Consider the following 55,441-nt stretch of genomic DNA (forward strand, 5'->3'; position numbering starts at 1 on the left):
TCATCCACTGCAATCAGGACAATGGCGACGACGAAGAGTGCAACGGCGGCGACCCGATGTTCAGCCCGAGCCAGCGTATCTGGGGATACGAGACGCACGACGGATCGTTCTCGCAATTCACGCGGGTTCAGGCACAGCAGTTGATGCCGCGACCCAAGCATCTGACGTGGGAAGAAAGCGCGTGTTACACGCTGACGCTGGCGACGGCATATCGCATGCTGTTCGGTCATCAGCCGCATGAATTGCGTCCGGGCCAGAACGTCCTTGTCTGGGGCGCATCCGGCGGATTGGGCTCCTATGCGATCCAATTGGCCAATACTGCGGGCGCCAACGCGATCGGCGTGATCTCTGACGAGGACAAGCGCGAGTTCGTGATGTCGATGGGCGCCAAGGGCGTTATCAATCGCAAGGATTTCAAATGCTGGGGCCAGTTGCCCACTGTGAACACGCCTGAATACAAGGAGTGGTTCACCGAGGCGCGCAAATTCGGCAAGGCGATCTGGGACATCACCGGCAAGGGCAAGAACGTCGATATGGTGTTCGAACATCCGGGTGAGGCGACCTTCCCGGTTTCGACGCTGGTGGTCAAGAAAGGCGGCATGGTCGTGATTTGTGCGGGCACCACAGGGTTCAATTGTACGTTTGACGTACGCTACATGTGGATGCATCAGAAACGCCTACAGGGATCGCATTTCGCGCATCTCAAGCAGGCGGCGTCGGCCAATCAGCTGATGATCGAACGGCGGCTTGACCCGTGCATGTCCGAGGTTTTTCCTTGGGACGAAATCCCGCAGGCGCACACCAAGATGCTGCGTAACGAGCACAAGCCCGGAAATATGGCGGTGTTGGTTCAGGCACCCAAAACCGGGCTGCGCACGTTCGAGGACGCCCTGGCGGCCAAATCGTAACCAAACGCTTACGACTCGCTGTTAGACAGACCCTGCGAGCCATTCCGGTTCGCAGGGTTTTTACGTCTCGAAAAGGCGTGTGCAGTCAAAACAGTGCGATAGAAATTTTCCCTTCCCCATTTTCGGGGAGTTGGAATCAGGGAATTTCACACTTTTTTACCACATGCTAGGGTTGTGTTAACGAACTATTAACTATCTGGAGGTGACGCTGAAATGGGACATGATTGGATCATAGACGTGTTGACAGACCTCAGGACGTTTGCAGCTGCAAACGACCTCGAAGCGCTGGCTGCCAAGCTGGACGATACTCAGCTGGTCGCGCGGGCAGAGCTTGTGTCGCACGGTAAGGGGATAGGCCGTGGGTTACTTGGAGAAACTGCCGCAGTTGGACGGGGTGATTGCACGATTGGAGTGCGCCGAACGTCTTGAAGATTTGCAGATTGCCATAGAATGGCTGCGCGATCATTACAGCGTCGATCACATGGTATATCATTGGGTGTCTGGCAACGGTGAGCAATATGGATGCGGCACCTAAGATCCGGCATGGGTTCAGCGCTATCTGGACCAGGGTTATCTGCGCATAGATCCGGTCGTGCTGGGCTGTTACCAGCATTTCCACCCCGTTGACTGGAAACGTCTGGACTGGTCGAGCAAGACGGCACGGGCGTTTCAGAAAGACGCGATGGCGCATGGTATCGGTAATCAGGGGTTCTCGATTCCGATCCGCGGGCCGAACGGGCAATTTGCGTTGTTTACAGTCAGTCACAGCTGCGATGATGCCGAATGGGCGGGTTTCGCAGAGCTCAACCGGCGCGATCTCATTCTGTTGGCGCATTATTTCAACCAGACCGCGCTCAATCTTGAACCCGGTCGCAAGCCCGCGCCGACGCAGCCGCTGTCACCGCGAGAGGTGGAAACGATGACGTTGTTGGCTGTCGGATACAGCCGCGCGCAGGTGGCTGATACCTTGTCGATTTCAGAGCATACCTTGCGGGTTTACATCGAAAGCGCGCGGTTCAAACTCGGGGCGCTCAATACCACGCACGCCGTCGCGCGTGCGATGGCGCGCGGGCAAATCGTGGTCTAGCGACGCGTTGTCTTTGCATCGGCGATAATTCGCCACGCAACGGGCATCGGTCGCCGTGGCAAGAAACAATTCACCTTTGAAGCACAGCCTGTTTGCAACAAACGGAGACTGTGCTGATGATTCGTTACCTGTATGCCGATCAACTCTCGACCACACCGCTGCTTGCGCGCACCATGTATCAAGACCGCGCCGACCAGTTCGCAACACGGCTGGGATGGGAGGTCAGCGTTGATAAAAACGGTCAGGAGAGGGATCAATATGACGATCTCAACCCACTGTATGTGATCTGGGAAAAACCCGACGGCACGCATGGCGGATCGATGCGGTTCTTGCCCACAACCGGACGCACGATGGTCAACGAGCATTTCCTGACGCTGACGGACGGGGTGGCGTTTCAAAGCCCGTTCATCTGGGAATGTACCCGCTTTTGCCTTGCGCGAAACCCCGAGCCGGGCACTGCTGCGGCGCTGATGCTGGCTGGAGGCGAGGTGATGCAGGGCTTTGACATTCGCCATTTCGTCGGGGTGTTCGATGCCCGGATGGTGCGTATCTACAACCGGATCGGCGCCGCGCCCGAGGTTTTGGGAACCCAAGGCGAGGGCCGTCAGGCGATCAGTGTCGGTCTGTGGGAATTTTCCGAAGCTGCGCAAAGGCATGTCTCACAGGTCGCTGGCGTCTCGTTGGCAGACTCACGGAGTTGGTTCGAGGCGGCCTTTGGCAGCTCGGTGACGCAGTCTGCGGTCCATGCGGCCTAGCGATCGGAATGCCTGACAATGGACCGCCTGCCGCTGGTGCCTGATTGTCGGGCGATATAGGGTTCGGGCATGACATTGCCCGCCCTCACATATTCGCACGATCAGGCCGCCGCGCACGATCAGGTCGCAGACATGCTGCGCGAGGCCGGTGTCGATCTTGACACCGGTCACCTGATGCCGCCGCGTGATGGTCAGACCAAGATCATGGCGATCACCGGTAAGGCCGGGTCTGGAAAAACGCTGCTTCTGGCGGAACTTTGCAAGGCGTTGCAGGACGCGGGTGTCGATCTCGTTTCAGGCGATTACGAAGGCCGAAGGCGCAAGGATCGGCGCACTCTGGCGGTGCTTGCGCCAACGAACAAAGCCGCCAGCGTCTTGCGGATGCGCGGCGTTCCGGCGACAACCATTCACCGCATCCTGTACACACCGGTCTATGATCCGGAATACGAGCGGATTGCGGAATGGCTGATGGGCAACGACGACCGGCCCGAGATTGAGGGGCTGACAGACGAGGCGCTGGCGCGGGCCCAACTGTCCTTTGAAACGCACAAATCGATCCCTGCTGCATTGGCTGCCGCCGGGTTGCGCGGTTCGGATTTCATCACCGGCTGGAAACGGCGTGAGGATCCGCTCGACATCGGGTTTGTCGATGAGGCGTCGATGCTGGATGAACGTCAGGTCGCAGACCTGCGCGAGATTTTTCCCCATTTGCTGCTGTTTGGCGATCCGGCGCAGCTCGCGCCCGTTAACCAATCGGGCAAGATGGTGTTTGAATCGCTGGAGCCGTCTCAGGTGATGAACCTGAGCCGCATTCACCGGCAGGATGCCGACAACCCGATCCTCGATCTGGCGCACGCGCTCGCCGACCCCGCACTGGATTTTGAGGCTTTCGAACGGATGGTCGAAGAGGCTTCAAAGACTGACGATCGTGTGGTCTGGGGCCAGCGGGTCGAGGTGGACCTGATGGCGCGGTCCCCCGTGCTTGTCTGGCGCAACGCGACGCGTATTCGCCTGATCCACGCCTTTCGCGCAGTGCATGGCGCACCTGAGGATTCACTTTTGGAAGGCGAGCCTCTGATCTGCGACGGGCTTGAACTGCCTCTGAAACACCGCAAGAAGCGGCTCGATCTCGAGGCGCGGGGTCTGATCAAGGGAGCGCAGGTGATCTATCTCGGTCCGGGGCGAAAGCCGGGATTCTCAAGGCTTCACGTGATGGGTGCGGAAGACCCTCAGGTTTCAGCGGCTTCCATCGTGAAGATCGAGAAACCGGGGGAGGAAGAGCCGTTTATTCCCTTCGCCGCCCGCATGGGCGCAACCTTCCTGCACGGCGCGGCGGTGACCATTCACAAAGCGCAGGGGTCGCAGTGGGACGAGGTGCAGGTCTTTGCTCCGGATTTATATGCTGCCGCGCGAATGGGGCGGGTCGAGGCGGGCCAGCCGCTGTGGAAACGGCTGGCCTATGTCGCTATCACCCGCGCATCGACGCGGCTTCATTGGGTTGTGCGCAACCGGTTGTCAAAACCCGGCGGCCCGCTTCAAGTGGATGATTTGAAAGCCACGCCCGCGGCGCCCTTGGCGTTGGAGGTCGAGAGCGGGGTCTAGATCACAGCTTGACGACCTGCTTTCCCATATTGCCACCTTTCAGCATTGCGATGAACGCCTCCGGCGCATTTTCGAGGCCTTCGGCCACGTCTTCAAGATAGGAGATCTCGCCGGCCTCAACCTTTGGGCCGACATCGGCCAGGAACTCGGGGAACTCATCCCAGTGGTCGAAGATGATGAAACCCGTCACCTGTAGTCGGTTCACAAGAATGCTGCGCCACATCGCAGGAAGCTGGTTTTCTTCGGCGATATTGTCGCCGCCGTACCACGCAACCATGCCGCAAATCGGTATGCGCCCGTGCACGTTCATCAGCGGCAGAACCGCCTCGATGAGCTGGCCCGCAACGTTCTCCCAATATATGTCGACACCGTCCGGGGCCGCTTCGGCAATCGCGGCGCGCAGGGATTTCGCGTCGTCATGCGCGTGGTGGTCGATTGCGGCGTCAAACCCGAACGTCTCGGTGGCGATGCGGCATTTTTCTTCTCCTCCGGCGATGGCCACGGTGCGCAGGCCCAGGCTCTTGGCGAGTTGTCCCACCATAGAGCCGACGGGTCCGGTGGCGGCACCGACAACCAGTGTTTCGCCGGCTTTGGGATTGCCATACTTGTGCAACCCGACCCAACCGGTCAGTCCCGGCATGCCAAGCACGCCCAATGCGGTGGATGCCGGAACCGATCCGTCAAGTTTGCGCAAAACACTGGCTGGAAGCGTTGCATGGCTGGCCCAGCCGGTCATTCCGGTGACGGTATCCCCTTCGGCAAAATCGTCTGCGTTGCTTTTCAACACGCGCCCTACACCCTGACCGGTCATGGTGTCGCCGATTTCGAGCGATTCTGCATAGCTCTTGGCGTCGTCCATGCGGCCCCGCATATAGGGGTCGAGCGACAGGTGCGTGACCTCGATCAACACCTCGCCTTTGCCCGGTTCAGGCAGAGCGCCGGTTTCCAGTTTGAAGTCGTCTTGCACTGGTGCGCCTTCGGGGCGGCGGGCCAATGTGATGCGGGACATTTGATCGGACATAAAACCTCCTGAGTTTCGTCTCATGAGGTCAATGCCCGGCGCGCCGGAAAGTTCAGTTCACAGCTTCGCGAATGGCGCGCATATTGTCGCCATAGGGCGCAGGGTTTTCGACCGACCCGCCTTTGAAGACGGCCGAACCGGCAACCAGAACGTCGGCCCCTGCGGCGACGACCAAAGGTGCGGTTCTGGGATCGACGCCGCCATCCACTTCGATATGGACCTCGCGATCCCCGATCATTTCTCGCAACTCGCTGACTTTCTGAACACAGGGGTGAATGAAGCTCTGGCCGCCAAAGCCGGGGTTCACGGTCATCACGCAGATCATATCGACCAGATCGAGCAGGGGCGCTGCCGCTTCGGCTGGTGTGCCGGGGTTGAGCGCCAGTCCTGCCTTGGCTCCGCTGGCCCGGATCGCTTGCAATGTACGGTGGATATGGGGGCCGGCCTCGACATGGGCGGTGATGATGTCGGCACCTGCATCTGCGAACGCCTCGATATACGGATCGACAGGCGCGATCATCAGGTGAACGTCCATAAGCGTCTTGATATGGGGCCGAATGGCGGCGCAGGTCGCGGGACCGAACGTGATGTTGGGCACAAAATGGCCGTCCATGACATCGACGTGTATCCAGTCCGCGCCCTGCGCTTCGACCGCTTGGATCTCGGCACCGAAATTGGCGAAGTCGGAGGCGAGGATGGATGGGGCGATCTTAACCGAACGGTCGAATGTCATTGTGGCGGCTCCAATGTGATTGATGCGGTGTTAATATCCGGCGTCGCGATCGACAAGATGCAGCAGCGGTTCGCCAGCCTCGGAGCGGCGGATGTTCTCGACCACTGCGCGCGCCGCACTCGGCGGGCGGGTCTGCGAGGCGATGTGCGGCGTGACCGTGACGCTTGGGTGCGACCAGAACGGATGATCGCGTGGCAACGGTTCGGTGCGAAACACATCAAGCGTTGCATGCGCCACCTGTCCGCTGTCGAGCGCGTCAAGCAGAGCGCTGTCGTCGATCAGTGGCCCACGTCCGGGGTTTAGGACGAACGCACCGTGCGGCAATAGCGCGAGTGTTTCAGCATTCAGCGTATTTTGCGTGGCAGGTGTGTCCGGCAATAGCAGGATCACGATCTGCGAATTGCGCAGGGTTTCCCTCAGGCCGTCCGCACCGTGCAGGCACGTGATCCCGTCCACGGATTTGGCGGTGCGCGACCATCCGGTGACCGGAAAGCCAAGCCGCGAGAGCGCCTGTCCGCAGGCGGTGCCAAGTTCGCCCAGCCCCAGTATTCCGACCGGACGATCGGCCGAAACCGGTGGCGCCTTGGCCGACCATTGGTGATCCGGATTGACGATATGTGCGTCCATTCCAAGATGATGTCGCAACGCGTGGCCCGTGACCCACTCCACCATACCTTGCGTCAGGCCGGCATCATCGACCATGCGCGCAAAGGGCACGGTGAGGGTCGGATTGCCAACCGCGTCTTCGACGCCTGCCCAAAGGTTCAGAACCGCTTTCAGCCGGGTGAAGGGCGTGAAATCCTGAACCTCGGAGTTGGGCGCATAGATGATGTAATCAACGCTGTCGGCCGGCAAGTCGGTCGCCAATCTATAGTCCAGCCCGGTATCGTTCAGCGCGTTGCGCAGCGGGGTTTCGTAGTCCGCCCAACGCGTTGCGTGGGCGGCGAAAAGAATGTTGACGGACATGGATTACCTCGCGCGGTGGATATGAGCGCTTTGTACAAGGCCGAACGCGATCATCAAGACCAGCATCGCCGATCCGCCATAACTCACCAGAGGCAGAGGGACACCCACGACAGGGGCCAGGCCCATCACCATCGACATGTTGACGGCAAAGTACAAAAAGAACGTGACGCCGATGCCGAGGATCAGCAGGGATGAGTAGCGGTCGCGGTTTTGCAGGGCGGCGATGATGCAGAAGATCAGGATCAGAACATAAAGCAGCAGCAGTGAAATGCCGCCGATGAACCCGAATTCCTCGGCCAGTGTGTTGAAAATGAAATCCGTGTGTTTCTCTGGCAAGAAATTCAGACGCGATTGGGTGCCTTGCATGAAACCGCGCCCGGTCCAGCCGCCCGATCCCATCGCAATCTTGGCTTGGGTGATGTGATAGCCCGCGCCAAGCGGGTCTGAACTCGGATCGAGGAACGTGTCGATGCGGCGGAACTGATATTCCTTGAGCAATTGCCAATCCGTGCCACGGCTTAGGAAGATGGCATAGATGCCGCCGGTTCCTGCGGCGATCACGGTTGCGAAATACGCCCAGTGTACGCCGGCGAGAAACATCATCAATCCGCCCCCGGCAACGAGCAATATGGCGGTGCCGAGATCGGGTTGCGTCAGCACCATGAAGGTGGGCAACAGGATGATGAAGATCGGCAAGAGCACCCAGAACGGGTGCGAGGTTTTACGCATCGGCAGCCAGTCGTAATACGCCGCAAGCACCATCACCATGGCGACTTTCATCAATTCGGACGGTTGCAGGCGCATGAACCCAAGGTCGATCCAGCGCTGTGCGCCCATCCCGACAGAGCCGAAGAACTCGACCGCGACCAGCAAACCCAGCGCGATGAGATAGGCCATGACGGACATGTTGCGCCAGAACCAGATCGGCACCATCGCCACGATGAACATAAGCGCCACGCCAAGCGCAAAGCGTTTGATCTGCGGTTCGGCCCAGGGTGTCATCGACCCGCCAGCAACCGAGTAGAGCATCAGGAAACCGACACCGGCAATCGCGGCCAGAAGGGCCACCAGAGGCCAGTTGATGAACAACATCTTGCGCCATCCCGCCGGAACGGTCTTGACGGTATATTCAAGATAACTCATGCCCGGCTGTTTCCGTCCGGGTGATTGGCTTGCAGGATCTTCTGCAACCGATCCTGCTGGCTTTGAATGCGCTCCCGATCGCCAGAGGGGTATGCCTCGAGTGGGGGAGTGTCGCCATAAAGTGCCTGCAACGTGATGTCCCGGGCGATCGGAGCGGCCGCTGCAGATCCGCCGCCACCGTGTTCGACAACGACGGACACGGAAATCCGGGGCGCTTCATAGGGGGCGTAATTCACGAACAAGGCATGGTCGCGCCGGTTCCACGGCAGATCCTCGTTGCGGGTCACGCCGCGCGCACGCTCGGCAGGCGTGATGTTGCGGACCTGGCTGGTGCCGGTCTTGCCGGCCATGCGGTAGGCGTCTTCGATGATGCGAGAGCGATAGGCCGTGCCGCGCCGGTTGTTGCTGACGGCGAACATGGCACGTCGGATCTGGCGCAGGTGGTTCTCGTTGAAGCCGAGATCGTCGCCGCCCGCTAGCGCCTGATCGGTGCCGTCGATGTGACGCACCAAGCGTGGAGTGACTGACCTTCCGGTCGCCAGACGCGCGGTCATCACCGCTTGCTGCAACGGCGAGCTGAGCACGAAACCCTGGCCGATCGAAGCGTTCACCGTATCGCCGATCACCCACGCCTTGCCGCGTTCGCGCAGCTTCCAATCCTTGTTGGGGATCAGGCCATCGGTGACAGCAGACATGCCGATGCTGAACGCCTGACCGAGGCCGAGCCGCTGCGCGGTTTCGGCAATGCGTTCGATGCCGACCTTGAGCGCGAGGTCGTAGTAATACACGTCACAGCTTTCGCGCAGCGATTGCTCGAGGTTCATGTGGCCGTGGCCCGCGCGTTTCCAGCAGTGAAAACGTCGTCCGCCCACCTTGAGGTGTCCGGGGCACCAGACGGTTTCGTCCGGCGCGACCACTCCGGCGTCAAGCGCCGCAAGTGCCGTGACCATCTTGAAGGTCGAGCCGGGCGGATACGCGTCCTGCACGGTTTTCGATGCCAGCGGGCGGTGGTCGTTTTCGCGAAGCACGCTGTAATCGGCCACCGAAATGCCGCGTACGAACTTGTTGGGATCGTATGAGGGCGAAGACGCGATGCCCAGCAGATCGCCATTGGTCACGTCCATCACCACGACCGACGCGCTTTCCTCGCCCAGTCGCGCCTGGATGTAGCTTTGCAAATTGCTGTCGACGGTCAACTGCATGTCCAGACCCGGTGTGCCTTCGCGGCGGTCAAGCTCTCGCATGACACGGCCGACGGCGTTCACCTCGACGCGCTTGGCTCCGGCGCGACCGCGCAGCTTTTCTTCGTGCCGCGCCTCGATCCCGACCTTGCCGATCTGGAATCGCGGGATGCGCAGAACCGGATCGGGCGCGTCATAGCGCGCCAGATCCCGCTCACTGACCGGGCCGACATAACCGACCACATGTGCGAAATCGCCACGCCGCGGATAGACACGCGACAAGCCGACCTCGGGCGTGACGCCGGGCAGGGCCGGGGCATTGACGGCGACACGGCTGATGTCTTGCCAGGATACACGTTCAGCCACCGTGACCGGCAGGAACGGCGCGCTGCGCTGCATCTCAAGCAGGGCGCGGTTCAATTCGACTTCGTCAAGTTCCACAAGCGAGGACAGACGCGCGATCACGTCATCCACATTGCCTGCATCTTCGCGCACCATCGTGATGCGGTAGGACGGCGCATTTCCGGCGAGAATGACACCGTTGCGATCAAAGATCTGGCCGCGGCTCGGGGGGATCAGCCGGATGTTGATCCTGTTTTCTTCGGCGAGAAGGCGAAATTCGTCGGCTTGATCAACCTGCAAGTGCTGCATGCGCAGGCCCAAAGCCCCAGCAAACGCCAGTTGCGCACCGCCAAGGATCACCCCGCGACGCGAGATTTTGCGGATGCTTTCCGCGGTGTCTTTTGGCGCACGCCTCATATCGCCCGTCCCAATCGGTCCACATCGCCCGGTGCGGCACGGCGTACGCCGAACAGCACATAGGACACACCGACGACCACTGGATAAAACGCGACCGTCGCCGCCACCTGTATCACGCTCAGCGTCAGCGTGCCCGGCGCCAGAATAAGCACCATCATCACCGTGCGATAGAGGGCGGTAATCACAATGAGGACACCGGCGAAGGTCAGCCACTCCAGCACGAACGTGGTTTCCCGGTCGCGCCGGTCGCGCGATTTCAGCCACTCGGCGGCACAGACAACCAGAACCGACCAAAGGCCCGGCGGGCGCTGTAGCAACATATCGGCCAAGAGCATCACGATCGCGATCAAGAGGATCGGCACATAGTCCGGGCGCCGCACGGCCCAGGCGAACGTCATCGCGACCAGAATGTCAGGCGCGGCCCAGCGGCTCGGGCTGAGATCGAGCGGCAGAAGGTGAAAGAACAGGATGACCAGCGCAATCAGCACGAACAGCGCCCGCATGCCCCAGATTCGCAAGAGTCCGGTATCCATCATTGGCCGATACTTTCCGCGTCCGCGTCCGCGTCCGCAGGCGGCGTTTCGGCGACCGGCATAGCGGTTTGCCCCGGTGGCACTGCGGGAAGGATCAGAGCCGAGGGGTTCGACACCCGCCGCGATCCGTGATCCCGCAGCACGCGCAGGAATTCGAGCCGTTCGTAATCCGCTGCCAGACGGGTGCGCAGGCGGCCACCGGGGTCTTGGGCCACTTGCCCGATCAGCAGACCGGGCGGAAACACCTCTCCGTCGCCCGATGTCACGATCCGGTCACCGGGGCGTACCTGATCGGGCTCTTCGAGAAAGTCGATGGGGGGCGCGGAGGTATTGTCGCCCACAATCAGTGCCCGTTGGCCGGAGGGCTGGATCGTCGCGGGAATGCGGCTTGTGGCGTCGGTCAGCATGATGACGCGGCTGGTGTTGGACCCGACACCCGAGATGCGACCCACCAACCCGGTGCCGTCCATCGTAGCCCATCCGTCGACGATCCCGTCACGGGAGCCGACATTGATGAGAACGGATTGGCGGAATGGCGACCCGCTGTCGGCCAGCACAACGCCGGTGATATAGGTCAGCCGTGGATCGAGCCGCACGTTGTTCAGATCGCGCAGCTTGGCGTTCTCTTGCTCAAGTTGCAGCGCCGCTTCTTTCCACGCGGTCATCTGTCGCAACTCGCGGCGTAATTCCTGGTTCTGTTCGTAAATCCTGTTGTAGCTTTGAAAATCGCGCGCGATGTTGACGCCTGCCGTGACAGGGGCCATCGCCCAGTCAAAGCTGGGGATCACCGTGTCGATCACCATGGCGCGAAACCTTTCGACGCGCGGGCTGTCGATGCGCCAGACAAAGAACAAACCCAGCAGGCACAACACAACAACCGCCAAAAGCAAGCGCTTGAGCGGAGTGGTGTAGGCTTCGCTGCTGGTGCGGTCCTTGGCCAAGTATCCCCTTTCCCCACAAAAGGGTGGTCGGATCAGCTGTCGTAGTCAATCGCGTGGCGCAGCTGCTTCTCGTATTCCAGCGCCTTGCCGGTGCCGAGTGCAACGCAGTTCAGGCTCTCATCGGCAATCGAGACCGCCAATCCGGTCTGTTCGCGCAATGCCAGATCGAGATCGCCCAACAGCGCACCGCCACCGGTCAGCATCACACCACGATCAACGATGTCAGCCGCGAGATCGGGCGGCGTGGCCTCCAGCGCGGTCATGACAGCTTCGCAAATCTGCTGCACGGGTTCGGACAGGGCTTCGGCGATCTGCGCCTGACTGACTTCGGTTTCCTTGGGCACACCGTTCAAAAGGTCGCGGCCTCGAATTTGCATCGAGGCGCCGCGCCCGTCATCGGGCATGCGCGCGGTGCCGATCGAGGTTTTGATCCGCTCCGCTGTTGAGTCTCCGACCAGAAGGTTTTGCTGGCGGCGCAGATAGTTGATGATCGCTTCGTCCATCCGGTCGCCCCCCACGCGGACCGAGCGGGCGTAGACGATGTCGCCAAGGCTCAATACCGCCACTTCGGTGGTGCCGCCGCCGATATCGACAACCATGTTGCCGGTCGGGTCGGTGATCGGCATCCCCGCACCGATGGCGGCAGCGATCGGTTCGGCGATCAAGCCGGCCTTGCGCGCTCCTGCCGACAGAACCGACTGCCGGATGGCGCGCTTTTCCACCGGCGTTGCGCCATGCGGAACGCAGACGATGACCTTCGGCTTGGAAAAGGTCGAGCGGCGATGCACCTTGCGGATGAAGTGTTTGATCATCTCTTCGGCGACGTCGAAGTCGGCAATCACGCCTTCGCGCATCGGTCGGATCGCCTCGATGGAACCGGGTGTCCGGCCCAGCATCAGCTTGGCGTCTTCGCCCACCGCGAGCACTTTTTTCTGCCCGTCCTTGATATGGTAGGCGACCACCGAAGGTTCCGAGAGCACCACTCCGCGCCCTTTGACGTAGATCAGCGTGTTGGCTGTCCCAAGGTCAATGGCCATGTCCGATGAAAACATGCCCAATAGTTTGTCCAATCCCAACATGACCGCCCTGCCTTAGAAAATAAGTCTTTGGCCCGCGACTCTGTGAGCGCAAGCCGAGGGTCTTATAGGAGTGGTTGCGAGGCTGCGAAAGGGCTTGTTCGTGCTTTGCCAGCATGAATTCGCCGCAGCCCGCAAGATGCAACCACGCAAGCGATCCAGGTCGTGCCCGCAATGCCGCACTGATTTCGGCAACCAGCAAGCCCGTTGGCCTGGTCTTGGATGCGGTGCAGCTGGCGTTCGCTTCACCAAACAATCGGTCAGGCTCTGTCGGTTTTATGCAATCAGGAGTCGGACACGCCATAGGTTGCGCGAGCTTTTGAGACATACAGTCGGCACGTAACCTAAGCCGGAGTCTGCCCCGATGAAAACCCATGTAAAAGCACTTGTCGTCGGTGGCGGTGCGGTCGGCACCTCGATCGCCTATCATCTGGCCGGCGCCGGATGGGACGACGTCGTGCTGCTGGAGCGCGATGAGTTGACCAGTGGCAGCACATGGCATGCCGCAGGGCTGCTTCCGTATTTCAACATGTCCTATGCCACGACGCATATCCATGACTATTCCATCAAATACTACAAGACGCTTGAAGAGGAGACCGGGCTGAACGCGGGGTTCTCGGTGGTAGGCAACCTGCGCATGGCGCAATCCTCGGCGCGGATGGACGAATATATGCTCTATGCGTCCACGGCCGAGACATGTGGCGTGCCGTTCGAGTGGCTGACGCCCGCCCAGATCAAGGAGCGCTATCCGTTGCTGCGTACCGACGATCTGGTTGGCGCGATCTTTCATCCGACGGATGGCTATATAAACCCCGCCGACGTGACAATGGCGATGGCCAAGGGCGCGCGGCAGCGCGGCGTGAAGATCGAGCGAAAATGGCAGGTGGATTCCTACCACTGGACCGGCGATCATTGGGACGTGACGGTTACCAAGATGGTCGAAAAGGGGGGCAACCTTGTTCCCTCCGACGAGCAGATGGTGATCCACGCCGAGCATGTTGTGACCGCCACCGGCAACCACGCGCAGCGCACGGCGAAACTGCTGGGCCTCAAGATTCCGGCGATTCCGGTGGAACATCAGTACATTGTCACTGAACCCGATCCAGCGCTGGTCGATTGGCGCAAGGCGGGTAATCCCGAACACCCCGTCCTGCGCGACGCTGACGCCAAGTGGTATGTGCGCGAAGAGCGGGGCGGCTGGATCCTTGGCCCTTATGAGCGCAACGCACCCGCGCGGTTTGAATACAACGTGCCCGACAGCTTCCGCGCTGATCTGTTCCCGCTTGATCTGGAACGGATCGAAGAGGAATACATGAGCATGATCCACCGCATTCCGACCTCGGAAACCGTGGGTCTGAAGGACGATTTCAACGGGCCGATCTGTTACACGCCGGACGGCAACCCGCTGCTTGGGCCTGCTCCGGGACTGCGCAACATGTGGCTTGCGGAAGGGTTTTCCTTCGGCATCACGGCGGCGGGCGGTGCCGGATATTACCTTGCGCAGTTGATGGTCGAGGGGGAGGCAGAGATCGACATGGCGTCGCTCGATCCCAAACGTTACGGATCCTGGATGACCACCGAGTACGCCGCGCGCAAGAACGAGGAGGCGTATGAACATGTCTACATCCTGCACCACCCCGATGAGGAGCGGCCCGCCTGCCGTCCGCTTCGTACGGCGCCAGCGTACGACAGGCAAAAGGCGCTCGGCGCGCAATTCGGTTGCGTGAACGGGTGGGAGCGTCCGAATTACTACGGGCCGCTCGATGCGCCCGAGACCTTTGATCACGACGCGCGGTCGTTCCGGCGCGGCGCATGGTGGCCTCATGCGGTCGAGGAGGCGAAGGCAATCCGCGAGGGCGTTGGCCTGATCGACGCGACGGCCTTTACCAAGCATGTGGTCAAGGGGCCGGGTGCGACGGCGTTCCTCGACTGGTTCACCTGCAACAGGTTGCCTAGAGTGGGGCGGATCAACCTGACCTATGCGCTGACCGACCACGGCACGACGCGCACGGAATACACCATCGTGCGGCTGGACGAGGACGAATACTACCTGGTCAGCGCCGGAGCGTGGACGGCCTACGATTCGGATTACCTGCGCAAATCCGCCGAGGATAAGGCGGCGGAGTTCGGCTATATCGAGATACAGGATGTGACGACGCAGTGGGGCGTGTTTGCCATTGCCGGTCCGAAATCGCGCGATGTCTTGCGCGAGATCGTCAAGGATGCGGACCCCGCAACAGTGCTGGGCAACAAGCGCTTTCCATGGCTGAGTTGCCGCGACATCGAACTCGGGATGTGCCCGGTGCGGGCGATCCGGGTGGCCTATACAGGCGAATTGGGATGGGAATTGCATCATCCGATCGAGATGCAGGCGTATCTTTGGGATCAGTTGATGGTCGCGGGTGCCAAGCATGACATGAAGCTGGTCGGCGCACGGGCTCAGAACTGGTTGCGGCAGGAAAAGTCCTACCGTGCCTTTGGCAACGAGCTTGGCCGCGATGCGACGCCGCTGGAAGCGGACCTGCCGCGCTTTGTCGATCTCTCAAAGCGCTTCCACGGTAAGGAGGCGATGGAGTCGCTCGGCATTCGCTCGAAATGTTGCACCTTGCTGATTGACGGGCCGAACGATGCCGATCCGTGGGGCCGCGAGGCGCTTTACGACGGTGACACGCGGGTGGGCCGCTTGACGTCTGGCGGCTACTCGGTGGCGTTCGGGAAGAGCATCGGCATGGGGTATCTACGACCGGACCTGGCGGTTCCGGGGGTGAAATTGCAGGTCAGGATGTTTGGTGAGCTTTGGGACGCCGAAGTGGTGGAGGACAGTCCCTATGATCCGAAGAACGAGGCAATCCGCGCGGATGGGTGACGTTTGGGGGGCCAGCCCCCCAAGCCCCCCGAGGTATTTTCCAACCGAAGAAGCCGGGACGGTTCAGGACGACAGTTCGTCGAAAACCTCAAGCGCTTTGCCAGCGTACATCAGGCCTGGACCGCCACCCATCTGCACGCAAGTGGCGAGCACGTCGGAAACCTCTTCGCGGGTTGCTCCCAGGCGGATCAGCGCTTCGGTGTGAAACAGGATGCAGGGTTCGCATTTCGTCGCGACCGCGATGCCAAGCGCGACATATTCCTTTTCCTTGAACGACAACGCACTGTCTTTCTTGACGGATTTGCCCAGACCACCGAAGGCGGCGTAGGTGTCGGGAATGGCGGCGTTGAGGGATTTCAGCTGCGTTTTGGCGGCGTCGAGTTTGGCTTTCCAGCTCATGATGTGCTCCTTGGATGAGTTCGCATCGCAAGACCATTTCAGGTGCGGTTGGTCCTTGATGTGGATCAGTCGCGGCGCATGAAAAAGGCCCCGTTCGGTGGGCGAACGAGGCCTTCAGGGCGGCGTCGGGGTTTGGGTCAGCCCAGCACGCGCCGCGCAATCACCTGTGCCTGAATCTCAGCAGCGCCTTCGAAGATATTGAGAATGCGCGCGTCGCACAGGATGCGGCTGATCTTGTATTCCAGGGCGAAACCGTTGCCGCCGTGAATTTGCAGCGCATTATCGGCGGCCGCCCAGGCCACGCGGGCGCCCAGCAGCTTGGCCATGCCAGCTTCGAGGTCGCAACGTCGGCCTTCGTCCTTTTCGCGGGCCGAGAAATAGGTGAGCTGACGCGCCACCATGATCTCGACCGCCATCATCGCCAGTTTGGACGCGACGCGCGGGAAGTTGATGAGCGCCTTGCCGAATTGCTTGCGATCCTGCGCGTAGCTCATGCCTTCGTCCAAGGCCGATTGCGCCACGCCGATGGCACGCGCGGCGGTCTGGATGCGGGCGGATTCAAAGGTTTCCATCAATTGCTTGAAGCCCTTGCCCTGCTCCATGCCCAGAAGGTTTTCGCCCTTCACTTTGAAATCATCGAAGTTGACGGTGTATTCCTTCATGCCGCGATAACCCAGAACCTCGATCTCGCCGCCGGAAATGCCCGGATCCTGCCAAGGAGCCTCGTCGGTGCCGGGTGTCTTTTCGGCCATGAACATCGACAGACCCTTGTAATCGTCGGTATCGGGTACTGTGCGGGCCAGCACCGTCATCACATGGGTGCGCGCGGCGTGGGTGATCCAGGTCTTGTTGCCGTTGAGCAGCCAATCGCCGTTTTCGTCCTGCACGCCCTTGGTGCGCAGCGCACCCAGGTCGGAGCCGGTATTGGGTTCGGTAAAGACGGCGGTGGGCAGAATTTCACCGGACGCGATGCGCGGTAGCCAGTGGGAGCGTTGCTCGTCCGTGCCGCCCGCGATCACCAGTTCGGCGGCGATTTCAGAGCGCGTACCAAGCGAGCCGACGCCGATATAGCCGCGCGACAATTCTTCGGATACAACGCACATCGACGCCTTGGAGAGACCGAAGCCGCCGAGGTTTTCCGGGATCGTCAGACCAAAGACCCCCATCTCGGCCAATTCGTCGATGATCTCTATCGGGATCAGTTCGTCCTTGAGGTGCCATTCGTGCGCGAAGGGTTCGACCTTGTCGACAGAGAAGCGGCGGAATTGCTCTCGGATCATGCCCAGTTCTTCGTCAAGGCCGCAGGCCCCCACCGTCAGTTCGGCGCTGCGTTCCTGCATCAGTTCGACAAGGCGGACACGGGCCTTCTGGGTGTTGCCCTGCTCTGTCAGGCGCATGACTTCGGGCGTCATAAGAACGCGTGCGTCTTCCTGGCTGAGCCCGATATCCTGAAGGCGCACGATCTCGCCTTGGTTCATCTGGATGCCGCCGTAAATCTGCCAGAGGTATTCCCCGAAGGCGATCTGGTGGATCAGTTGCTCGACTTCGCTGAACGTGCCGCTTTCGTTCATGCGCTTGGCCCAGCCCTGCATCTGTCGCAGCGACTCGACATAGGTGGCGAGCCAGGCAAGCCCGTGTGCGGCCGTCTGGTGTTCGTCGATAAGCGCAGCAGAGACGCGGCCGTCCTGCTGGACCAACTCGCGAAGGCGCGTTTTGGCAAGCTCCAGCACGGCATTGGCAGGTTCGACCGCCGCCGCTGTGAGTGTCAGCAGGTCCGGCAGGATCGTGTCATTTGTCAGGGTCATGTCTTGTCCGTCATGGGCCATGCATCGCTTCCTTGTATCGCTTGCGGCATAGATAGCACTTTGCAGGTGCAGCGCAACTTAAATGCTGAAAAAAGGGTTCAGATTGGCGAAAATTGCGCGGACCGATGCCGCGGCGCGGCGTCAGCTTGATAGAATCCGGGCATCTCGCAAGCGACGCGCCCGGATCAAAAAGCGTTCCAGTTCGGCGGGTTAGCCGATGGCGGCGGCCTTCACGTCGTCGTCGATATAGGGCACGTATTGCGCAAAGTTCTCCGCGAACATCTGAACCAGTTTGGAGGCCTGTTCGTCATAGGCCTCTTTGTCGTTCCAGGTGCGGCGCGGATCAAGAAGCATGTCGGGCACGCCCTCGACCATGACCGGCACGTCGAAGCCGAAATTCGGGTCTTTGCGGAACTCGACCTCGGCAAGGCTTCCGTCCAGCGCTGCCGTGAGCAGGGCGCGGGTTGCCTTGATCGGCATCCGCTGGCCGGTGCCGTAGGCGCCGCCGGTCCAGCCGGTGTTGACCAACCAGCAGGTCGCACCGTGGCTGGCGATCTTGTCGCGCAGCAGGTTGCCGTACACCTCGGGCCGGCGCGGCATGAAGGGAGCGCCGAAGCAGGTTGAGAAGGTCGGCTCGGGTTCGGTCACTCCGCGCTCGGTGCCGGCGACTTTGGAGGTGAAGCCGGACAGGAAGTGATACATCGCCTGCGCCGGCGTCAGCCGCGCGATCGGAGGCAGGACGCCGAAAGCATCGCATGTCAGCATGATGATGTTCTTGGGGTGACCACCTAACGCGGTTGATGATGCGTTGGAGATATATTCGAGCGGATAGGCGCTGCGCATGTTGGCGGTCAGGCTGTCGTCGTCGAAATCAAGCTCGAAGGTTTCAGGATCGAACACCATGTTTTCGATCACGGTGCCGAACTTGCGGGTTGTCGCGTAGATCTCGGGTTCGGCATCGGGGGACAGATTGATCGTCTTGGCATAGCACCCACCTTCGAAGTTGAAGGTGCCGCGATCCGACCAGCCGTGTTCGTCGTCGCCGATCAGCGTGCGGTTCGGGTCGGCGGACAACGTGGTCTTGCCGGTGCCCGACAGGCCAAAGAAGATCGCCGTGTCAACGGGGTTTCCGACCGCATGGTTGGCCGAGCAATGCATCGGCATGATGCCTTTTTCCGGCAGCAGGTAATTCAGCAGCGAGAAGATGGCCTTCTTGTTCTCGCCCGCGTATTCGGTGCCCCCGATCAGGATCAGCTTGCGGTCGAAGTTCATCGCGATCACGGTTTCGGAGCGGCAATTGTGCCGTTTGGGATCGGCCTGAAAGGACGGGCAGTTGATGACCGTGAAATCGGCGGTGAAACTGTCGAGATCCTCGCGGTCGGGACGACGCATGAGGTGCCGGATAAACAGGTTCTGCCACGCGAGTTCCTGAATGAAACGCACGTCGATGGCATGTTTAGGATCGGCGCCGCCGACCAGATCCTGCACAAAGAACTCGCGGCCCTTCATATGCTCCAGCATGTCGTTATAGAGCGCATCGAACCCTTCGGGCGACATTTCGCCATTGTTGTCCCACCAGATCGTATCGGCGACGCTCTCGGTCTTGACGACATGCTTGTCCTTGGGGGACCGGCCGGTGAATTTTCCCGTGGTCACAAGGAACGCTCCGCCGTTGCCCAGCGTGCCTTCCTTGCGTTCCAAAGCCGCCTGAATCAGTGCGGGCTCCGTGAGGTTGTAATAGACATTGCCAAGCCCGTTGATCCGCTGATCCTCAAGCCGGAATTCCGGGTTCACCCGTCCAAATGTCATCTGCCAAGCTCCTGTAGCCGCGCAATCTGCGGCGGAATTGTCGAGGGCCGGTGTCTGGCGGCCCACCTGCGACGGCGCGTCGAAGGTATCCGGGTCTTAGCATGAGGCTTCTGAAACTGAACAGGTCGCAAACGCGCAGTTAGCGCAACCAGGTCGGGTTTAGCGCAACCACGGCAGCGCTTCGCTGATGCTTGTGATGCAAATTAGTCATCCGTAAGGACTTTTCGGCCTCAATAGGCAGGAGGTGAGCAAGTGATTCGCAGAATTGAATTGGCGCACCGCAAAAAAGGACGCATAATGGCAGAAAAAACATAATTGAGTGCAGTACAAGGAACACACTTCATGTCGAAAATCGCCCTGGTGGACGATGACAGGAATATCCTGACATCGGTCGCGATCACCCTTGAAGCCGAAGGTTTCGAGGTTGAGACCTACAATGACGGACAGGCCGCATTGGATGCGTTCAACAAGAAAATGCCGGATATGGCTGTCTTTGATATCAAGATGCCTCGCATGGATGGCATGGACCTGCTCCAGCGTGTGCGACAGAAATCAAAGATGCCCGTGATCTTTCTCACCTCCAAGGATGACGAGATTGACGAAGTTCTGGGCCTGCGCATGGGAGCCGACGATTATGTCAAGAAGCCGTTCTCCCAACGCCTTTTGGTAGAACGCATTCGCGCGCTTCTGCGCCGTCAGGATACCATCGCCAACGATGTCGCCGGCGGAGAGGTTGAAGAGGCGAAACTGATGGTGCGTGGCGAGTTGACGATGGACCCGCTGCGTCACTCCGTGTCGTGGAAGGGGCGCGACGTGTCCTTGACGGTCACCGAATTCCTGCTGCTTCAGGCGCTGGCGCAACGCCCCGGTTTCGTCAAATCGCGGGATCAGTTGATGGATGTCGCCTATGACGATCAGGTCTATGTAGACGACCGAACGATAGACAGCCATATCAAGCGTTTGCGCAAGAAAATGCGCACGGTCGATGACGAATTCTCGGCCATTGAGACGCTTTACGGTATTGGTTATCGTTATAACGAAGAGTGACAATGGCATTGGTTGAGGGTGTGGGCATCGGGAAATCCGGGTCGCGCAAAGATGCAGATGTAGTGCTCGGGGACGATTGGATCGCGCCCGACCGAACCGTTGAATCCGAAGTCCGCGACAGCCAGGAGCGGCGCGGACTTTTCTCGCTCAACCGGTCGCCGCTGACGCGCAAGATCATCACCTTCAACCTCGTCGCCCTGAACTTTCTGGTCGCGGGTGTGCTGTTTCTGAATTCCTCCCGCGATACGCTGGCAGAGCAAAAGGCACTGGCGGTCCGGGTCGAGGCGGAACTGATTGCCGACGTGTTCGAAGCAGGGGCGCAAGGCAGCACGACGGTCAATCTGGGCACGGGCGAGGGCATAGATGTGGCCGAAACCCTGGCCGAGATTGATGTACCGGCGGGTGCACGCGTGTTCGTGTTCGACGCGGCGCGGTTCCTCGTGGGCGATATCGGCGGCTCGGATGGCATGAGCCCACCGCTGAGCAGCGCCGAAAAGCCGACGGTGATTTCCGACTTCCTTTTGACGGTCTGGACCAGTGTCTCGTCGGTATTCCGCAGCGAACCGGATTTCGGACCGTTGACACTGGAGGACATCCTGCGCCGCCAGATCGAGGAAACCGACCCGACCCAGACGCGCGTTGATCGCAGCGAAGGACCGGGTGGCGCCACGATCTTTACCGCGCTCAGCCCGATCGAGGTGGAAAGCGGGGTTGCGGGAACCATCGCTCTGGTGCGCTTTGCGCCGGAAATCGACGCCGCTGTGCGCATGGAACGCGAAAATGTGCTTCAGATGTTCGTCATTGCAACACTGGTCTCCATCGGGCTGAGCCTGGTGCTGGCATCGACCATCTCGAACCCCATTTCCAACCTGGCCGACGCCGCCGAAGTCGGCCGGGACCGCAATCGCCGCAACGTCGCGTCGGGGCGCATCCGGATCCCCGATCTGACCGCCCGACCCGACGAGATTGGCCGCCTGTCCGGCGCATTGCGGGGCATGGTCGCGGCACTTTATGATCGAATTGATGCCAACGAACAATTTGCGGCTGATGTTGCGCATGAGATCAAGAACCCGCTTGCGTCGCTGCGGTCTGCAGTGGGCACCCTGAGGGTCGCGCGCCGCCCTGATCAGGTGGATCGTCTGCTTGACGTGATCGACCATGACGTGCGTCGCCTTGACCGTCTGGTGAGCGACATCTCCAACGCATCGCGCCTTGACAGCGAATTGGTCAAGGAAGAAGAAACAGAATTCAACCTGTTGGACATGCTGGGGAATCTGGCCCAATTTCTGGGCGAGGATGCAAAGAAGCGCGGCATCGAGTTCATCACCGATCTGCCGGATCATCCCATTCGGGTGCATGGGCTGGAAGCGCGGCTGGCGCAAGTTTTCGTCAATCTTATCACCAACGCGATCAGCTTTTGCGAGGATGGCGATGCAATCCGCCTTTGGGCGCGCCGCCGTGAAAACCGGGTCCTGATCGTCGTCGAGGATACCGGCCCCGGGATTCCGGACGAGGCGCTGACCAAGATTTTCAAACGCTTCTACTCGCAGCGCCCGGAAGATGATTTCGGCAACAACTCCGGTCTCGGTCTCGCCATCTCGAAACAGATCGTCGAAGCCCATGGCGGCGTGATCTGGGCCGAGAATATCCGCCCAACCGAGGCCGATGCAACGTCCGAGCCGCTTGGTGCCCGGTTTGTCGTTGGTCTGCCGCTGTAATCCCGCGTGACTGCGGACGCTCCACTGACCCTGCATGCCAGCGCCGTTGCCGTCGGGCCGCGCGCAGTCCTAATCACTGGAAAGTCTGGCTCGGGAAAATCCGCGCTTGCACTGGAGATGATGGTGCGCGGGGCAGTGCTTGTCGCGGATGACCACGTCAATCTCGACATTGTGCAAGATCGCGTTCTGTTGCACTGCCCCGACACGATTGCCGGGATGATCGAGGCGCGCGGTATCGGCATCCTGCATTGTGAGCATGTTCCGGCGGCGGAGCTCGCGCTTGTCGTCGATATGGATCAGGTCGAGACAGAGCGGATGCCGCCGCGACGAAACATCACATATCTTAGTAAAACCTTTCCGCTACTTCACAATGTTGCATCGCAGCATTTCGCCGCCGCAATCGTGCAGTATTTAAGAGGCAAAGGCCGCGTCGATGTCGAGCCGTAGCGCCAGATCGAGGACACATGAAACCCCAAACCATCCAGAACCGGATCGTGTTGGTCACTGGCCCGTCGGGTGCCGGGCGGGCAACTGCGATCAATGTTCTGGAGGATCTGGGCTTTGAATCGATAGACAATATTCCGCTGCGGATGATTCCACGCCTGTTTGACGGAGCACCGCTTGGTCATCCGCTCGCGCTGGGAATCGACGTGCGAAACCGTGATTTTTCTCTGTCATTGCTGCTTGATCTGCACCGCGATCTGGTCGCACGGGCCGATGGCACGGTGACGCTGCTCTATCTTGATTGCCGTCCCGACGTTCTGTTGCGGCGCTATTCCGAAACCCGCCGCCGCCATCCTCTGACCCCGCAAGACACGCCGGAAGAGGGCATTGCCCGGGAAATCGCGTTGCTCAAGCCGATTGAGGACCGGGCCGATATCGTCATCGACACATCTCATCTCTCTCCTCACGATCTTAAGGGCGAGCTGCATCAATGGTTTTCGGACAGTTCGATCCAGAAATTGTCGGTGTCGCTGCAATCGTTTTCCTACAAGCGCGGCATTCCCCACGGTGTCGACATGGTGTTTGATTGCCGGTTTCTCAGCAACCCTCATTGGCAGGAGCCCTTGCGCGCCAGGACCGGGCTGGACCCCGAGGTACGCGACTTCGTGATGCGCGACCCGCGCACCGAGCCGTTCGCCCGCCAGATCACCGAAATGCTGGCGTTTCTGCTTCCCGAGATTGAGGCGGAGGGCAAGACGCATCTGTCGGTCGGAATCGGCTGTACCGGCGGGCAACACCGTTCGGTCGTAATGACCGAGCACGTTGCGTCAGCCCTTGCGGACGATGGCTGGCGGGTGTCAATTGTACATAAAGAATTGTCGCGTCGGGGACTCGCGGCATCCGGCGGCCTGTCGTTGCCGGAACGTGGAAGGGCATTAGAGTGATCGGGATCGTGATCGTCGCCCACGGGGGGTTGGCGCAGGAATATCTCGCTGCGGTGGAGCATGTGGTCGGACACCAACCGAGCATGGTTGCCGTGTCGATTGATGCCGATCACAATCGCGACGCCAAGCAAAACGAGATTTGCAACGCCGCCGATCAGGTCGACAAGGGCGAAGGTGTCGTCATCGTGACCGATATGTTCGGCGGTTCGCCGTCGAACCTCAGCCTGCGCGCATGCCATCCTGAAAATCGGCGTATCGTTTACGGTGCAAACCTGCCGTTATTAATCAAATTGGCGAAAAGCCGCGATAAATCCGTGCCTGATGCCGTGCGTGCTGCATTGGACGCGGGTCGAAAATACATTGACAGTCAAGACATTACGCTGGATCAGGGCGCCTGATCACAAGGCTTGGGAGGCCGTCCGCATGTCCGAAACGGCGCAGCGCACATTGAAAATCGTCAACGAGAAAGGCTTGCACGCGCGGGCATCTGCCAAGCTGGTCGAGGTGGTCGAGGGTTTTGATGCAACGGCAGAGGTGCGACGCGACGGAACGACCGCGCCGGGTGACAGCATCATGGGGCTGTTGATGCTTGCGGCCTCAAAGGGCACAACGATCGAGGTGCAGACATACGGCCCCGACGCAGAGCCATTGGCGGCCGCGATCGAGGCGCTTGTGGCGGATTTCTTCGGAGAGGGCCGCTAGAGAGGTTTTTTCGCAGCGCGCCGGTTCGGTCGTCAGGAGACGGCCTAGCGCGTCGGAACCGGAGTCTCGCCGCGATAGTCGTAAAACCCGCGCTTTGTTTTGCGGCCAAGCCAGCCTGCCTCGACATATTTCGTCAACAACGGGCAGGGGCGGTATTTGGTATCGGCAAGCCCATCGTGCAGTACGTTCATGATTGCAAGGCATGTATCGAGCCCGATAAAGTCTGCGAGTTCCAGCGGCCCCATCGGGTGGTTCGCGCCCAACTTCATTGACTGATCGATCGAATTGACGTTGCCGACGCCTTCGTACAGCGTATAGACGGCCTCGTTGATCATCGGCATCAGGATACGATTGACGATGAAGGCCGGGAAATCCTCGGCGGAGGCTGCGGTTTTGCCGAGCTTCTCGACCACGCCCAAGCAGGTCTCGTAGGTGGGTTTGTCGGTCGCGATGCCGCGGATCAATTCGACCAGCTGCATCACCGGCACCGGGTTCATGAAGTGAAACCCCATGAATTTTTCCGGCCTGTCGGTGCGGCTGGCCAGACGGGTGATCGAGATCGAGGAGGTGTTCGAGGTCAGGATCGTATTGTCAGCCAGGTGCGGAAGCAGGCTGTCGAAGATCTTTTGCTTGATCGTTTCTTCTTCTGTTGCCGCTTCGATCACAAGATCGGTCTGCGCCACCTGAGGCAGATCCTTTGAAATCACGATCCGAGCCATTGCCTGATCGCGCTCTTCCTGAGTGATCTTTTCGCGGCTGACCTGACGGTCGAGGTTGCGCTCGATCAACTCGATCGCCTTATTCAGAGCTTCATCGCTGATATCGTTCAACACCACATCGTAACCGGCCAGAGCCATCACATGGGCAATGCCGTTGCCCATTTGGCCGGCACCGACGATTCCGATTGAGTTGACTGCCATTGTTTTCGCTCCGTCCGTTGCGCGGCGACAATGGCGTGTGAGGCGGGGCGCTGCAAGCTGGATCGGCGGATAGATCGAAATTTAGCTTTAGCTTTTTGGGAACCGAATCACCTCAGTCTGATCCGTGGGAAAATAAAAGGGGTTGGGGACATGTCAGTTTCCTCTATGCGCGATCGTTCAATCGATTATGCGCCGTGTCGATATAATGGATCACGGTTGTGGTTTCGCGGGCCGCGCCGTGCGCTGCGCTCGCCATATGTCGCCTGTCTTGGCGGCTGCGAGGTATATGGCAGGTTTCTGAGCCATCCCTGGCCGGCCCAGCTTGGGGCAACACTCACATCGGGGGTGGTCAACCTTGGTGTCGAAAACGCCGGGATTGACGCGTATCTCAATGATCCGGGTGCGCTGGCCACGGCCGCCAATGCGCGCGTTGCGGTGATCCAGTTGACCGGGAGCCACAACACGTCGAACCGATATTATACCGTGCATCCACGTCGCAATGACAGGTTTCTGAAAGCATCGGAATCGCTCAAGGCGCTGTATCCCGAGATGGATTTCACAGAAGTTCACTTTACCCGTCACCTGTTGTCGCGTCTGCGCGCGATCTGCCCAGATCGATTCGAAAGCATCGCTTGCGAGACGCGACAGGCGTGGCAACAGCGGATGCGACAGTTGATCGGCCAATTGAATGGCAAGATCGTTCTGTTGTGGTTCGCACCGAAACGGCTCAGCGCCGCGGATATTGCGGTGGAGGACGGCGAGATCTTTCTTGATCGGCCGACCGTCGATGCGCTTGCTCCGCATGTCCGGGAAATGGTCGAAGTTGTCGTCGACGACTGGAGCGAAGGGCGTTCGGAGATGGTGTTTGCCGAATTGGAGGCCCATTGCGCAGAGCGTCTTCCCGGCCCGGCGGCGCATCGCCAGGCGATGGAAGCTCTTTTGCCGGTGATTGCGCCGCTCGTTCAATAGAAAACGGCGCACCCAAGGGCGCGCCGTTTCCATGCCATTCGCAATTGTGCCTAGCTGAGTTTTTCGGTCAGCTCCGGAACGGCCGTAAACAGGTCTGCCACCAATCCGTAGTCGGCGACCTGAAAGATCGGCGCTTCTTCGTCCTTGTTGATGGCGACGATGATCTTGCTGTCTTTCATTCCTGCAAGGTGTTGGATCGCACCAGAGATGCCGACAGCGATGTAAAGATCAGGGGCGACCACCTTGCCGGTCTGGCCAACCTGCCAGTCATTCGGAGCAAAGCCCGAATCAACCGCCGCGCGCGAGGCGCCAACCGCCGCGCCCAAGGCGTCTGCCAGCTTTTCGATCATGGCAAAGTCTTCTTCGGACCCGACACCACGGCCACCCGAGACAACCACGCCAGCCGAGGTTAGTTCAGGGCGATCGCTTTCGGCCACCTTGTCTTCGACCCATTCGCTCAGGCCCGGATTGTCGCCGGTCGCAATCGACTCGACCGAGGCAGAGCCACCTGTTGGGGCGACGTCGAAGGTTGACGTGCGGAAGGTGATGACCTTTTTGTCATCGGCCGATTTCACCGTCTGGATCGCATTGCCCGCGTAAATCGGGCGCTCGAACGTGTCGGCGTCGACCACTTTGGTCACGTCCGTCAGGATCATCACGTCCAACAGCGCGGCAACGCGCGGCAGGATGTTCTTGGCATCCGTCGTGGCGGGTGCGACGATGTGGGTGTAGTCGCCAGCGATCGATGCGATCAGCGCCGCTACCGGCTCGGCCAGGCGATGGCCGTACAAGTCATCCTCGGCCAGAAGCACCTTGGACACGCCCTCAATGGTCGCCGCCTCATCGGCAGCCGCCTTGGCTGTGGCGCCGGCAGCGAGGACGACAACATCGCCCAGGGCTTGCGCTGCTGTGACGGTTTTGGCGGTGGCATCCATTGCCAGCGCGCCGTCGGTGATCTCTGCAATCAGAAGTACAGCCATTTACACAGCCCCCGCTTCTTTGAGTTTCGCGACAAGCTCGTCGACCGAACCCACCTTGATACCGGCCGCCCGCTCTTCGGGTTCGGCGGTTTTCACGATTTCAAGGCGTGGTGCCACATCTACGCCGTAATCGGCGGCGGTCTTTTCATCCATCGGCTTTTTCTTGGCCTTCATGATGTTGGGCAGCGACGCATAGCGCGGCTCGTTCAATCGCAAGTCGGTCGAAATGATGGTGGGCATCTCGACCTTGACCGTCTGCAAGCCGCCATCCACCTCGCGCGACACGACTGCGTGATCGCCCTCGATATCGACCTGGTTGGCATACATCGCCTGTGACCATCCCAAGAGCGCCGACAGCATCTGTCCGGTGGCGTTCATGTCGTTGTCGATCGCCTGCTTGCCGCACAGGACCAGTCCCGGCTCTTCTTCCTTGACGATGGCGGCAAGGATCTTGGCAACGGCCAACGGTTCGATGTCCTGATGCACGTCGTCCGCGGCGACCACGAGGATCGCCCGGTCGGCACCCATCGCAAGGGCGGTACGCAGCGTTTCCTGGCTTTGCTTGACGCCGATGCTGACGGCGACGATCTCGTCGGCCTTGCCGGCTTCTTTCAGGCGGATCGCCTCTTCCACCGCGATTTCGTCGAACGGGTTCATCGACATTTTAACATTGGCGAGATCGACACCGGATCCGTCCGCCTTGACGCGGACCTTCACGTTATAGTCAATCACGCGTTTGACAGGCACCAAGACCTTCATAAGCGCGTTCCTCTCGTTAAGATCGCAGCGTTGGCTGCGATTCTGACGTTTCGTTCCGCCCAAGGCTTACCCAAGTGCAGCCAAGGGAAACAGCGCAAAATGGTCACGTTAGCGCCAACAGACGCGGCGTTTTCCGAAAATGCGGCACGTCAAGAGGTCGCACGCCTAGTGCCATCCGCCATTCCAGCATCTGCGCGACGCCTCTGAGGTACCGGTCAGGACGCAAGGAGCGAAGCCATAATTCAGGTGAACGTGTTGTCCCGCGGGAACCCGCGCGGTGCCATGCGCCCGGCGCTCGCGCGCTTTCCGGCCCACTCGTCCAGATCGGTTTCGGTCCGTGTTCGCCCAGCCGGATCGCGCCAGGAAAGGCCTTCGGCCAAGGTGAAGGTCGTTGCATCCGACAACCCGCCGTCCTTGTATTTCTGCAATCGTACACCCTTGCCGCGCGCCATCTCGGGCAATTCGGCGAGCGGAAACACAAGCACCTTGCGGTTTTCCCCGACAACCGCCACCGCATCGCCGTCAACGGCTTTGCACAGCTTGGCTGTCACGTCGCCGCGCACGTTCAACACTTGTTTGCCAGCCCGCGTCTGCGCCACCACTTCGGCTTCGGACACGACAAAGCCGTCTCCGGCGCTTGAGGCGACCATCAGTTTGCGGACGGGCTTGTGAATGAACAGATCGACAATTCGGGCCTCGTTGGGCAGATCCACGATCAGGCGCAACGGCTCGCCCATGCCACGCCCGCCCGGCAGATTGGCTGCCGACAAGGTGTAGAAGCGTCCATTGCTGCCAAACACCAGCAGCCGGTCGGTGGTTTCGGCATGGAAGATAAAGCGCGGCCCGTCGCCGTCCTTGAATTTCAACTCGCGGGTCAGGTCGATATGACCGGTCATCGCCCTGATCCAGCCCATCTGGGAGCACACAACGGTGATTGGCTCACGCTCGATCATGGCTTCGATCGGCACATCTTCGACCACGCCGGCTTCGGCAAAGCTGGTCCGTCGCGCGCCACCGGCAAAATTCTTGCCAAAGGTCTTTTTGACCTCTTTCAGCTGGTCGGCGATCGCGTTCCACTGCAATTCGCCGCTGTCGAGCAAATCTTCCAGTCCCGCGCGTTCGGCCATCAGGCGATCACGTTCGGCAACCAATTCCATCTCTTCCAGCTTGCGCAAGGAGCGCAAACGCATGTTCAGGATCGCTTCGGTCTGGACCTCGGTCAGTCCAAGCTCGTCATCGCCGGACACCATCGGCGGACCGATATAATCCTTTTCGTCCATCGCCCGCACATGATCTCGCCCCCAATCCTCGCGCATCAGCGCGGCCTTGGGGTCTTCGTCATAGCGGATGATGTCGATCACGCGATCGAGGTTCAGGAACGCGACGATCAGCCCTTCCAGCACTTCGAGCCGGTGGTCGATCTTGTCCATCCGGTGCTGGCTGCGCCGAACGAGAACCTCTCGGCGGAAATCAAGAAACGCGCGCAGCACTTCTTTCATGCTGCACACTTTGGGCGTCAGCCCGTCGATCAACACGTTCATGTTCAACGAAAACCGCGTCTCCAGATCGGAGTTGCGGAACAGCATGTTCATCAACACGTCAGGATCGACGTTCTTTGACCGAGGCTCAAGCACCATGCGGATGTCATCGGCGGATTCATCGCGGATATCTCCGAGGATCGGCACCTTCTTGGTCTGGATCAGTTCAGCCAGCCGCTCGACCAGCTTGGATTTCTGCACCTGGTAGGGAATCTCGGTGACGATGATCTGCCATTGGCCGCGACCCAGATCCTCAATCTCCCAGCGGCTGCGCAAGCGGATCGACCCGCGCCCGGTGCGGTAGGCCTGTGCGATACTATCGCGGTCTTCCACGATCACGCCGCCGGTGGGAAAGTCCGGTCCGGGGACATAATTCAGCAGCGTCTCGTCGCGCGCATCGGGCACCTTGATCAGATGCAGGCAGGCGTCGATCAATTCGGCAATGTTGTGCGGTGGAATGTTGGTTGCCATTCCCACGGCGATCCCGCTTGACCCGTTGGCCAGAAGGTTCGGAAACTGGGCAGGCAGAACAACAGGTTCTTGCAGCGTGCCGTCGTAATTGTCGCGGTAATCGACCGCGTTCTCGTTCAGCCCATCAAGAAGAGCCTCGGCAACCGACGTCAGTCGCGCTTCGGTGTAGCGCGCGGCGGCCGGATTGTCGCCGTCGATATTGCCGAAATTGCCCTGACCGTCGACCAGCGGATAGCGCACGGCAAAATCCTGCGCCAGCCGCGCCATCGCATCATAGATCGCAGCATCCCCGTGGGGGTGATAGTTGCCCATCACATCGCCGCTGATCTTGGCCGATTTTCTAAAGCCGCCAGTGGAACTTAACCGCAATTCGCGCATTGCATAGAGGATACGGCGATGCACAGGTTTGAGCCCGTCGCGTGCGTCGGGCAACGCCCGGTGCATGATCGTCGACAGCGCATAGGTCAGATAGCGCTCGCCGATCGCGCGCCGAAGCGGTTCGGCGACGTCACGGGGGGTCATCTTGGGGTCATCGACGGGATCAGCCATAGATGATGTGATACTCACGCCCCGTGAGGCCGTAAAGCAATTGCGCGAATTATTTTTATCTTTCCGCTTCGGTCTGATCCGGGAATCGCGGTAACAGATTAAGGGGGGCGCGGCGCACGAGTGCTGCGGGGATTTGAATGAAGTATGTTTTGATCGCATTCGCCTTCATGGGCTTTGCCTTTTACGAGTTGTCGGGCGGTTCGGAGTTCGAGCCGGGACAGAACTCGCTGACGGTCTTTGCCGAACCGAACATCGTTGATTCCGCACTCCAACGACCTCTGCCGACCGAGATCGTGGCGCGCGCGGACACCAGCGCCGCCGCGCTGACCGATGTGACACCCGTGCGCAGCGTGGTAGAGGAGCCTCCGCAAGCACCGTCGGGTGACCTTACGCTCGCCGCTCTCGATGCCGCTTTGCCCGCCCCCGAGACCGGTATCGCCGCGGATGCAGAGAATTCGGAACCTTCAAATCTTGCTTCGGAACCCGACTTTCGTTTTGTCGACGGGTCGCGTGTCAACATGCGGGGTGGGCCGGGAACGGACTATGCTGTCGTGGGCCAGTTGATGCAGAACGACATGATCGAGGTGCTCGCTGATGAAGGCGGCGGCTGGTTGCATGTGCGTGTCTCTGCGACGGGCGAGGATGGCTGGATGGCCGACTGGCTCGTGACGGCTGCCGACTGACGTGAGACAGCGGACGATCCTGATCACCGGCTGCTCTTCCGGCATTGGCCTTGATACGGCGCGCCGTCTCAAGGACGATGGCTGGATGGTCTTTGCCTCGTGCCGCGCGCCTGCCGATTGCACCCTGCGCGAAGACGAAGGGTTCGAGGCGCCGCAGCTTGATTACGAAGACACCGAAAGCATAGCGCTTTGCGCCAATGAGGTGCTTGATGCCACCGACGGGAAGTTGGACGCCGTGTTTCACAACGGCGCCTACGCCATTCCAGGACCACTGGAAGACATTCCGGTCAAGGCGTTACGGACGCAATTCGAGGCGAATTTCCTGGGCTGGCATGATTTGAACCGTCATCTCATTCCCGCCATGCGCAGGGCAGGGCACGGGCGCATCCTTCTCAATTCGTCGGTTCTCGGCATTGTCGGAATGAGGTATCGCGGCTCGTACGTTGCCAGCAAGTTCGCGCTTGAAGGATATGGCGATGTGCTGCGCATGGAGATGAAGGAGGCCGGAATAGACGTCGTTCTGATCGAGCCTGGCCCGATCGACACCGATTTTCGCAAGAACGCGGTCGCGCAATTCGAGAAATGGGTGGACTGGACATCCTCTGCCCGCCGCGCCCAGTACGAAGACAGCCTGCTGGCGCAATTGCATTCGGGCAGCGGTCGCGGCACGCAATGGCCCGCATCGGCGGTCACTGATGCGGTGGTCAAGGCCCTGACTGCTCGCCACCCCAAGGCGCGCTACGGTGTGACCATGCCGACCCACGCCATGGCCATCGCGCGCCGTATCCTGCCGACCCGGGCGCTCGACTGGGTTTTGTCCAAGGGCTGACTTTTCATTCGCTTTCCGGCGCTGTACGGCTACATGGCGCTATGCTCCCGTTTGAACGAGGCTTGTCATGACCAAGGATCCGCTATTCATCGTCGTCGCAATCGCGTGTCTGTTGGTCGTCGGTGTACTGTTTTTCGGCATCGGCAGCTTTGCCAAGGGCGGCGAGTTCAACAAGAAATATGCCAACAAGGCGATGCGCTGGCGGATCATTGCACAATTCGTGGCTGTGCTGCTGATCCTGCTCTTCGTCTGGGTTCGGGGAACGTAAACTATGGTCGTGCTCAACAAAATCTACACCAGAAGCGGTGACAAGGGCGAAACCGCGCTGGGCGATGGCACGCGCGTCGCGAAATATGCCAAGCGGGTCTCGGCCTATGGCACAACGGACGAGTTGAACGCTGTCGTCGGTCTGGCCCGTCTGCACGCGGATGGCGACATCGACGGACTTCTATCGTTGATCCAGAATGACCTTTTCGACCTTGGCGCGGATCTCTGCCGCCCCGATATGGCGCAAGACGCGGATGCCGAATATCCGCCGCTCCGCATGATCGCTTCGCAGGTCGATCGCCTCGAATCCGAGATTGACGCGATGAACGCGAGACTCGAGCCCCTGCGTAGTTTCATTCTACCGGGAGGCTCTGCGCTCTCGGCCTATTTGCATCAATGCCGCACAGTTGCGCGCCGGGCCGAACGGCTTACGGTTGAGCTTGCCACTGTCGAGGATGTAAATCCTGCGGCCATCACGTATCTCAACCGGCTGAGCGACTGGTTCTTCGTCGCTGCGCGGATCGCAAATGACGACGGCAAATCCGACGTGCTTTGGGTGCCGGGCGCCAACCGCTAGAGCTTCTTTGGGCTGGAAATACCTCGGGAGTGTGAGGGCAGAGCCCTCACCCCGCGAAATTGTGGGCGCCGTCCTGAACGATCATGCGCCCTTGTCGCTCACGTTTTCCTTGAACGCGACGTCGAACGCCGCCTTCTGATCTTCCGTGGCTTCGGTCTGATACCGCGCCTTCCATTCTGCCATCGGCATTCCGTAAAACACCTCGCGCGCTTCGTCCTTGCCCATCTCGACGCCGTGGTCGTTGGCCGCTTCCTGATACCAGCGGCTCAGGCAGTTGCGGCAGAATCCGGCAAGGTTCATCATGTCGATGTTCTGTGCATCCGGGCGATCCTCGATCAGGTGCTGACGCAACCGGCGAAATGCGGCGGCCTCGATCTCGATTTGGGTTTGCTTGTCCACGGTGATGTCCTTTCATTGCTCGCAATCGGCCAGCGCGGCGACGAGCAGCGGCGCCAGACGCGCGCCCCACGCCGCTTGCGCCGCTTCGGTTTCGATCAGGTCGTTGCGCAACTCGATAAGTGTGTTCAGCCGCCCATGATGCAAGGCGTGCCGGTCAATGCTATCGCCGGGCAAATGGCCGGGATAGGGTTCGTTTCGTCCCACCACCAGATCAGGCTCTTCCGACAGACGCGCGATCAGCGGATCTGACAGACGCCGGTCATAGGCGTGCAATATCCCGATATGCCACGGCCGGCTCGGGCGCGCTCTCAACTGGCGGGTGTAGGAGTGAATGGACACGATCACCGTATCGTCCTGGCGGGCGGCCAATCGCTCGAGCGCCGCATGATACGGCCGGTAATACGCATCCAGACGGCGCGCCTTTTCGCGGGCATCAGCACCCCGGTTGCCCGGGATCACCGAGCCATCATAGAGGCGCATCAGCAATGTCGGGTCATCCTCGCCTCGGTTCGGGTCGATCACCAGTCGCGAATAGTCAGTCAGGATCGCGGGTGCGCCCAGAGCATCGGCCAGCGCGCGCGATACACCGGCAGCGCCCGGATCGAATGCGATATGGCGTGCCATATCGGCATCCGGCAGACCCAAAGTGCCGCCCAGTTCCTGTGGCACGGTGTTGGTTGCGTGATCGCATGTAATCAACCACCGCGATGGCCGGTTCTCTCCGTGGATAAAGTAAGGTACATACGTCATCGGTGTGCTCTCCCGGACGCATGAATTAGTCCAGTTGCGCGAGAAAGGGAATTAGGCAATAACCCTTGCGAACGTTAGCGGTAACATCAGGCCGCGTGGTCGCTCTCTCGGCCGCATCGCGCGCACCCGGACACAAAGGACAGGACTACGAATGAGACGTATGCGGAATGTTAAGATCGTCGCCACCCTCGGGCCGGCCTCAAACACCTACGAGATGATCCGTGCCCTGCACGAAGCCGGGGCTGACGTCTTTCGCCTGAACATGAGCCACGGCAGCCATGCCGAGATTGCAGAACGTCACGCGATGATCCGCAAGGTCGAGACTGATCTGGGCAGCACGATCGCCATTCTGGCTGACCTGCAAGGCCCCAAACTGCGCGTCGGCGTGTTTGCCAATGGCGAGGAAGAGTTGGAGGACGGCGCATCTTTCCGGCTTGATCTGGCCGAGGACGAGGGCGATGTCAGCCGCGTGACACTGCCACATCCCGAGATTTTCGCCGCACTCGAGCCGGGTTCGCATCTTCTTGTCAATGATGGAAAAATCCGCCTCAAGGTCGAAAAATGCGGCAAGGATTTCGCCGATTGCAAGGTGATTACCGGCGGCACGATTTCCAATCGCAAGGGTGTGAACGTTCCCGATGTGGTGCTGCCGCTGGCGGCTTTGTCGGACAAGGACCGCGCCGATCTCGAGTTCGTCTGCGAGCTTGGCGTCGACTGGCTTGCGCTGAGCTTTGTGCAGCGTCCCAAGGACGTGACGGAAGCGCGTGAGCTGTGCCGCGGCCGTGCCGCCATCCTGTCGAAAATCGAAAAGCCCGCCGCCGTGACAAGCTTTGAGGAAATTCTTGCGGTCTCCGACGGGATCATGGTTGCGCGTGGCGATCTGGGTGTCGAATTGCCGGTGCAGAACGTTCCTCCGATCCAGAAGCGTCTGATCCGCCGCTGCCGCTCTGCGGCCAAGCCGGTCATCGTGGCGACGCAGATGCTCGAATCAATGATCGAATCCCCGATGCCCACGCGCGCCGAAGTGTCGGATGTTGCCACGGCGATCTACGAAGGCTCTGATGCGATCATGCTGAGCGCGGAATCCGCCGCCGGAGATTATCCGATCGAGGCGGTGACGACGATGAACAACGTGGCGATCGAGGTCGAAAGTGACCCGACCTATACCGAGATCATCGAAGCCTCGCGCACGGCCAAGCGCGAAACCGTGGCTGACGGCATTGTCGCCGCCGCGCGCGAGATTGCCGAGACCACCAACATCAAGGCGATCTGCTGTTTCACATCATCTGGCGCGACGGCCCTGCTGACGGCGCGCGAACGTCCGCGTGTTCCGATCATCGCCATGACAAGCTACAAGAGCACCGCGCGCCGACTGGCGCTGACGTGGGGAACGAAATGCGTCCTCACCGGTGAATTGGAGAGGTTCAAGCAGGCGGTTGTCAACGCGGCGCGTGCGGCGCGGGCTGGCGGATATGCCGATGAGAACGACCAGATCCTCGTCACCGCAGGTGTGCCGTTCAACACGCCCGGCACGACCAACATCCTGCGCGTGGCGCCCTGTGATGAACGTTTGATCTACAATACCGATCCAGAGTAACCTTTGCGCACCGTAATCGGTGTTTGAACAAAGGCCAGAGTGATGGATCCGGATACACTGTTCGTTATGGGGCTTGGCATTGGCGTCTTGTCGATCCCCGCTGTCGTGTCGTCAATTACCAAAGGGCAGCGCCCGCGCGTCGCGACCATCACCCTGATGATCGCCGGGGGGATGGTGGTTTACGCCATGTCGCAGAAACCCGGCGGCTATAAGCTCGAGGCGATCCCCGCGATCGTATCAAAGGTGGTCAACTCCTTCACTTGAAGGGCTTGCCCGCCTGACCCTCTTGCATCCACCGCCAAGCGCGCTTATACGGCCCGCTCTATCCGCGCGTCCGGTCGAACTGGCATACCGAGTCGCGCGTCCACCGATCTGATTTACAGGAGACGGAAATGCCTAAGATGAAGACGAAGTCGAGCTGCAAAAAGCGGTTCAAGGTGACGGCCACGGGTCGCATCCTCGCCGGTCAGGCAGGCAAGCGCCACGGCATGATCAAGCGTTCCAAGAAATTCATCCGCGACGCGCGCGGAACCACCGTGTTGTCAAAGGCTGATGAGCAGATCATCAAGCCGATGATGCCCTACGCGCGCTAAGGAGGATTTGATATGCCCAGAGTAAAAGGCGGAACCGTCACTCACGCACGCCACAAGAAGGTCATCAAGGCGGCAAAAGGCTATTATGGCCGTCGCAAGAACACCTTCAAAGTCGCCCGTCAAGCGGTCGACAAGGCCAACCAATACGCCACACGCGACCGCAAGAATCGCAAGCGCAGCTTCCGCGCGCTGTGGATTCAGCGCATCAACGCCGCTGTGCGCAGCCATGATGAGGGGCTGACATATTCGCGCTTCATCAATGGCCTGTCGCTGGCCGGGATCGAAGTGGACCGCAAGGTTCTGGCCGATCTTGCCGTGCACGAGCCCGAAGCGTTCGGCGCGATTGTCGATCAGGCCAAAGGCGCGCTGCCCGCGTAAGCACGCCGCAGCAATCGCGAAATTTCAAAGCCCCGCCAGATTTAGCGGGGCTTTTTCGTATGCACCCTTGGCTTGCGTCCTTCCGGCGCTGGGGCTAGGGAACGTGCAAGACGATCCGGAGAGTGAAATGGACGATTTGCGCGATAAATATCTGGGCCTGATCGCGGGCGCGACCGATGAGCCGACGCTGGAAGACCTGCGCGTTCAGGCGGTCGGCAAGAAGGGCGAGATCAGCCTGAAGATGCGCGAACTCGGCAAGATGACACCCGAAGAACGCCAGACCGCCGGCCCCGCGCTCAACGCGCTCAAGGCCGAGATCGCATCGGCGCTATCGGCCAAGAAGGCGGCGCTGGAAGATGTGGCGCTCGACGAGCGGCTGCGTGGCGAGTGGCTTGACGTGACGCTGCCGGGCCGGTCGCGTCGTCAGGGGACGATCCACCCGATTTCCCAGGTGACCGAAGAAGTCACCGCGATCTTCGCCGATATGGGCTTTGCCGTTGCCGAAGGTCCGCAGATCGACAGCGACTGGTACAATTTCGACGCTTTGAATATCCCCGGCCACCACCCCGCGCGGGCCGAGATGGACACGTTCTACATGCACCGCGCGGAAGGGGACAACCGCCCGCCGCATGTGCTGCGCACCCACACAAGCCCGGTGCAGATCCGCACGATGGAAAAGACCGGCGCACCGATCCGCATCATCGCCCCGGGCCGCGTCTATCGCGCCGATTACGACCAGACGCACACGCCGATGTTTCATCAGGTCGAGGGGCTGGCGATTGATCGCGACATCTCGATGGCGAACCTCAAATGGGTGCTTGAGGAATTCGTGAAAGCGTATTTCGAGGTCGACGATGTCGAACTGCGCTTCCGCGCGTCGCACTTCCCGTTCACCGAACCGTCGGCCGAGGTGGACATTCGCTGCTCCTGGGAGGGCGGCACGCTCAAGGTTAGCGAGGGCGACGACTGGCTCGAAATCCTCGGCTCGGGCATGGTGCATCCGAAGGTTCTGGAGAATGCGGGCGTGAACCCGAACGACTGGCAGGGCTTTGCCTTTGGCATGGGGATCGACCGGATCGCGATGCTGAAATACGGCATACCGGATCTGCGGGCGTTTTTTGACTCGGACCTGCGGTGGTTGCGGAATTACGGATTTGCCGCGCTGGATGTGCCGACGCTGCATGGCGGTCTGAGCTGACACACCAATCGCACGCCGGGCTTCATCCCGGCGCACTAAGGGATTGCCGGGGCTGAAGCCCGGCGTACAGGAAGACGAACCAATGAAATTCACCCTCTCCTGGCTGAAAGACCACCTCGACACCACCGCCTCGGTGGACGAGATCACCTATGCCCTGACCGATCTCGGTCTTGAGGTCGAAGGGGTCGAGAACCCCGCCGAAAAGCTGAAAACCTTCACCCTTGCCAAGGTCACCCATGCCGAGCAGCACCCCGATGCCGACCGGCTGCGGGTCTGCACCGTGCTGACCGACGAGGGCGAAAAGCAGATCGTGTGCGGTGCGCCGAACGCGCGCGAGGGGATCACCGTAGTTCTGGCGAAACCGGGCGACTATGTGCCGGGCATCGACGTGACGCTGAGCGTCGGCAACATTCGCGGCGTTGAAAGCCACGGAATGATGGCCTCGGAACGCGAGTTGGAACTGAGCGAGGAACATGACGGCATCATCGAACTACCCTCGGGCGAGGTCGGCGAGCGGTTCATCGACTGGCTAGCGCAGAACGATCCGTCCAAGGTCGATCCGGTGATCGAGATCGCCATCACGCCGAACCGCCCCGACGCGCTGGGGGTGCAGGGCATCGCCCGCGATCTGGCGGCGCGGGGGCTGGGCACGCTCAGGCCGCGCGAGGTTGATCCGGTGGCGGCGACGATTGACGCCGGCATGGCGGTCACGATTGATGATGACACGCTGGACGGCTGCCCGCTGTTTTGTGGCCGCGTTATTCGCGGGGTCAAGAACGGACCTTCTCCGCAATGGCTGCAAGATGTGCTTCGCGCCATTGGCCTGCGTCCGATCAACTTCCTTGTCGATGTGACCAACTTCTTCACCTACGACCGCAACCGCCCGTTGCATGTGTTCGATCTCGCCAAGGTGACGGGTGATCTGCGCGTTCACCGCGCTGCGGGAGGCGAGACGTTGGAGGCGCTCGACGGCAAGACCTACACGTTCCAGCCGGGCCAGATGGTGATTTCCGACGCCAACGGCCCCGAGAGCATTGCCGGGGTCATGGGCGGTGAGGCGACCGGCTGCACCGAGGACACGACCGATGTGTTTGTCGAAAGCGCTTACTGGGATCCGGTGCAGATCGCCTATACGGGCCGTGCCTTGAAGATCAATTCGGACGCGCGCTACCGGTTCGAGCGCGGCGTCGATCCGGCGTTTACACCCGAAGGCCTGGAACATGCCGTGCGCATGATCGTGGACAATGCGGGTGGCGAGGCGTCGGAAGTGCTGATCGCCGGTGCGGTGCCCGATACGACCCGCGCCTACAAACTTGATCCGGCGCGGGTGATTTCGCTCGTCGGGATGGAGATTCCCGAAGCCGAGCAGCGCAAGACGCTGACCGCTCTGGGGTTTGAGCTCGACGGTGATCAGGCCTATGTGCCAAGCTGGCGCCCGGATGTGATGGGCGAGGCCGATCTGGTCGAGGAGGTCGCGCGCATCGCGTCGCTGACCAAACTCAAGGGCCAACCCCTGCCACGCGCCGATGCCGGTGTGCCAAAGCCGATCCTGTCTGCGATGCAACGCCGCGAGCGCGCTGCACGCCGTACGGCGGCGGCGCTCGGCTACAATGAATGTGTGACTTACAGCTTTATCGACAAGGACGCCGCTGCGCTGTTCGGTGGTGGCGACGATGCGACGATGCTGGCCAACCCGATCAGTTCGGAAATGAGCCACATGCGCCCGGCGCTGTTGCCCGGTCTCTTGCAAGCCGCCGCGCGCAATCAGGCGCGGGGATACATGGATCTGGCGCTGTTTGAACTTGGCCATGTGTTTCACGGCAGCGAACCCGGGGAGCAGCATCTGATGCTGTCGGGGCTACTGGTCGGGCGCACAGGTGCAAAAGACGTGCATGGCGGATCGCGCGCCGTCGATGTGTTCGACGCCAAGGCGGATGCCGAGGCTGTTCTGTCCGCGATGGGGGCGCCCGCCAAGGCACAGATCCGCCGTGGCGCGGATGCGTGGTGGCATCCGGGGCGGCATGGGGTGATCTGTCTGGGGCCGAAAAAGGTGCTTGGCGTGTTTGGGGAACTGCATCCCAAGGTGCTCAAGGCGATGGACGTGAAAGGCCCGGCGATGGCCTTCACTCTGTGGCCCGAGGAGATCCCGATGCCGCGCAAGACCGGCGCGACGCGTCCGGCGCTGGTGCTGAACGATCTGCAAGCGGTGGAGCGGGACTTTGCCTTTGTGGTGGATGCCGATGTCGCTGCGCTTGATCTGATGAACGCCGCTGCCGGTGCCGACAAGGCACTGATCGAGGATGTGCGGGTGTTTGACGAGTTTATCGGCGGCAGTCTGGGAGAAGGCAAGAAATCCCTCGCCATCACCGTGCGTCTTCAGCCAACGGACACCACGTTGAAAGACGCGGATATCGACGCCGTTGCAAAGAAGATCGTGGACAAGGTGCAAAAGGCCACGGGCGGCACGTTGCGCGGCTGATCTGTTTGGCGAGCAAAGGGGCTCATCATGTATCGCGCAGCCAAGTTCTGGGACCGGACGGCCGAGAAATATGCGGCCATGCCGGTGCGCAACCCCGAAGCCTACGCGGCGTTGCTGGACATGGTACGCGGCTATCTGAACCCCAAATATGCGGTTCTGGAGCTTGGCTGCGGCACCGGATCGACGGCGATTGTGCTGGCGCCCGACGTGGCACGGTTCGTTGCGACCGATGTGTCCGAGGCGATGCTCGACAAGGGGCGAGAGAAAGCGCGCGATCAGGGGATCGGCACCGTTGAATTTGTGCATGCCGATGCCGCCGACGCTCCGCCGGGGCCGTTTGACGTGGTGCTTGCATTCAACCTTTTACACCTGATCGAAGACCGCGACGCCGCAATGGCCGAGATCGCTTCGCGGCTCCGGCCCGGTGGGCTGTTCATCTCCAAGACGTTCTGTATGCCCGAGCGCCGCAATCTGATCTGGTTCTTGATCAAGACGGCGTTGCCGGTTCTGCAAGCCGTGGGGCGCGCCCCTTATTTTGGCAAGCTCTCGCCTGACGAACTGGAGGCGCTCATCACCAGCGCAGGGTTCACCATCGTTGATACACAGAGGGCTGCGGGCAAAGATCCGCGGCGCACGATTGTGGCTCGTCGCGACGGGTGATTGGCCTTCTCCCTGATCTGCGCTAGGCCTTGGGCAAACAGCAAGGAGAAGACCCATGGGATTGAACGTGTACCTGTCCGGCGAAATTCACACCGACTGGCGCGACCAGATCATCGACGCGTGCGACGGTCTGGATGTGAGCTTTGACAGCCCCGTCACCGATCACGCCGCCAGCGACGATTGCGGTGTCGAGATTTTGGGCGCGGAAGACAACAAATACTGGCACGACCACAAGGGCGCGATGATCAACGCGATCCGCACCCGCAAGGGGATTGCCGACGCCGATGTTGTCGTGGTGCGGTTTGGTGAAAAGTACAAGCAATGGAATGCCGCGTTCGATGCCGGCTATGCCAGCGCATTGGGCAAGTCTCTGATCATCTTGCAACAACCCGAGCATGACCATCCGCTGAAGGAGGTCGATGCCGCCGCGCTCGCCGTCACGCGCACGCCGCAAGAGGTGGCGCAGATCCTGCGCTATGTTCTGACCGGCACCTTGCCGTCCTAACTCTGCCTTGAAATCCTGAATCTGGAATGCCGCATTGCCGCGGCGATGTTTCGCGAATCTCGCGTCCGCGGTCATCACGGGCGTGACAAATGCGGACATGGTGTTAACAAATTGAGACCACCAGACAAAACTCTGGGGTCAGTAAAATCGAGGGACACCATTATGATTCAGGAATTCAAGGACTTCATCGCCAAGGGCAATGTGATGGACATGGCCGTCGGCATCATTATCGGCGCGGCGTTTACTGCGATTGTGACATCTCTGGTTGGCGATCTCATCAATCCGGTCATCGCGCTGTTCACCGGCGGAATCGATTTTTCCGGTTGGTTTTACACGCTGGACGGCGGCGATTACACGTCGTTGGAGGCGGCGCAGGAAGCCGGAGCCGCGGTGTTCGCAATCGGCAGTTTCGTCATGGCGGTGATCAATTTCCTGATCATCGCATTTGTGGTGTTCATGTTGGTCAAGATGGTCAATCGGGTCAAGGAAGCCGCTGAAAAGCCCGATGATGTCGCACCAGAGGTCGACACTGGACCAAGCGAACTGGATGTCTTGCTTGAAATCCGCGACGCGGTGAAAGGCGGCGCGAAACTGTAACGTCAGTCTGCAATTTTCGCATGGCGGGCGAATTCGCGCGCCATGCGCTGTTGGCCACATTGCAATTTGCCACGCCGACTGACAGCGTCGCGCCATGAAGAGACCGGTCAAACCGTATTCCCTGAAAGCCACTGTCGCCATCGGCTTGCTCGTGGCAACGGCCTTTACACTCCTGTCGCTGTTTTTCCTCTTCCTGCAGGCACAAGGCACCTATGACCGCTTGACCGGCGAGATTGTCGAGCTTGTCGGTAACAGGCTCGAACTTCAGAACGCGCGCGGTGCCGTCACGGTGATGACGATCCCGCCGCACACCGAAGTGCACGGCTTGAAAACCGACGAGGCGCTTGTTGAAGGTCAGCACATCATGACCCGAGGCAGGTTTGCCGATGACGGTACTTTTGTGGTTGACCGCCTTCGCGTGCTTCGGGATTTCACACCGAAATGAGCGCTGAACCCATTCAACCCGGTGGCCGCAGAGCGAAATACCTGAAAGTGGCTGCGGTGATTTCGGTGTATCTCGCCATCTCGATCACGCTCGCCAGCGTCCCGGCGGAGGCGTTGATTGATGCGCTCGGAAGCAGCAACGCCTTCCTGCTGATGTTCGTTCTGGGCATGATCGGCGGCTTTACCACATTCACCGGAATTCCCTACCATCTCGTCCTGATGAGCCTTGCGGCCGGCGGGCTCAACCCGATTGGCCTTGGAGTGTGTACGGCTCTTGGCGTGATGCTTGGCGACAGCACGATGTACCTGATCGGGTCCAGGGTCAAAGCCAGCCTGTCGCCGCGTCTCTTGGCAACGATCGCCCGTTTGGCCGAGCAAGTGCTGCGCCATCCCAAACTTGTTGCCCCGGCGCTTGTCGCATATGGGGCGGTTTCGCCGTTTTCCAACGACTTCGTCGTCGCATCACTTAGCGTGGCCGGCTACAGTTATTGGCGCACGATCATTCCCCTCGCCATGGGCAACATCCTTTACAACGTCGCGCTCGCCTATCTTGGCCTCTATGCCTATGACGCGATCATCGGCTGGTTCTGACGGCCCCTGAGCCTAAGCGTTCACCACATCTTCTGGCGCGACACTTTCGAGTCCTAGCGCTTCGCCAACGGCGGCATAGGTCAGTTGTCCGGCGTGAACGTTCAATCCCTTCATCAGGTGCGGATCGTCCGCGCAGGCTCTTTTCCAGCCTTTGTCGGCGATCGCCAGCATATGCGGCATCGTCGCATTGCCAAGCGCGATCGTCGACGTGCGCGCGACGGCGCCGGGCATGTTGGCAACGCAGTAATGCACGATGCCATCGACCTCATAGATCGGATCCTGATGCGTTGTGGCTTTGGACGTCTCGAAGCAGCCGCCCTGATCGATTGCGACGTCCACAAGAACGGAGCCGGGTTTCATCAGCGAAAGCTGGTCGCGGCTGACCAGTTTCGGAGCCGCGGCGCCAGGGATCAGCACCGCGCCGATCACCATGTCCATGCGCGGCAACAATTCGATCACGGCACCCTTGTCGGAATACTGCGTCGTCAGGCGGCCCATGAAGACATCGTCCAAATAGGACAGGCGCGGGACCGAGCGGTCGAGCACGGTGACATTCGCGCCCATTCCAACCGCGACCCGCGCCGCCGCAGCGCCGACGACACCGCCGCCGATAATGGCGATATTGGCGGGTCGCACGCCAGGCACTCCGCCAAGCAGGACACCGCTGCCGCCATTGGCTTTCTGCAAGGCCCATGCTCCGCTTTGAGGTGCCAGGCGGCCTGCGACTTCGGACATCGGCGCCAACAGCGGCAAGCCGCCGGATTTGTCGGTGACGGTTTCATAGGCGATGCAGGTCGCTTTAGACGCCAGCAGATCCTTCGTCTGCTCGGGATCGGGGGCGAGGTGAAGATAGGCGAACAGCACTTGCCCTTCGCGCAGCATCTTGCGCTCGCTCGACTGCGGTTCCTTGACCTTGACGATCATCTCTGCGCTGGCGAACACCTCTTCCGCGCTGTCAAGGATCACGGCACCCGCATCGCGGTAAGCGTCATCGTCAAACCCAGACCCGACACCGGCTCCACTCTGCACCACAATCTCGTGGCCGCGCGCGATCGCTTCCTGCGCGGCGTTGGGCGTGATGCCGACGCGAAATTCCTGTGGCTTGATTTCCGTGGGGCAACCGATTTTCATAAACTCTCCTCCAATTTTCGTTCGCAGACCGGACGCCTTTGCATCAGGGTAAACTCGTCTGGATTTATGCAACAGCCCGAGGCATCTTGCGAAGATTCTTTGTAAAAAAGCGATGGAAGCAGTTTTCGAACGATGCTGCCCGATGACACAGACCGGCGTATCCAGCGCGCGCTGCAACGCAAGGGCAGGGTGACGAACGCGCATCTGGCCGAGGTGGTGAACCTCTCGGCGTCGGCCTGTCACCGTCGGGTGCAACGGCTTGAAGCGTATGGCGTCATTCAGGATTAGGTCGCTTTGTTGAACGTGCGCAAGCTCGGTATGCCCTCAACCGTGTTTGTCGACCCGCGTCACCGGTTTCGAGACCTGATTTGAACGTTTGCACAACATCCGTTAGGGTCACGCCTTCATCGGAGAACCCGCGCCTGTCGCGGCCTTCAACATACGTATCCATATTCGGAGTATTCATGACTCAGGTCAAAACTGGCGATATCGTCTCAATTCATTACACCGGCACACTGGCCGATGGCGCAACCTTCGATAGCTCGGACGGGCGCGATCCGCTTGAATTCACGGTCGGCGCGGGCCAGATCATTCCCGGCCTCGACCAAGCGATCCCCGGCATGACCGTCGGCGACAAGAAGACGGTCGAGGTCGCTGCGGATCAAGCGTATGGCCAGCCCGATCCCAACGCGCGCCAGGCGGTGCCGCGGTCCGAGATCCCGGCCGACATCCCGCTCGAGCCGGGAACCCAGCTTCAGATGCAGACGCCGAATGGTCAAACCGTTCCTGTCATGGTGGCGGATGTGAACGAGACCGAAGTCACGCTTGACGCCAATCATCCGTTGGCTGGCAAGGATCTGACCCTCGACATCGAACTGGTCGAGATCAAGGCGGCTTGATTTAACGTCGGATCGGCAGGACCGATCCCACGGGCGAGGGGCTCTGCCCCTCGCGCACCCCGAGGTATTTCTGAACCGAAGAAGCTGGCGGAGTGTCTCTGAAAGGACTCAGAGGCGCGGTGCTACCGGGTGCCGGCGAACTTCTCCTGCCAGCCCTCGCGCTCTTCGTCGGTGATCTTGCGGAACGTCACGTCCGGCACCGTAAAGGCGTGCCCGGCGGGTAGGGCTTTGAGCGCGGTGGCGGCATTTTCAGGCCATTGCGCGTCGTCGCTTTGCATCGCGGTCAATAGCTGTGCCGAGGCGTCGGGGATGAAGGGGCCGGAGATCGCGGCGTAGAAGCGGATCAGGTTGAGGGCAGTGCGGATTTGCATCGCGGCGGTTTCGGGGTCGTCCTTGAAAGTGGCCCAGGGCGCGGCCTCTTGCAGGTATTCGTTTCCCATGACCCAGAGCCCGCGCAGGGCGTTGGCGGACTTGCGAATGTCGATGCCGTCCATGTGGGTTTGATACTCGGCCAGCCCTGCGTCGAGCGACGCGATGAGAGCGCTTTCGCGATCCCCCGGTGTGCCACCTTCCGGAACCACTTCGCCGAACTTCGAGCGGCAGAACTTGGTCACGCGCGAGGCGAAATTGCCCAGCACGTCGGCCAGATCCTTGTTCACCGAACTTTGGAAATTTTCCCAGGTGAATTCGGCATCCGAGCTTTCCGGCGCATGGCTGAGCAGCCACCAGCGCCAGTAATCGGCCGGCAGGATCTCGAGCGCCTGATCCATGAAGACGCCGCGGCCCTGCGAGGTTGAAAACTGGCCGCCGTCGTAATTGAGGTAGTTGAACGACTTGATGTAATCCACAAGCTTCCACGGTTCGTCCGAGCCGAGAATCGTGGCCGGGAACGACAGCGTGTGGAACGGCACATTGTCCTTGCCCATGAACTGCGTGTAACGCACGTCATCCGCGCCCTTGTCAGTGCGCCACCAGCGTTGCCAGTCGGCATCGGTCTTGCCGTTCGCTTCGGCCCATTCGCCCGCGCAGGCGATGTATTCAATCGGCGCGTCGAACCAGACGTAGAAGACCTTGCCTTCCATGCCCGGCCAGTCTTCGGTGCCCTTTTTGACCGGGATGCCCCAATCGAGATCGCGGGTGATGCCGCGGTCCTGCAACCCGTCGCCATCGTTGAGCCATTTCTTCGCAATCGACGTGGTGAGGATCGGCCAATCGGTCTTGGAATCGATCCACTCCTGAAGTTTGCCGCGCATGTCGGACTGGCGCAGGTAAAGATGCTTGGTTTCACGCACTTCCAGATCAGTCGAGCCGGAAATGGCGCTGCGCGGATCGATCAGGTCGGTCGGGTCAAGCTGCTTGGTGCAGTTCTCGCATTGATCGCCGCGGGCCTTGTCGTAGCCGCAATTGGGGCAGGTGCCCTCGATGTAGCGGTCCGGCAGGAAACGTTTGTCGGCATGGGAATAGACCTGCTTTTCGCTCACTTCGCGGATCAGGTTCTGATCTGCCAGACGACCTGCGAAATGCTGGGTCAGCCGATGGTTCTGGGGGCTGGAAGACCGGCCGAAATGATCGAAGCTCAGGCGGAAGCCCTGAGCGATCTCGGACTGAATGGCGTGCATTTCGCGGCAGTATTCGGCCACCGGTTTTCCGGCCTTGGCGGCCGCCAGTTCAGCCGGGGTGCCATGTTCGTCGGTGGCGCAGAGGAACATCACTTCGTTGCCGCGCGCGCGCTGGTAGCGGGCATAGAGATCGGCGGGAAGCTGGCTGCCAACCAGATTGCCGAGGTGTTTGATCCCGTTGATATAGGGGATCGCCGAAGTGATGAGGTGTCGTGCCATGCGCAGATATCCGCCTTCTGAAGCTCTTGGGCCGCTTTAGCGGATCAATGCACCAAGGGCCAGAGCGTCAGTCCTTTTCACGGCTGGATCGCATCAGGCGTCCGATGAGGAACGACGTCCGCGGTGCATAAACATAATTCGTTTTCGCAGCGGCGGGCCGGGCGCGCATCCGGATCACGCCGAAGACGACAAGCCCCGCATGTCCCACGGCAACCATCGAAAACAACGCGGGCGGGCCGTATAGGCTCATCAGGACCGATGCCAGATAGGGCGCGGCGATGGCCCCGCAGGCGAACCAGAACATCAGAGCGGCCGACAACTCGACCCGTTCATCGCTGCTGGCGAAGTCATGCGCGTGGGCCGATGAGACGGAGTAGATCGGAAAGGTCGTGAGACCGAAGATCGCCGCCATGAGCATCACCCCGGTCGTCGACAGCTCTGTCAGAGTGGCGGTGGCGAGTGACGATCCGATGGCGGCAACCGACAGCCAGATCAGGACGAGACGGCGGTCGAACTTGTCGGCGAGCCATCCAACCGGGTATTGCGCGAGGGCGCCGCCGGCCACGAACGCCGCGAGGAACAGCGCGATCTGGTCAAGCGCCAGCCCCACGCCCTGGCCGTAGACCGGCCCCACCATCCGGAACGAGGCCGACGACAGGGCCGCGACGACGGCTCCGGCGGCGGCCAGCGGTGATCGGTGGACCGCCAGCATCGGGCGCAGGCGCGGCATATCCGGAGTGGCCGGTTGGCGGCGGGTTGTGAGCGCCATTGGCAACAGGGCGGCGCAGCAGAGCAGCGCGAGCAGGTTGTAGCTGACATATGCCGCCGGTGTCAGCACGCCAATCAGAAGCTGCGCGGCCAGCGAGGCGCCCATGTCGGCGATGCGGTAAATCCCCATCGTGCGCCCGCGCGTCTCGTTCGTGACCTCCGCGTTCAGCCAGGCTTCGATAACGGTATAGCATCCGGCCACGCAAACGCCGGTCGCGATGCGCATGATCGCCCATGCGTAAGGGTCGATCACGATCATATGCGACAGCAGGCCGATGGCTCCGAGCGCGGTGAAGGCCGAAAAGGCTCTCGCGTGACCGACCGACCCCATCAGGCGCGGTGACCACCAGCAGCCGATGAAAAATCCGACGAAATGCGCCGATCCCAACATGCCGATCTGGGCGGTGGAGAAGCCCAGCGTGATTCCCGATATGGCGTCGAGCGGGCCGACACCTCCCGAGGACAGTTGCAGCAGAATGACGGACAGAAAGAGGGCGGCGAAGGAGAGGGGCAGGCGCATGATACCAGCGATAGCGCATCCCGCCTCGTCCGGGTGCCATTATTCGACGTCAGGTGTCGTTTCCGGGTGGGGTTTGGGGAATTTCGGACGAAATTCCTGTTTGGGGGAGAATTTTCGTAGAAAATTCTGGGCGCGGGGCGCAGGGTTCGAGGCCGGTGCGCGCGGGGTGCATCAGCCATTGGCGGGGCGGATCCATGCGGGCGCGCAAGCGGTCGAGGATCCAGCGGTCGGGGCCCAGATGATGCGCCGGTTCAAGCGACCAGCGGGTTTCGATCCCCGGTGCGCCGCCCTGTCCCGGCGTGAGCAAGAGCGCCAACGGGCGGCATAGACCAGCATTGCATCCCGCTTCGGCCGCCAGATGGAGACGGCGGACCGGAACCAAGGCCGGCGGTGCGGGCAGTTCGCCGATCACCACCGGAGCCTGACCGTCGCGCAGAGCCTCTTCCATTGCCCAAAGCGCCATGTCGCTTTTGGTGGCCTTGACGAAAAGCATGTCACCCGGCTCCAGCCGTTCCGCGATCGCGTCGGCGCACAAGGTTTCCGCTGTGGTGACGGTGGTGATCCAGACCACCGGCGTGTCAGTCTGCGCTGCAACAGCCAGAGCAAGTGTGCGTCGTGCAGAACCACAAAGTTCGTGAACGCGCCCCAGTCTGAGCGCGATTTCAGCACTGCCCAACGTGATCTGGGGATGAGGGCGATGGGGGCGCCGGGACAGGAGGGCTGCTGCTGTTTGCATGACGGCAAGTATAAATGTTCATACTTTGTTCTCAAGAGATTCGTCCGCTCTGACTCGCGACCACTTGCCTCTTACCGATGCCGTTGGTCTGTTGTACCCAGTTGACTGGTTATGACTTGGGATTTGACACCTATGTTCCCGCTTTTGCGCGCGGCTTTGGTGGCGCTTTGCGTCGCAGCGCCGGTTCACGCAGACGAGATCACCGTCTTCGCAGCCGCGTCGCTGGGCGATGCGCTGGGCGAAGCGTCCGAGATGTGGATGGATGAGACCGGCCATCATGTGACACTGGCACTGGCCGGAAGCTCCACCTTGGCGCGCCAGATCGATGCCGGAGCGCCGGCAGATGTCTTTCTATCGGCCAACGCCGATTGGATGACATGGCTTGTCGAACACGACCGGGTGTTGCCCGACACGCGACGCGATATCGCGTCCAACCGGTTGGTGCTGATCGCGCATGATGGCGCTGCGCGGTCAGAGGCTGAAATGTCGTCGGACACCGACGTGCTTGGTCTGCTCGGCCAAGAGGGACGCTTGGCGATTGCACTTCCCGAAGCCGTCCCCGCAGGAATATATGCCAAAGCCGCGCTGTCGGGTCTGGGGTTGTGGGCCGGGCTGGAGCAGCGTCTGGCCCCAACCGACAATGTCCGCGCGGCGCTGGCCCTGGTTGCTCTGGGCGAGGCTCCGGCGGGCGTGGTATACGCCACCGATGCCAAAGCCGAAACGAAGGTTCATGTGGCCGGGGTCTTTCCGGAGGGCAGCCATCCGCCGATCCGCTACCCTGCGGCAGTTGTGACGGGCAGCCCGCACACCGAAGTTGCAGCAGCGTTTCTGGATTGGTTGGAGACGGGTGCAGCGCAGAAGATTTTGGCCGCGCATGGATTTATGCCGCCGCTGGAGTCCGAATGACACACTGGTTGGGACCAGAGGAATGGCAAGCCGTGGTGTTGTCGCTCAAGGTGTCGTTTTGGGCAACGATCCTGAGCCTGCCGCTTGGGCTGCTCTGCGCTCTGGCCCTTGCACGGGGCCGGTTTTTTGGACGCGATGTGCTCAACTGGCTGGTGCACCTGCCATTGGTGCTGCCCCCGGTCGTGACCGGATACCTCTTGTTGTTGAGCTTTGGGCGTCGCGGCCCCGTGGGCGCGTTTCTGCATGATGTGTTCGGGATCACGCTGGCCTTCCGCTGGACGGGTGCGGCGCTCGCGGCGTCGATCATGGCGTTTCCGCTGATGGTGCGCGCCATGCGTCTGGCGATCGAGGCGGTCGACCCGCGGCTGGAAGAGGCGGCCGCGACGCTGGGAGCAAGCCGGGTGCGGGTGTTCACCACGGTGACCTTACCGCTCGTCTTGCCCGGTGTGATCGCAGGCGCGGTGCTGGCGTTTGCCAAGGCGATGGGAGAGTTCGGTGCCACCATCACCTTCGTGTCCAACATTCCCGGCGAGACACGCACGGTGCCGTCGGCGATTTACGCGTTTTTGCAGGTGCCGGGCGGCGAAGCGTCGGCGTTGCGGCTGGTGGCGGTGGCGGTCACCATTGCGATTGCGGCGCTGATCCTGTCGGAATGGCTGTCCCGGCGGGTGGCCAAGCGGATCTCGGGTGCATGACGCTTTCGGTCAATATCCAGCGCACTCTGGGCGGGTTCGATCTGACCACTGCGTTTGATGCGCCCGACGGCGTGACGGTCCTGTTCGGGCGTTCTGGCAGCGGCAAGACCTCTATCGTCAAATCCATCGCCGGATTGCTGACGCCACAGGGCGGGCGGGTCGCGCTCGGGGATAGGGTGCTGTTTGATTCAGCGGCGCGGGTGAATTTGCCGGTGCACAAGCGGCGCTTTGGGTATGTTTTCCAGGACAGCCGGTTGTTTCCGCATCTGAGCGTGCGGGAAAACCTGTGCTACGCCGCGCGCGTCAGCGGGCGCGGCGCGCGGCAACCGGGTGGTGTGGCCGAGCTTCTGGGTATCGGGCACCTGCTGGACCGTCGCACGCACGCGCTTTCGGGGGGCGAGGCGCAGCGGGTGGCGATCGGGCGCGCATTGTTGTCAGAGCCGGACATGCTGCTGATGGACGAGCCGTTGGCATCCCTGGATGGTCCGCGCAAAGCCGAGATTTTTCCCTATCTCGAAGGATTGCGGCGCGAGACCGGGCTTTCCATCCTGTACGTCACGCACAACATGGCCGAAGTGGCCCGCTTGGCCACGCATATCGTCTTGATCGAAAACGGGCAGGTGGTGCGATCGGGCACCCCCGAAGCCTTGTTGACCGATCCCGACATGGTGCGCGTGCTGGGGATCCGCGATGCCGGCGCGGTGCTTTCGGCAACGGTCATGGCGCATCACAGCGATGGCCTGAGCGAATTGCGCGTCTCGGCGGGCACGCTTGTCTTGCCGTCGGTGGACGCGCCCGAAGGTGCGCAACTCCGCGTGCGTATTCTGGCGCATGATGTGATCCTGTCTCGGACCCGGCCAGAGGGTCTTTCGGCGCTGAACATTCTGCCGGTGCGTGTTCTGGCCCTGCGACGGGGGGAGGGGCCGGGTGTGATCGTTCAGCTCGAGGCGGGCGAAGATCGGTTGCTGGCACGCATCACCCGGCGCAGTGCCGATGCGATGGGCATTGCCGAGGGTGCAACCTGCTTTGCGGTGATGAAATCGGTCGCGGTGTCGCGAACCGATATCGCGGTGGGCTTGCAGAGCGGCGGCTAACCGCTAGGTTGCGCCGAACTGAACAACGGGGAACGCGCGATGAAGATGAACCGGCTTGGCAAGACCGACCTGATGATTTCCGAGCTGGGGCTTGGCACCATGACCTTTGGCAACCAGACGTCAGAGGCGGATGCGCATACCCAGATCGAGATGGCGGCGGATGCCGGGGTTACCTTCATGGACGCGGCGGAAATGTATCCGACGGCACCCGTGCGCAAGGAAACGATTGGCCGAACCGAAGAAATCCTTGGCAACTGGTTTGCCGCCTCGGGGCGGCGCAACGACTGGGTCGTGGCGACGAAACATTCGGGCGCCGGAATGGAACACACTCGAAACGGCGCACCGATCACGTCCGAAAGCGTGCCGGACGCCGTGGAAGGATCATTGAGGCGGCTCAAGATCGACCATATCGACCTCTACCAACTGCACTGGCCCAATCGCGGATCGTACTGTTTCCGCCAGAACTGGACATATGATCCATCGGGCCAGGATCGCACATCGACCCTTCAGAACATGGCTGATGTGCTCGGCGCGCTGGGCCGGGAGGTTGAGAAGGGGCGTATTCGCCACATCGGACTGTCCAACGAAACCACCTGGGGCACGGCGAAGTGGCTGCAAGTGGCCGACGCGATGGCGGGGCCGCGCATGGAAAGCATTCAGAACGAGTACTCATTGATGTGCCGGATGGCCGATACGGATCTGGCTGAACTGATGGTCAATGAAGAGGTGTCCTTGCTGCCATTCTCTCCTTTGGCGGCGGGATTGCTGACTGGAAAGTACCAGAACGGTGCGGTGCCGGAGGGGTCGCGCATGTCGATAAACGCCGAACTCGGCGGTCGAAAGACAGATCGTGCGTTCGAAGCGGTGGACGCTTACGCGAAAGTTGCCGATGAAGCTGGGCTTGATCTGGCGGTGATGGCGCTGGCGTGGACGGCGCAGCGCCCCTATGTGGCATCTTCGATCTTCGGAGCAACGACGATCGAGCAGTTGAAGCACCAGCTTAAGGCGGTGGACGTCAAGCTGAGCGACGATGTTCTGGCGGCGCTGGATGCCACGCACAAACAGCACCCGATGCCCTATTGATGCAGCACTGGCTTGGCTGGGCACGAACCCGATAGACATCGTCGCCCGCCTGACGGCATAGAGACGGCATGGAATTATGGATCGCCGCCGCCGCTGCCGCCGCGCTGTTTCAGACGGCGCGCTTCATGCTGCAAAAAGTGCTCAGCATCGGCGTGTTGAGCACGACAGGCTCGACCTATGCGCGTTTTGCCTATGGGGCTCCGGCGGTTTTTCTGGTCGCGGTCGCGTATCTCTGGACGCAAAGCGCATCGGTTCCGGTGCTGAACGCGTCTTTTTGGCTGTTTGCATGGATCGGCGCGCTGGCGCAGATCCTCGCCACGGTGTGCGTGGTTGCGCTATTCCGGCAAAGGAATTTTGCCGTCGGGATCACGTTTAAGAAAACCGAAGTGATCCTGACGGCCATTGTTGGTGTGCTGTTGTTCGGGGAACATGTCACTCTGGCGGGCTGGGGGGCGATCCTGATCGGCCTGGTCGGGGTGATGCTCTTGTCGCGCACACCGGGGTTGCAGCAAGGGTTTTGGACAAGCCTGACCAGCAGAGCAACGGCGCTTGGTCTGGGATCGGGGCTGCTGTTCGCGTTTTCGGCGACCACATATCGCGCGGCGTCGTTGCAGATCGCCAGTGAAGACGCCTTCCTGCGTGCGGCGGTGACTCTCGCCTGCGTCACCGGCTCGCAGTTCTTCGCAATGGCCGCGTGGTTGCGCGTTCGAGAGCCGGGGCAGCTGACAGCGGTCTGGCGCGCGCGGCGGGTGGCGGTCTGGGTTGGCCTGACTTCGATGGCCGGATCGCTGTGCTGGTTCACCGCATTCACATTGCAAACCGCGGCCTATGTAAAGGCGGTGGGGCAGATCGAGCTGATCTTTTCGATGTTGGCGTCGGTGCTCTTTTTCAAGGAAACCATCACGGCCAGGGAGTTGACGGGAATCGGATTTCTGTCCCTGTCGATCCTGACATTCGTTCTCGTGATCTAATCCGGCAGCGGCTTGCCGTAGAGACGCATGAAGAGGCTTTCCTCGTCATCATTGCGAAAGAACGGCACCGAGGCTGGCGGGTTGGGGTCTGCGGCGCGGGCGGCGACCTCGGCCAGGACAACTTCGGTAATGAATGGCAGATCGAAACCGCGCACGGCTTCGAGGTCGATCCATTGCAAATGCGACAGCTCATCCGACGCGGCTGAGAAATCATCCGGATCGGTGGCAAGGTCGTCGGCATCAAGCAGGAAGAACCGCGCATCGAACCGGCGCGGCCGGCCCGGCGGTGTGATCGCGCGGAACACGAATTGCATCGGCGCCGCGTTGGGCAAATGCCCGCTCTTGGCAAAATCGCGCCAGTTCTGTGGTGGCGCATCGGACCAAGTGCCGGGTTTGCCGAGGATCAGCCCGGTTTCTTCCCACAATTCGCGTATCGCAGCAGCCGCCAAGGCAGGGGCCCGATCAACCGGAGCGTCATCGATCAACCGGTTGAGGCACAGGGGTGACAGGGGCGTGGCGAAGGGAACAAGGGAATCCTCGACATCAACCGCGCCGCCGGGAAAGACGAACTTGTTCGGCATGAACGCGGCCTTCTGACCACGTTGTCCCATCAGCACGCTGGGCTGGCGGTTGCGGTCGCGCAAAACGATCACCGAGGCGGCATCGCGCAGCGCAGTTTTATCGATCTTGGGTGTGTCGCTCACGGCGGTCCCATCCTCTTGGCAAAAGGTCAGGATGCGCTGGTGCCGAAGCCGTGCATGTACCTTGACCATTGGAAGGCAACGATTGCGCCTTTAATTCGCGGCAAAAGATAGAGTGTCAGACCGACGCAGCCAAGCGCGAAGACGCCAAACAACACCAAGGGGTGCGGACGGAATGTGACAAACACGATATGCAGCAGCGGAGCCATCAGGTGCCCGACGATCAGGATCGTCAGATACGCAGGACCGTCATCGGCGCGATGATGGTGATAATCCTGGTGGCAAACGATACAAGCGTCGCGAACCTTGAGGAACCCGCGCAAAAGCGGGCCTTCACCGCAACTCGGGCATCGGTTGCGCCAGCCCTTGCGCATTGCGGGCCAGGTGGGTCGGTCGTCCATGGTTGTCAAATCTGGTGTCATGCATTGCTCCCGGCTGCACAGATGGCGTTTGAATCATGGTTTGAACAGTCTTCACCCTGTCCTTGCGTCCGGATGTCGCAAATCACGGCTTCGTTACAGCGATATCGCATTTCTCGCGACGGAACCTCGGCGCGGCTTCGTGGAACGTAGTGGATCGCAACTTGAGAATACTCTGGTTTGCGATGCCACACTGGCAAGACCGGCGCGACGCCGGTCATCGAAAGGACAAAAGATGAAGACGAGCACACAGATTTCAGCGGTTTTGGTCGCGGCGCTTATGGCAACCGGAGCGGCGACAACCGTTTCCGCGCAGAGCGCAAGCACCCGTGATGACCGGCGTGCGGAGATGTTTCAGCAGATGGATGCCGACGGCGATGGCAGCATCAGCGCGGAAGAGTTTGCCGCCAACGGCGACCGGTTCTCTCGCGCCGATACCGATGGCGATGGTATGCTGACGGTCGAGGAGATTGTCGCTGGGTCGCAGGATCGCGCCAAACGTATGGCG

General features: G+C 60.8%; 56 protein-coding genes and 2 pseudogenes (2 of these 58 running past the window's edge). 35 read left to right on the forward strand and 23 right to left on the reverse strand.

The features are described from left to right. From ccrA to ACGKZZ_RS03820, 4 genes and pseudogenes are all read left to right on the forward strand, one after another. Nucleotides 1-908 carry the 3' portion of a crotonyl-CoA carboxylase/reductase gene (gene ccrA, locus ACGKZZ_RS03805; RefSeq protein ID WP_411222106.1) on the forward strand. Its footprint begins 379 nt before the window's first position, so 908 of the gene's 1,287 nt are visible here — the last part of the coding sequence; its start codon lies off the left edge, out of view; its stop codon occupies nucleotides 906-908. Nucleotides 909-1,314: 406 nt separating this feature from the next. Continuing rightward, a pseudogene (locus tag ACGKZZ_RS03810) lies at nucleotides 1,315-1,995 on the forward strand (helix-turn-helix transcriptional regulator). Between the two features lie 116 nt (nucleotides 1,996-2,111). After that, nucleotides 2,112-2,750 (forward strand): acyl-homoserine-lactone synthase, encoded by a 639-nt coding sequence (locus ACGKZZ_RS03815; protein ID WP_411222107.1) that lies wholly within the window; start codon nucleotides 2,112-2,114, stop codon nucleotides 2,748-2,750. 69 nt (nucleotides 2,751-2,819) lie between these two features. Further along, nucleotides 2,820-4,352 (forward strand): ATP-dependent RecD-like DNA helicase, encoded by a 1,533-nt coding sequence (locus ACGKZZ_RS03820; protein ID WP_411222108.1) that lies wholly within the window; start codon nucleotides 2,820-2,822, stop codon nucleotides 4,350-4,352. A 1-nt stretch (nucleotide 4,353) separates the two neighbouring features. Here ACGKZZ_RS03820 and ACGKZZ_RS03825 read toward each other — a convergent pair whose 3' ends face one another. The 8 genes from ACGKZZ_RS03825 to ACGKZZ_RS03860 are packed head-to-tail and all read right to left on the reverse strand — an operon-like array spanning nucleotide 4,354 to nucleotide 12,708. Continuing rightward, nucleotides 4,354-5,373 carry an NADP-dependent oxidoreductase gene (locus ACGKZZ_RS03825; protein WP_411222109.1) on the reverse strand — a complete coding sequence of 340 codons (1,020 nt, stop codon included), beginning with the start codon at nucleotides 5,371-5,373 and terminating at the stop codon, nucleotides 4,354-4,356. Nucleotides 5,374-5,425: 52 nt separating this feature from the next. Then, nucleotides 5,426-6,106: a ribulose-phosphate 3-epimerase gene (gene rpe, locus ACGKZZ_RS03830; protein WP_411222110.1), complete on the reverse strand. Its 681-nt coding sequence runs from the start codon at nucleotides 6,104-6,106 to the stop codon at nucleotides 5,426-5,428. A gap of 30 nt (nucleotides 6,107-6,136) precedes the next feature. Beyond that, entirely contained in the window at nucleotides 6,137-7,072 is a 936-nt protein-coding gene (locus ACGKZZ_RS03835) for a 2-hydroxyacid dehydrogenase (RefSeq protein ID WP_411222111.1), read from the reverse strand. A gap of 3 nt (nucleotides 7,073-7,075) precedes the next feature. Continuing rightward, nucleotides 7,076-8,215, reverse strand: a complete 1,140-nt coding sequence (rodA, locus tag ACGKZZ_RS03840; protein WP_411222113.1) for a rod shape-determining protein RodA — start codon at nucleotides 8,213-8,215, stop codon at nucleotides 7,076-7,078. Then, nucleotides 8,212-10,155, reverse strand: a complete 1,944-nt coding sequence (gene mrdA, locus ACGKZZ_RS03845) for a penicillin-binding protein 2 (RefSeq protein ID WP_411222114.1) — start codon at nucleotides 10,153-10,155, stop codon at nucleotides 8,212-8,214. The genes rodA and mrdA overlap by 4 nt, the downstream gene beginning before the upstream one ends. After that, the gene (locus ACGKZZ_RS03850; protein WP_411222115.1) at nucleotides 10,152-10,691 is read right to left on the reverse strand and encodes a rod shape-determining protein MreD; all 540 of its coding nucleotides are present in this window, start codon (nucleotides 10,689-10,691) and stop codon (nucleotides 10,152-10,154) included. Before ACGKZZ_RS03850 ends, mrdA begins: the two co-directional genes overlap by 4 nt. Then, nucleotides 10,688-11,629: a rod shape-determining protein MreC gene (gene mreC, locus ACGKZZ_RS03855; protein WP_411222116.1), complete on the reverse strand. Its 942-nt coding sequence runs from the start codon at nucleotides 11,627-11,629 to the stop codon at nucleotides 10,688-10,690. Before mreC ends, ACGKZZ_RS03850 begins: the two co-directional genes overlap by 4 nt. A gap of 32 nt (nucleotides 11,630-11,661) precedes the next feature. Continuing rightward, entirely contained in the window at nucleotides 11,662-12,708 is a 1,047-nt protein-coding gene (locus ACGKZZ_RS03860; RefSeq protein ID WP_411222117.1) for a rod shape-determining protein, read from the reverse strand. Between the two features lie 361 nt (nucleotides 12,709-13,069). On the opposite strand from ACGKZZ_RS03860, the gene ACGKZZ_RS03865 reads away from it, so the two are divergent. Continuing rightward, a complete protein-coding gene (locus tag ACGKZZ_RS03865; RefSeq protein WP_411222118.1) occupies nucleotides 13,070-15,571 on the forward strand; it encodes a GcvT family protein in 2,502 nt (833 codons plus the stop codon). Between the two features lie 63 nt (nucleotides 15,572-15,634). Here the strand turns inward: ACGKZZ_RS03865 and ACGKZZ_RS03870 are convergent, their stop codons facing one another. The 3 genes from ACGKZZ_RS03870 to ACGKZZ_RS03880 form a co-directional block, all read right to left on the reverse strand. Further along, nucleotides 15,635-15,970, reverse strand: coding sequence for a carboxymuconolactone decarboxylase family protein (locus tag ACGKZZ_RS03870; RefSeq protein ID WP_411222119.1), 336 nt, complete (start codon nucleotides 15,968-15,970; stop codon nucleotides 15,635-15,637). A 137-nt stretch (nucleotides 15,971-16,107) separates the two neighbouring features. Continuing rightward, nucleotides 16,108-17,796 (reverse strand): acyl-CoA dehydrogenase family protein, encoded by a 1,689-nt coding sequence (locus ACGKZZ_RS03875; RefSeq protein ID WP_411222120.1) that lies wholly within the window; start codon nucleotides 17,794-17,796, stop codon nucleotides 16,108-16,110. A gap of 189 nt (nucleotides 17,797-17,985) precedes the next feature. Then, nucleotides 17,986-19,584 (reverse strand): phosphoenolpyruvate carboxykinase, encoded by a 1,599-nt coding sequence (locus ACGKZZ_RS03880; protein ID WP_411222121.1) that lies wholly within the window; start codon nucleotides 19,582-19,584, stop codon nucleotides 17,986-17,988. Nucleotides 19,585-19,926: 342 nt separating this feature from the next. Here ACGKZZ_RS03880 and ACGKZZ_RS03885 point away from each other — a divergent pair, with 342 nt between their 5' ends. Genes ACGKZZ_RS03885 through ACGKZZ_RS03910 form a run of 6 tightly spaced genes read left to right on the forward strand, consistent with a single transcriptional unit; the run spans nucleotide 19,927 to nucleotide 24,439 of the window. After that, entirely contained in the window at nucleotides 19,927-20,631 is a 705-nt protein-coding gene (locus ACGKZZ_RS03885; protein ID WP_411222122.1) for a response regulator transcription factor, read from the forward strand. A gap of 2 nt (nucleotides 20,632-20,633) precedes the next feature. Then, entirely contained in the window at nucleotides 20,634-22,349 is a 1,716-nt protein-coding gene (locus ACGKZZ_RS03890; protein WP_411222123.1) for an ATP-binding protein, read from the forward strand. A 6-nt stretch (nucleotides 22,350-22,355) separates the two neighbouring features. Next, nucleotides 22,356-22,796 (forward strand): HPr kinase/phosphorylase, encoded by a 441-nt coding sequence (locus ACGKZZ_RS03895; RefSeq protein ID WP_411222124.1) that lies wholly within the window; start codon nucleotides 22,356-22,358, stop codon nucleotides 22,794-22,796. Nucleotides 22,797-22,813: 17 nt separating this feature from the next. Beyond that, nucleotides 22,814-23,737, forward strand: a complete 924-nt coding sequence (gene rapZ, locus ACGKZZ_RS03900; protein WP_411222125.1) for an RNase adapter RapZ — start codon at nucleotides 22,814-22,816, stop codon at nucleotides 23,735-23,737. Further along, entirely contained in the window at nucleotides 23,734-24,135 is a 402-nt protein-coding gene (locus tag ACGKZZ_RS03905; protein WP_411222126.1) for a PTS sugar transporter subunit IIA, read from the forward strand. Before rapZ ends, ACGKZZ_RS03905 begins: the two co-directional genes overlap by 4 nt. Nucleotides 24,136-24,160: 25 nt before the next feature. Next, nucleotides 24,161-24,439, forward strand: a complete 279-nt coding sequence (locus ACGKZZ_RS03910; RefSeq protein WP_411222127.1) for an HPr family phosphocarrier protein — start codon at nucleotides 24,161-24,163, stop codon at nucleotides 24,437-24,439. 44 nt (nucleotides 24,440-24,483) lie between these two features. Here ACGKZZ_RS03910 and ACGKZZ_RS03915 read toward each other — a convergent pair whose 3' ends face one another. Then, nucleotides 24,484-25,359, reverse strand: a complete 876-nt coding sequence (locus ACGKZZ_RS03915) for a 3-hydroxybutyryl-CoA dehydrogenase (protein WP_411222128.1) — start codon at nucleotides 25,357-25,359, stop codon at nucleotides 24,484-24,486. A gap of 150 nt (nucleotides 25,360-25,509) precedes the next feature. Here ACGKZZ_RS03915 and ACGKZZ_RS03920 point away from each other — a divergent pair, with 150 nt between their 5' ends. After that, nucleotides 25,510-26,328 (forward strand): DUF6473 family protein, encoded by an 819-nt coding sequence (locus tag ACGKZZ_RS03920; RefSeq protein WP_411222129.1) that lies wholly within the window; start codon nucleotides 25,510-25,512, stop codon nucleotides 26,326-26,328. Nucleotides 26,329-26,378: 50 nt separating this feature from the next. Here the strand turns inward: ACGKZZ_RS03920 and ACGKZZ_RS03925 are convergent, their stop codons facing one another. From ACGKZZ_RS03925 to ACGKZZ_RS03935, 3 genes are all read right to left on the reverse strand, one after another. Beyond that, nucleotides 26,379-27,308: an electron transfer flavoprotein subunit alpha/FixB family protein gene (locus ACGKZZ_RS03925; protein ID WP_411222130.1), complete on the reverse strand. Its 930-nt coding sequence runs from the start codon at nucleotides 27,306-27,308 to the stop codon at nucleotides 26,379-26,381. Then, nucleotides 27,309-28,067: an electron transfer flavoprotein subunit beta/FixA family protein gene (locus ACGKZZ_RS03930; RefSeq protein ID WP_411222131.1), complete on the reverse strand. Its 759-nt coding sequence runs from the start codon at nucleotides 28,065-28,067 to the stop codon at nucleotides 27,309-27,311. Nucleotides 28,068-28,309: 242 nt separating this feature from the next. After that, a complete protein-coding gene (locus ACGKZZ_RS03935; RefSeq protein WP_411222132.1) occupies nucleotides 28,310-30,625 on the reverse strand; it encodes a DNA topoisomerase IV subunit A in 2,316 nt (771 codons plus the stop codon). A 137-nt stretch (nucleotides 30,626-30,762) separates the two neighbouring features. Here ACGKZZ_RS03935 and ACGKZZ_RS03940 point away from each other — a divergent pair, with 137 nt between their 5' ends. The 4 genes from ACGKZZ_RS03940 to ACGKZZ_RS03955 all read left to right on the forward strand — a co-directional run bounded on the left by ACGKZZ_RS03940 (nucleotide 30,763) and on the right by ACGKZZ_RS03955 (nucleotide 32,981). Beyond that, a complete protein-coding gene (locus ACGKZZ_RS03940) occupies nucleotides 30,763-31,308 on the forward strand; it encodes an SH3 domain-containing protein (RefSeq protein WP_411222133.1) in 546 nt (181 codons plus the stop codon). Between the two features lies 1 nt (nucleotide 31,309). Then, complete coding sequence (locus tag ACGKZZ_RS03945) at nucleotides 31,310-32,137, forward strand: SDR family NAD(P)-dependent oxidoreductase (protein ID WP_411222134.1); 828 nt, start codon at nucleotides 31,310-31,312, stop codon at nucleotides 32,135-32,137. A 67-nt stretch (nucleotides 32,138-32,204) separates the two neighbouring features. Next, a complete protein-coding gene (locus ACGKZZ_RS03950) occupies nucleotides 32,205-32,405 on the forward strand; it encodes a twin transmembrane helix small protein (RefSeq protein WP_411222135.1) in 201 nt (66 codons plus the stop codon). 3 nt (nucleotides 32,406-32,408) lie between these two features. Next, a complete protein-coding gene (locus tag ACGKZZ_RS03955) occupies nucleotides 32,409-32,981 on the forward strand; it encodes a cob(I)yrinic acid a,c-diamide adenosyltransferase (RefSeq protein WP_411222136.1) in 573 nt (190 codons plus the stop codon). Between the two features lie 81 nt (nucleotides 32,982-33,062). Here ACGKZZ_RS03955 and ACGKZZ_RS03960 read toward each other — a convergent pair whose 3' ends face one another. Together ACGKZZ_RS03960 and ACGKZZ_RS03965 are read right to left on the reverse strand one after the other, a co-directional pair. Then, complete coding sequence (locus ACGKZZ_RS03960; RefSeq protein ID WP_411222137.1) at nucleotides 33,063-33,380, reverse strand: DUF1244 domain-containing protein; 318 nt, start codon at nucleotides 33,378-33,380, stop codon at nucleotides 33,063-33,065. A 12-nt stretch (nucleotides 33,381-33,392) separates the two neighbouring features. Next, nucleotides 33,393-34,130: an N-formylglutamate amidohydrolase gene (locus ACGKZZ_RS03965; protein WP_411222138.1), complete on the reverse strand. Its 738-nt coding sequence runs from the start codon at nucleotides 34,128-34,130 to the stop codon at nucleotides 33,393-33,395. 151 nt (nucleotides 34,131-34,281) lie between these two features. On the opposite strand from ACGKZZ_RS03965, the gene pyk reads away from it, so the two are divergent. The 11 genes from pyk (at nucleotide 34,282) to ACGKZZ_RS04020 (ending at nucleotide 43,172) form a co-directional block, all read left to right on the forward strand. Further along, nucleotides 34,282-35,727: a pyruvate kinase gene (gene pyk / locus ACGKZZ_RS03970; RefSeq protein WP_411222139.1), complete on the forward strand. Its 1,446-nt coding sequence runs from the start codon at nucleotides 34,282-34,284 to the stop codon at nucleotides 35,725-35,727. 42 nt (nucleotides 35,728-35,769) lie between these two features. Further along, complete coding sequence (locus ACGKZZ_RS03975; protein ID WP_411222140.1) at nucleotides 35,770-35,991, forward strand: hypothetical protein; 222 nt, start codon at nucleotides 35,770-35,772, stop codon at nucleotides 35,989-35,991. 128 nt (nucleotides 35,992-36,119) lie between these two features. Beyond that, nucleotides 36,120-36,320, forward strand: a complete 201-nt coding sequence (gene rpmI / locus ACGKZZ_RS03980) for a 50S ribosomal protein L35 (RefSeq protein ID WP_411222141.1) — start codon at nucleotides 36,120-36,122, stop codon at nucleotides 36,318-36,320. Between the two features lie 12 nt (nucleotides 36,321-36,332). Further along, nucleotides 36,333-36,698 carry a 50S ribosomal protein L20 gene (rplT, locus tag ACGKZZ_RS03985; protein WP_411222142.1) on the forward strand — a complete coding sequence of 122 codons (366 nt, stop codon included), beginning with the start codon at nucleotides 36,333-36,335 and terminating at the stop codon, nucleotides 36,696-36,698. Between the two features lie 127 nt (nucleotides 36,699-36,825). Beyond that, complete coding sequence (gene pheS / locus ACGKZZ_RS03990) at nucleotides 36,826-37,896, forward strand: phenylalanine--tRNA ligase subunit alpha (protein ID WP_411222143.1); 1,071 nt, start codon at nucleotides 36,826-36,828, stop codon at nucleotides 37,894-37,896. An 82-nt stretch (nucleotides 37,897-37,978) separates the two neighbouring features. Next, the gene (gene pheT / locus ACGKZZ_RS03995; protein WP_411222144.1) at nucleotides 37,979-40,375 is read left to right on the forward strand and encodes a phenylalanine--tRNA ligase subunit beta; all 2,397 of its coding nucleotides are present in this window, start codon (nucleotides 37,979-37,981) and stop codon (nucleotides 40,373-40,375) included. 27 nt (nucleotides 40,376-40,402) lie between these two features. Next, nucleotides 40,403-41,035, forward strand: coding sequence for a class I SAM-dependent methyltransferase (locus ACGKZZ_RS04000; RefSeq protein ID WP_411222146.1), 633 nt, complete (start codon nucleotides 40,403-40,405; stop codon nucleotides 41,033-41,035). 55 nt (nucleotides 41,036-41,090) lie between these two features. Then, entirely contained in the window at nucleotides 41,091-41,540 is a 450-nt protein-coding gene (locus ACGKZZ_RS04005; RefSeq protein WP_411222147.1) for a YtoQ family protein, read from the forward strand. Nucleotides 41,541-41,702: 162 nt separating this feature from the next. Continuing rightward, on the forward strand, nucleotides 41,703-42,137 hold the full coding sequence (gene mscL, locus ACGKZZ_RS04010) for a large conductance mechanosensitive channel protein MscL (RefSeq protein WP_411222148.1): 435 nt from the start codon (nucleotides 41,703-41,705) through the stop codon (nucleotides 42,135-42,137). A gap of 94 nt (nucleotides 42,138-42,231) precedes the next feature. Beyond that, a complete protein-coding gene (locus ACGKZZ_RS04015; RefSeq protein WP_411222149.1) occupies nucleotides 42,232-42,582 on the forward strand; it encodes a hypothetical protein in 351 nt (116 codons plus the stop codon). Then, a complete protein-coding gene (locus ACGKZZ_RS04020; RefSeq protein ID WP_411222150.1) occupies nucleotides 42,579-43,172 on the forward strand; it encodes a VTT domain-containing protein in 594 nt (197 codons plus the stop codon). The genes ACGKZZ_RS04015 and ACGKZZ_RS04020 overlap by 4 nt, the downstream gene beginning before the upstream one ends. Nucleotides 43,173-43,184: 12 nt before the next feature. Here the strand turns inward: ACGKZZ_RS04020 and ald are convergent, their stop codons facing one another. Further along, nucleotides 43,185-44,303 (reverse strand): alanine dehydrogenase, encoded by a 1,119-nt coding sequence (ald, locus tag ACGKZZ_RS04025; protein WP_411222151.1) that lies wholly within the window; start codon nucleotides 44,301-44,303, stop codon nucleotides 43,185-43,187. A 132-nt stretch (nucleotides 44,304-44,435) separates the two neighbouring features. On the opposite strand from ald, the pseudogene ACGKZZ_RS04030 reads away from it, so the two are divergent. Together ACGKZZ_RS04030 and ACGKZZ_RS04035 are read left to right on the forward strand one after the other, a co-directional pair. Then, nucleotides 44,436-44,588 (forward strand): annotated as a pseudogene (locus tag ACGKZZ_RS04030) (winged helix-turn-helix transcriptional regulator); the annotation flags it as partial. A gap of 179 nt (nucleotides 44,589-44,767) precedes the next feature. After that, nucleotides 44,768-45,202, forward strand: a complete 435-nt coding sequence (locus ACGKZZ_RS04035) for an FKBP-type peptidyl-prolyl cis-trans isomerase (RefSeq protein WP_411222152.1) — start codon at nucleotides 44,768-44,770, stop codon at nucleotides 45,200-45,202. A 122-nt stretch (nucleotides 45,203-45,324) separates the two neighbouring features. Here ACGKZZ_RS04035 and metG read toward each other — a convergent pair whose 3' ends face one another. From metG to ACGKZZ_RS04050, 3 genes are all read right to left on the reverse strand, one after another. After that, nucleotides 45,325-47,040 carry a methionine--tRNA ligase gene (gene metG, locus ACGKZZ_RS04040; protein WP_411222153.1) on the reverse strand — a complete coding sequence of 572 codons (1,716 nt, stop codon included), beginning with the start codon at nucleotides 47,038-47,040 and terminating at the stop codon, nucleotides 45,325-45,327. 67 nt (nucleotides 47,041-47,107) lie between these two features. After that, nucleotides 47,108-48,328, reverse strand: coding sequence for an MFS transporter (locus tag ACGKZZ_RS04045; protein WP_411222154.1), 1,221 nt, complete (start codon nucleotides 48,326-48,328; stop codon nucleotides 47,108-47,110). Between the two features lie 49 nt (nucleotides 48,329-48,377). Next, nucleotides 48,378-49,064: an ImuA family protein gene (locus tag ACGKZZ_RS04050; protein WP_411222155.1), complete on the reverse strand. Its 687-nt coding sequence runs from the start codon at nucleotides 49,062-49,064 to the stop codon at nucleotides 48,378-48,380. Nucleotides 49,065-49,196: 132 nt separating this feature from the next. On the opposite strand from ACGKZZ_RS04050, the gene modA reads away from it, so the two are divergent. From modA to ACGKZZ_RS04075, 5 genes are all read left to right on the forward strand, one after another. Further along, the gene (gene modA / locus ACGKZZ_RS04055) at nucleotides 49,197-49,970 is read left to right on the forward strand and encodes a molybdate ABC transporter substrate-binding protein (RefSeq protein ID WP_411222156.1); all 774 of its coding nucleotides are present in this window, start codon (nucleotides 49,197-49,199) and stop codon (nucleotides 49,968-49,970) included. Then, entirely contained in the window at nucleotides 49,967-50,665 is a 699-nt protein-coding gene (gene modB, locus ACGKZZ_RS04060) for a molybdate ABC transporter permease subunit (RefSeq protein ID WP_411222157.1), read from the forward strand. The genes modA and modB overlap by 4 nt, the downstream gene beginning before the upstream one ends. Further along, nucleotides 50,662-51,759 (forward strand): molybdenum ABC transporter ATP-binding protein, encoded by a 1,098-nt coding sequence (modC, locus tag ACGKZZ_RS04065; RefSeq protein ID WP_411222158.1) that lies wholly within the window; start codon nucleotides 50,662-50,664, stop codon nucleotides 51,757-51,759. Before modB ends, modC begins: the two co-directional genes overlap by 4 nt. Before the next feature lie 39 nt (nucleotides 51,760-51,798). Then, on the forward strand, nucleotides 51,799-52,842 hold the full coding sequence (locus ACGKZZ_RS04070; protein ID WP_411222159.1) for an aldo/keto reductase: 1,044 nt from the start codon (nucleotides 51,799-51,801) through the stop codon (nucleotides 52,840-52,842). A 68-nt stretch (nucleotides 52,843-52,910) separates the two neighbouring features. Then, nucleotides 52,911-53,813, forward strand: coding sequence for an EamA family transporter (locus ACGKZZ_RS04075; RefSeq protein WP_411222160.1), 903 nt, complete (start codon nucleotides 52,911-52,913; stop codon nucleotides 53,811-53,813). On the opposite strand, the gene ACGKZZ_RS04080 is transcribed toward ACGKZZ_RS04075, so the two are convergent. Both ACGKZZ_RS04080 and ACGKZZ_RS04085 read right to left on the reverse strand, forming a co-directional pair. Then, the gene (locus ACGKZZ_RS04080) at nucleotides 53,810-54,517 is read right to left on the reverse strand and encodes an NUDIX hydrolase (RefSeq protein ID WP_411222161.1); all 708 of its coding nucleotides are present in this window, start codon (nucleotides 54,515-54,517) and stop codon (nucleotides 53,810-53,812) included. The two genes, ACGKZZ_RS04075 and ACGKZZ_RS04080, sit on opposite strands and share 4 nt — an antisense overlap. A gap of 26 nt (nucleotides 54,518-54,543) precedes the next feature. Further along, nucleotides 54,544-54,936: a DUF983 domain-containing protein gene (locus ACGKZZ_RS04085; RefSeq protein ID WP_411222162.1), complete on the reverse strand. Its 393-nt coding sequence runs from the start codon at nucleotides 54,934-54,936 to the stop codon at nucleotides 54,544-54,546. 232 nt (nucleotides 54,937-55,168) lie between these two features. Between ACGKZZ_RS04085 and ACGKZZ_RS04090 the strand changes: the two genes are divergently transcribed. Further along, a protein-coding gene (locus ACGKZZ_RS04090) for an EF-hand domain-containing protein (RefSeq protein WP_411222163.1) crosses the window boundary here: on the forward strand, nucleotides 55,169-55,441 show its 5' portion. Its footprint extends 213 nt past the window's final position; 273 of the gene's 486 nt are visible here — the first part of the coding sequence; the start codon lies at nucleotides 55,169-55,171; its stop codon lies off the right edge, out of view.

It is taken from the genome of Marivita sp. S2033, from assembly GCF_046592965.1.
Taxonomy (GTDB): Bacteria; Pseudomonadota; Alphaproteobacteria; order Rhodobacterales; family Rhodobacteraceae; genus Marivita.

Bases quoted from the DNA above. Each gene is read 5' to 3' on its own strand.
- ACGKZZ_RS04005 (WP_411222147.1), top strand. From the start codon at position 41,091: ATGGGATTGAACGTGTACCTGTCCGGCGAAATTCACACCGACTGGCGC.
- metG (WP_411222153.1), bottom strand. From the start codon at position 47,040: ATGGCACGACACCTCATCACTTCGGCGATCCCCTATATCAACGGGATC.
- ACGKZZ_RS03910 (WP_411222127.1), top strand. From the start codon at position 24,161: ATGTCCGAAACGGCGCAGCGCACATTGAAAATCGTCAACGAGAAAGGC.
- ACGKZZ_RS03890 (WP_411222123.1), top strand. From the start codon at position 20,634: ATGGCATTGGTTGAGGGTGTGGGCATCGGGAAATCCGGGTCGCGCAAA.
- ACGKZZ_RS03825 (WP_411222109.1), bottom strand. From the start codon at position 5,373: ATGTCCGATCAAATGTCCCGCATCACATTGGCCCGCCGCCCCGAAGGC.
- ACGKZZ_RS03950 (WP_411222135.1), top strand. From the start codon at position 32,205: ATGACCAAGGATCCGCTATTCATCGTCGTCGCAATCGCGTGTCTGTTG.
- ACGKZZ_RS04050 (WP_411222155.1), bottom strand. From the start codon at position 49,064: ATGCAAACAGCAGCAGCCCTCCTGTCCCGGCGCCCCCATCGCCCTCAT.
- ACGKZZ_RS03965 (WP_411222138.1), bottom strand. From the start codon at position 34,130: ATGACGTATGTACCTTACTTTATCCACGGAGAGAACCGGCCATCGCGG.
- modA (WP_411222156.1), top strand. From the start codon at position 49,197: ATGTTCCCGCTTTTGCGCGCGGCTTTGGTGGCGCTTTGCGTCGCAGCG.
- ACGKZZ_RS03860 (WP_411222117.1), bottom strand. From the start codon at position 12,708: ATGTTGGGATTGGACAAACTATTGGGCATGTTTTCATCGGACATGGCC.
- ACGKZZ_RS03920 (WP_411222129.1), top strand. From the start codon at position 25,510: ATGTCAGTTTCCTCTATGCGCGATCGTTCAATCGATTATGCGCCGTGT.
- pheT (WP_411222144.1), top strand. From the start codon at position 37,979: ATGAAATTCACCCTCTCCTGGCTGAAAGACCACCTCGACACCACCGCC.
- ACGKZZ_RS03975 (WP_411222140.1), top strand. From the start codon at position 35,770: ATGGATCCGGATACACTGTTCGTTATGGGGCTTGGCATTGGCGTCTTG.
- ACGKZZ_RS04035 (WP_411222152.1), top strand. From the start codon at position 44,768: ATGACTCAGGTCAAAACTGGCGATATCGTCTCAATTCATTACACCGGC.
- ACGKZZ_RS03820 (WP_411222108.1), top strand. From the start codon at position 2,820: ATGACATTGCCCGCCCTCACATATTCGCACGATCAGGCCGCCGCGCAC.
- modB (WP_411222157.1), top strand. From the start codon at position 49,967: ATGACACACTGGTTGGGACCAGAGGAATGGCAAGCCGTGGTGTTGTCG.
- ACGKZZ_RS03870 (WP_411222119.1), bottom strand. From the start codon at position 15,970: ATGAGCTGGAAAGCCAAACTCGACGCCGCCAAAACGCAGCTGAAATCC.
- ACGKZZ_RS04075 (WP_411222160.1), top strand. From the start codon at position 52,911: ATGGAATTATGGATCGCCGCCGCCGCTGCCGCCGCGCTGTTTCAGACG.
- ACGKZZ_RS04000 (WP_411222146.1), top strand. From the start codon at position 40,403: ATGTATCGCGCAGCCAAGTTCTGGGACCGGACGGCCGAGAAATATGCG.
- ACGKZZ_RS04070 (WP_411222159.1), top strand. From the start codon at position 51,799: ATGAAGATGAACCGGCTTGGCAAGACCGACCTGATGATTTCCGAGCTG.
- rodA (WP_411222113.1), bottom strand. From the start codon at position 8,215: ATGAGTTATCTTGAATATACCGTCAAGACCGTTCCGGCGGGATGGCGC.
- ACGKZZ_RS03835 (WP_411222111.1), bottom strand. From the start codon at position 7,072: ATGTCCGTCAACATTCTTTTCGCCGCCCACGCAACGCGTTGGGCGGAC.
- ACGKZZ_RS03925 (WP_411222130.1), bottom strand. From the start codon at position 27,308: ATGGCTGTACTTCTGATTGCAGAGATCACCGACGGCGCGCTGGCAATG.
- ACGKZZ_RS03815 (WP_411222107.1), top strand. From the start codon at position 2,112: ATGATTCGTTACCTGTATGCCGATCAACTCTCGACCACACCGCTGCTT.
- ACGKZZ_RS03850 (WP_411222115.1), bottom strand. From the start codon at position 10,691: ATGATGGATACCGGACTCTTGCGAATCTGGGGCATGCGGGCGCTGTTC.
- rplT (WP_411222142.1), top strand. From the start codon at position 36,333: ATGCCCAGAGTAAAAGGCGGAACCGTCACTCACGCACGCCACAAGAAG.
- ald (WP_411222151.1), bottom strand. From the start codon at position 44,303: ATGAAAATCGGTTGCCCCACGGAAATCAAGCCACAGGAATTTCGCGTC.
- ACGKZZ_RS04015 (WP_411222149.1), top strand. From the start codon at position 42,232: ATGAAGAGACCGGTCAAACCGTATTCCCTGAAAGCCACTGTCGCCATC.
- mscL (WP_411222148.1), top strand. From the start codon at position 41,703: ATGATTCAGGAATTCAAGGACTTCATCGCCAAGGGCAATGTGATGGAC.
- ACGKZZ_RS03915 (WP_411222128.1), bottom strand. From the start codon at position 25,359: ATGGCAGTCAACTCAATCGGAATCGTCGGTGCCGGCCAAATGGGCAAC.
- ACGKZZ_RS03955 (WP_411222136.1), top strand. From the start codon at position 32,409: ATGGTCGTGCTCAACAAAATCTACACCAGAAGCGGTGACAAGGGCGAA.
- ACGKZZ_RS04045 (WP_411222154.1), bottom strand. From the start codon at position 48,328: ATGCGCCTGCCCCTCTCCTTCGCCGCCCTCTTTCTGTCCGTCATTCTG.
- ACGKZZ_RS04020 (WP_411222150.1), top strand. From the start codon at position 42,579: ATGAGCGCTGAACCCATTCAACCCGGTGGCCGCAGAGCGAAATACCTG.
- rapZ (WP_411222125.1), top strand. From the start codon at position 22,814: ATGAAACCCCAAACCATCCAGAACCGGATCGTGTTGGTCACTGGCCCG.
- rpe (WP_411222110.1), bottom strand. From the start codon at position 6,106: ATGACATTCGACCGTTCGGTTAAGATCGCCCCATCCATCCTCGCCTCC.
- ACGKZZ_RS03935 (WP_411222132.1), bottom strand. From the start codon at position 30,625: ATGGCTGATCCCGTCGATGACCCCAAGATGACCCCCCGTGACGTCGCC.
- ACGKZZ_RS03875 (WP_411222120.1), bottom strand. From the start codon at position 17,796: ATGGCCCATGACGGACAAGACATGACCCTGACAAATGACACGATCCTG.
- modC (WP_411222158.1), top strand. From the start codon at position 50,662: ATGACGCTTTCGGTCAATATCCAGCGCACTCTGGGCGGGTTCGATCTG.
- ACGKZZ_RS04085 (WP_411222162.1), bottom strand. From the start codon at position 54,936: ATGACACCAGATTTGACAACCATGGACGACCGACCCACCTGGCCCGCA.
- ACGKZZ_RS03865 (WP_411222118.1), top strand. From the start codon at position 13,070: ATGAAAACCCATGTAAAAGCACTTGTCGTCGGTGGCGGTGCGGTCGGC.
- ACGKZZ_RS03885 (WP_411222122.1), top strand. From the start codon at position 19,927: ATGTCGAAAATCGCCCTGGTGGACGATGACAGGAATATCCTGACATCG.
- ACGKZZ_RS03940 (WP_411222133.1), top strand. From the start codon at position 30,763: ATGAAGTATGTTTTGATCGCATTCGCCTTCATGGGCTTTGCCTTTTAC.
- ACGKZZ_RS03880 (WP_411222121.1), bottom strand. From the start codon at position 19,584: ATGACATTTGGACGGGTGAACCCGGAATTCCGGCTTGAGGATCAGCGG.
- pyk (WP_411222139.1), top strand. From the start codon at position 34,282: ATGAGACGTATGCGGAATGTTAAGATCGTCGCCACCCTCGGGCCGGCC.
- pheS (WP_411222143.1), top strand. From the start codon at position 36,826: ATGGACGATTTGCGCGATAAATATCTGGGCCTGATCGCGGGCGCGACC.
- rpmI (WP_411222141.1), top strand. From the start codon at position 36,120: ATGCCTAAGATGAAGACGAAGTCGAGCTGCAAAAAGCGGTTCAAGGTG.
- ACGKZZ_RS03930 (WP_411222131.1), bottom strand. From the start codon at position 28,067: ATGAAGGTCTTGGTGCCTGTCAAACGCGTGATTGACTATAACGTGAAG.
- mrdA (WP_411222114.1), bottom strand. From the start codon at position 10,155: ATGAGGCGTGCGCCAAAAGACACCGCGGAAAGCATCCGCAAAATCTCG.